Source organism: Mycobacterium colombiense (genome assembly GCF_001953985.1).
Taxonomy (GTDB): Bacteria; Actinomycetota; Actinomycetes; order Mycobacteriales; family Mycobacteriaceae; genus Mycobacterium; species Mycobacterium colombiense_B.
Window position 1 is genome coordinate 112,816 of the sequence record NZ_MBEI01000069.1, and the last position, 55,022, is coordinate 167,837.

The 55,022-nt window shown below is 66.4% G+C and carries 61 protein-coding genes and 1 pseudogene (2 of these 62 only partly in view); 40 read left to right on the forward strand and 22 right to left on the reverse strand.

Translation table 11 applies throughout. From position 1 onward, the window contains the following. The 9 genes from A5732_RS22250 to A5732_RS22290 all read left to right on the forward strand — a co-directional run. A protein-coding gene (locus A5732_RS22250) for an MCE family protein (protein WP_076103320.1) crosses the window boundary here: on the forward strand, window positions 1-773 show its 3' portion. 274 nt of this gene lie to the left of the window's left edge; only the last 773 of its 1,047 coding nucleotides appear in the window; its start codon lies beyond the left edge, outside the window; the stop codon is at window positions 771-773. Beyond that, window positions 770-1,885, forward strand: coding sequence for an MCE family protein (locus tag A5732_RS22255; RefSeq protein WP_076103321.1), 1,116 nt, complete (start codon window positions 770-772; stop codon window positions 1,883-1,885). The genes A5732_RS22250 and A5732_RS22255 overlap by 4 nt, the downstream gene beginning before the upstream one ends. 2 nt (window positions 1,886-1,887) lie before the next feature. After that, window positions 1,888-3,120, forward strand: a complete 1,233-nt coding sequence (locus A5732_RS22260; RefSeq protein ID WP_076103361.1) for an MlaD family protein — start codon at window positions 1,888-1,890, stop codon at window positions 3,118-3,120. Continuing rightward, on the forward strand, window positions 3,117-4,367 hold the full coding sequence (locus A5732_RS22265; RefSeq protein WP_076103322.1) for an MlaD family protein: 1,251 nt from the start codon (window positions 3,117-3,119) through the stop codon (window positions 4,365-4,367). Before A5732_RS22260 ends, A5732_RS22265 begins: the two co-directional genes overlap by 4 nt. A 36-nt stretch (window positions 4,368-4,403) precedes the next feature. After that, window positions 4,404-5,000 carry an Mce protein gene (locus A5732_RS22270; protein ID WP_076103323.1) on the forward strand — a complete coding sequence of 199 codons (597 nt, stop codon included), beginning with the start codon at window positions 4,404-4,406 and terminating at the stop codon, window positions 4,998-5,000. 12 nt (window positions 5,001-5,012) lie between these two features. Then, on the forward strand, window positions 5,013-5,798 hold the full coding sequence (locus A5732_RS22275) for a mannan-binding family protein (RefSeq protein ID WP_076054460.1): 786 nt from the start codon (window positions 5,013-5,015) through the stop codon (window positions 5,796-5,798). 129 nt (window positions 5,799-5,927) lie between these two features. Further along, on the forward strand, window positions 5,928-7,190 hold the full coding sequence (locus tag A5732_RS22280; RefSeq protein WP_076103324.1) for a TetR/AcrR family transcriptional regulator: 1,263 nt from the start codon (window positions 5,928-5,930) through the stop codon (window positions 7,188-7,190). Between the two features lie 281 nt (window positions 7,191-7,471). After that, window positions 7,472-7,696, forward strand: coding sequence for a hypothetical protein (locus A5732_RS22285; protein ID WP_076103362.1), 225 nt, complete (start codon window positions 7,472-7,474; stop codon window positions 7,694-7,696). A gap of 9 nt (window positions 7,697-7,705) precedes the next feature. Next, window positions 7,706-8,047 carry a hypothetical protein gene (locus A5732_RS22290; protein ID WP_076054457.1) on the forward strand — a complete coding sequence of 114 codons (342 nt, stop codon included), beginning with the start codon at window positions 7,706-7,708 and terminating at the stop codon, window positions 8,045-8,047. A 54-nt stretch (window positions 8,048-8,101) separates the two neighbouring features. Here the strand turns inward: A5732_RS22290 and A5732_RS27405 are convergent, their stop codons facing one another. From A5732_RS27405 to A5732_RS22300, 3 genes are all read right to left on the reverse strand, one after another. Next, window positions 8,102-8,269 carry a hypothetical protein gene (locus tag A5732_RS27405; protein ID WP_170880089.1) on the reverse strand — a complete coding sequence of 56 codons (168 nt, stop codon included), beginning with the start codon at window positions 8,267-8,269 and terminating at the stop codon, window positions 8,102-8,104. Between the two features lie 114 nt (window positions 8,270-8,383). Continuing rightward, window positions 8,384-9,172, reverse strand: coding sequence for a hypothetical protein (locus A5732_RS22295; RefSeq protein ID WP_076103325.1), 789 nt, complete (start codon window positions 9,170-9,172; stop codon window positions 8,384-8,386). Further along, the gene (locus A5732_RS22300) at window positions 9,169-9,567 is read right to left on the reverse strand and encodes a hypothetical protein (RefSeq protein WP_171975076.1); all 399 of its coding nucleotides are present in this window, start codon (window positions 9,565-9,567) and stop codon (window positions 9,169-9,171) included. The genes A5732_RS22295 and A5732_RS22300 overlap by 4 nt, the downstream gene beginning before the upstream one ends. 98 nt (window positions 9,568-9,665) lie before the next feature. On the opposite strand from A5732_RS22300, the gene A5732_RS22305 reads away from it, so the two are divergent. From A5732_RS22305 to A5732_RS22315, 3 genes are read left to right on the forward strand one after another with little or no spacing between them, the layout of a single operon-like run. Then, on the forward strand, window positions 9,666-10,247 hold the full coding sequence (locus A5732_RS22305; RefSeq protein ID WP_076103327.1) for a hypothetical protein: 582 nt from the start codon (window positions 9,666-9,668) through the stop codon (window positions 10,245-10,247). After that, on the forward strand, window positions 10,244-10,546 hold the full coding sequence (locus A5732_RS22310) for a PE domain-containing protein (RefSeq protein WP_076103328.1): 303 nt from the start codon (window positions 10,244-10,246) through the stop codon (window positions 10,544-10,546). The genes A5732_RS22305 and A5732_RS22310 overlap by 4 nt, the downstream gene beginning before the upstream one ends. After that, window positions 10,543-12,174: a PPE family protein gene (locus A5732_RS22315; RefSeq protein ID WP_171975073.1), complete on the forward strand. Its 1,632-nt coding sequence runs from the start codon at window positions 10,543-10,545 to the stop codon at window positions 12,172-12,174. The genes A5732_RS22310 and A5732_RS22315 overlap by 4 nt, the downstream gene beginning before the upstream one ends. 21 nt (window positions 12,175-12,195) lie before the next feature. Here A5732_RS22315 and A5732_RS22320 read toward each other — a convergent pair whose 3' ends face one another. Next, window positions 12,196-12,885: a class I SAM-dependent methyltransferase gene (locus A5732_RS22320; protein ID WP_065055578.1), complete on the reverse strand. Its 690-nt coding sequence runs from the start codon at window positions 12,883-12,885 to the stop codon at window positions 12,196-12,198. 131 nt (window positions 12,886-13,016) lie between these two features. Next, entirely contained in the window at window positions 13,017-13,922 is a 906-nt protein-coding gene (locus A5732_RS22325) for a class I SAM-dependent methyltransferase (protein WP_253189108.1), read from the reverse strand. Window positions 13,923-14,073: 151 nt separating this feature from the next. Between A5732_RS22325 and A5732_RS22330 the strand changes: the two genes are divergently transcribed. Both A5732_RS22330 and A5732_RS22335 read left to right on the forward strand, forming a co-directional pair. After that, complete coding sequence (locus A5732_RS22330) at window positions 14,074-14,496, forward strand: nitroreductase family deazaflavin-dependent oxidoreductase (protein WP_076103329.1); 423 nt, start codon at window positions 14,074-14,076, stop codon at window positions 14,494-14,496. A 290-nt stretch (window positions 14,497-14,786) separates the two neighbouring features. After that, window positions 14,787-16,370 (forward strand): SulP family inorganic anion transporter, encoded by a 1,584-nt coding sequence (locus A5732_RS22335; RefSeq protein WP_076103330.1) that lies wholly within the window; start codon window positions 14,787-14,789, stop codon window positions 16,368-16,370. A 13-nt stretch (window positions 16,371-16,383) separates the two neighbouring features. Here the strand turns inward: A5732_RS22335 and A5732_RS22340 are convergent, their stop codons facing one another. Then, entirely contained in the window at window positions 16,384-17,241 is an 858-nt protein-coding gene (locus tag A5732_RS22340; RefSeq protein WP_076103331.1) for an LLM class F420-dependent oxidoreductase, read from the reverse strand. A 294-nt stretch (window positions 17,242-17,535) separates the two neighbouring features. Here A5732_RS22340 and A5732_RS22345 point away from each other — a divergent pair, with 294 nt between their 5' ends. Then, window positions 17,536-18,459, forward strand: a complete 924-nt coding sequence (locus tag A5732_RS22345; protein ID WP_432760650.1) for a 2-hydroxyacid dehydrogenase — start codon at window positions 17,536-17,538, stop codon at window positions 18,457-18,459. Window positions 18,460-18,611: 152 nt separating this feature from the next. Further along, on the forward strand, window positions 18,612-19,067 hold the full coding sequence (locus tag A5732_RS22350; RefSeq protein WP_076054662.1) for an ATP-binding protein: 456 nt from the start codon (window positions 18,612-18,614) through the stop codon (window positions 19,065-19,067). Here the strand turns inward: A5732_RS22350 and A5732_RS22355 are convergent. The 5 genes from A5732_RS22355 to A5732_RS22375 form a co-directional block, all read right to left on the reverse strand. Further along, window positions 19,056-20,273 (reverse strand): cytochrome P450, encoded by a 1,218-nt coding sequence (locus A5732_RS22355; protein ID WP_076103332.1) that lies wholly within the window; start codon window positions 20,271-20,273, stop codon window positions 19,056-19,058. The two genes, A5732_RS22350 and A5732_RS22355, sit on opposite strands and share 12 nt — an antisense overlap. A 165-nt stretch (window positions 20,274-20,438) precedes the next feature. Beyond that, entirely contained in the window at window positions 20,439-21,797 is a 1,359-nt protein-coding gene (locus A5732_RS22360) for a WS/DGAT/MGAT family O-acyltransferase (protein WP_076054439.1), read from the reverse strand. Between the two features lie 257 nt (window positions 21,798-22,054). Continuing rightward, complete coding sequence (phoU, locus tag A5732_RS22365) at window positions 22,055-22,690, reverse strand: phosphate signaling complex protein PhoU (RefSeq protein ID WP_076103365.1); 636 nt, start codon at window positions 22,688-22,690, stop codon at window positions 22,055-22,057. A gap of 76 nt (window positions 22,691-22,766) precedes the next feature. Further along, complete coding sequence (locus tag A5732_RS22370; RefSeq protein ID WP_076054438.1) at window positions 22,767-24,098, reverse strand: MFS transporter; 1,332 nt, start codon at window positions 24,096-24,098, stop codon at window positions 22,767-22,769. A 287-nt stretch (window positions 24,099-24,385) separates the two neighbouring features. Further along, complete coding sequence (locus A5732_RS22375) at window positions 24,386-24,961, reverse strand: hemerythrin domain-containing protein (protein WP_076103333.1); 576 nt, start codon at window positions 24,959-24,961, stop codon at window positions 24,386-24,388. A gap of 313 nt (window positions 24,962-25,274) precedes the next feature. On the opposite strand from A5732_RS22375, the gene A5732_RS22380 reads away from it, so the two are divergent. Beyond that, window positions 25,275-26,159 (forward strand): cyclopropane mycolic acid synthase family methyltransferase, encoded by an 885-nt coding sequence (locus tag A5732_RS22380; protein ID WP_076103334.1) that lies wholly within the window; start codon window positions 25,275-25,277, stop codon window positions 26,157-26,159. Between the two features lie 24 nt (window positions 26,160-26,183). Here the strand turns inward: A5732_RS22380 and A5732_RS22385 are convergent, their stop codons facing one another. Beyond that, window positions 26,184-27,605 carry an MFS transporter gene (locus A5732_RS22385; protein ID WP_076103335.1) on the reverse strand — a complete coding sequence of 474 codons (1,422 nt, stop codon included), beginning with the start codon at window positions 27,603-27,605 and terminating at the stop codon, window positions 26,184-26,186. 141 nt (window positions 27,606-27,746) lie between these two features. Between A5732_RS22385 and A5732_RS22390 the strand changes: the two genes are divergently transcribed. From A5732_RS22390 to A5732_RS22410, 5 genes are all read left to right on the forward strand, one after another. After that, the gene (locus tag A5732_RS22390) at window positions 27,747-28,511 is read left to right on the forward strand and encodes a GntR family transcriptional regulator (RefSeq protein ID WP_076103336.1); all 765 of its coding nucleotides are present in this window, start codon (window positions 27,747-27,749) and stop codon (window positions 28,509-28,511) included. After that, the gene (locus tag A5732_RS22395) at window positions 28,508-29,215 is read left to right on the forward strand and encodes a phosphonatase-like hydrolase (RefSeq protein ID WP_076054428.1); all 708 of its coding nucleotides are present in this window, start codon (window positions 28,508-28,510) and stop codon (window positions 29,213-29,215) included. Before A5732_RS22390 ends, A5732_RS22395 begins: the two co-directional genes overlap by 4 nt. Next, window positions 29,215-30,294 (forward strand): zinc-binding dehydrogenase, encoded by a 1,080-nt coding sequence (locus A5732_RS22400; protein ID WP_076103337.1) that lies wholly within the window; start codon window positions 29,215-29,217, stop codon window positions 30,292-30,294. The genes A5732_RS22395 and A5732_RS22400 overlap by 1 nt, the downstream gene beginning before the upstream one ends. 120 nt (window positions 30,295-30,414) lie before the next feature. Continuing rightward, window positions 30,415-30,930: a hypothetical protein gene (locus tag A5732_RS22405; protein ID WP_076054658.1), complete on the forward strand. Its 516-nt coding sequence runs from the start codon at window positions 30,415-30,417 to the stop codon at window positions 30,928-30,930. Between the two features lie 113 nt (window positions 30,931-31,043). Next, on the forward strand, window positions 31,044-31,397 hold the full coding sequence (locus A5732_RS22410; RefSeq protein ID WP_076054424.1) for a VOC family protein: 354 nt from the start codon (window positions 31,044-31,046) through the stop codon (window positions 31,395-31,397). Window positions 31,398-31,428: 31 nt separating this feature from the next. On the opposite strand, the gene A5732_RS22415 is transcribed toward A5732_RS22410, so the two are convergent. Both A5732_RS22415 and A5732_RS22420 read right to left on the reverse strand, forming a co-directional pair. Next, window positions 31,429-31,695: a YdeI/OmpD-associated family protein gene (locus A5732_RS22415; RefSeq protein WP_076054422.1), complete on the reverse strand. Its 267-nt coding sequence runs from the start codon at window positions 31,693-31,695 to the stop codon at window positions 31,429-31,431. Next, complete coding sequence (locus A5732_RS22420; RefSeq protein ID WP_076103338.1) at window positions 31,692-32,585, reverse strand: SCO6745 family protein; 894 nt, start codon at window positions 32,583-32,585, stop codon at window positions 31,692-31,694. Before A5732_RS22420 ends, A5732_RS22415 begins: the two co-directional genes overlap by 4 nt. Window positions 32,586-32,665: 80 nt before the next feature. Here A5732_RS22420 and A5732_RS22425 point away from each other — a divergent pair, with 80 nt between their 5' ends. Continuing rightward, complete coding sequence (locus A5732_RS22425; RefSeq protein ID WP_076054418.1) at window positions 32,666-33,385, forward strand: NUDIX hydrolase; 720 nt, start codon at window positions 32,666-32,668, stop codon at window positions 33,383-33,385. A 35-nt stretch (window positions 33,386-33,420) separates the two neighbouring features. On the opposite strand, the pseudogene A5732_RS22430 reads toward A5732_RS22425, so the two are convergent. After that, a pseudogene (locus A5732_RS22430) lies at window positions 33,421-34,176 on the reverse strand (haloacid dehalogenase type II). Between the two features lie 114 nt (window positions 34,177-34,290). Here A5732_RS22430 and A5732_RS22435 point away from each other — a divergent pair. Next, the gene (locus tag A5732_RS22435; protein WP_076103339.1) at window positions 34,291-35,181 is read left to right on the forward strand and encodes an SAM-dependent methyltransferase; all 891 of its coding nucleotides are present in this window, start codon (window positions 34,291-34,293) and stop codon (window positions 35,179-35,181) included. 13 nt (window positions 35,182-35,194) lie between these two features. On the opposite strand, the gene A5732_RS22440 is transcribed toward A5732_RS22435, so the two are convergent. Beyond that, window positions 35,195-35,800 (reverse strand): PadR family transcriptional regulator, encoded by a 606-nt coding sequence (locus tag A5732_RS22440; protein WP_076103340.1) that lies wholly within the window; start codon window positions 35,798-35,800, stop codon window positions 35,195-35,197. Window positions 35,801-35,921: 121 nt separating this feature from the next. Here A5732_RS22440 and A5732_RS22445 point away from each other — a divergent pair, with 121 nt between their 5' ends. Both A5732_RS22445 and A5732_RS22450 read left to right on the forward strand, forming a co-directional pair. Further along, entirely contained in the window at window positions 35,922-36,344 is a 423-nt protein-coding gene (locus tag A5732_RS22445; RefSeq protein ID WP_076054411.1) for a nuclear transport factor 2 family protein, read from the forward strand. A gap of 11 nt (window positions 36,345-36,355) precedes the next feature. Beyond that, window positions 36,356-37,393 (forward strand): LLM class F420-dependent oxidoreductase, encoded by a 1,038-nt coding sequence (locus A5732_RS22450; RefSeq protein WP_076103366.1) that lies wholly within the window; start codon window positions 36,356-36,358, stop codon window positions 37,391-37,393. Between the two features lie 23 nt (window positions 37,394-37,416). On the opposite strand, the gene A5732_RS22455 is transcribed toward A5732_RS22450, so the two are convergent. Further along, window positions 37,417-38,625, reverse strand: a complete 1,209-nt coding sequence (locus A5732_RS22455) for an MFS transporter (RefSeq protein ID WP_076103341.1) — start codon at window positions 38,623-38,625, stop codon at window positions 37,417-37,419. Window positions 38,626-38,868: 243 nt separating this feature from the next. Here A5732_RS22455 and A5732_RS22460 point away from each other — a divergent pair, with 243 nt between their 5' ends. The 9 genes from A5732_RS22460 (at window position 38,869) to A5732_RS22500 (ending at window position 46,436) form a co-directional block, all read left to right on the forward strand. Beyond that, the gene (locus tag A5732_RS22460; protein WP_076054407.1) at window positions 38,869-39,150 is read left to right on the forward strand and encodes a hypothetical protein; all 282 of its coding nucleotides are present in this window, start codon (window positions 38,869-38,871) and stop codon (window positions 39,148-39,150) included. Between the two features lie 241 nt (window positions 39,151-39,391). Continuing rightward, entirely contained in the window at window positions 39,392-40,261 is an 870-nt protein-coding gene (locus A5732_RS22465; protein ID WP_076103342.1) for an ABC transporter permease, read from the forward strand. After that, window positions 40,258-41,085, forward strand: coding sequence for an ABC transporter ATP-binding protein (locus A5732_RS22470; RefSeq protein ID WP_076103343.1), 828 nt, complete (start codon window positions 40,258-40,260; stop codon window positions 41,083-41,085). The genes A5732_RS22465 and A5732_RS22470 overlap by 4 nt, the downstream gene beginning before the upstream one ends. Window positions 41,086-41,141: 56 nt before the next feature. Further along, window positions 41,142-41,906: an ABC transporter permease gene (locus A5732_RS22475; protein WP_253189106.1), complete on the forward strand. Its 765-nt coding sequence runs from the start codon at window positions 41,142-41,144 to the stop codon at window positions 41,904-41,906. After that, window positions 41,903-42,691 (forward strand): ABC transporter ATP-binding protein, encoded by a 789-nt coding sequence (locus A5732_RS22480; protein WP_249266799.1) that lies wholly within the window; start codon window positions 41,903-41,905, stop codon window positions 42,689-42,691. The genes A5732_RS22475 and A5732_RS22480 overlap by 4 nt, the downstream gene beginning before the upstream one ends. A gap of 16 nt (window positions 42,692-42,707) precedes the next feature. Beyond that, on the forward strand, window positions 42,708-43,823 hold the full coding sequence (locus tag A5732_RS22485; RefSeq protein ID WP_076103345.1) for an ABC transporter substrate-binding protein: 1,116 nt from the start codon (window positions 42,708-42,710) through the stop codon (window positions 43,821-43,823). Between the two features lie 95 nt (window positions 43,824-43,918). Beyond that, complete coding sequence (locus A5732_RS22490; RefSeq protein ID WP_171975078.1) at window positions 43,919-44,698, forward strand: ABC transporter ATP-binding protein; 780 nt, start codon at window positions 43,919-43,921, stop codon at window positions 44,696-44,698. Between the two features lie 20 nt (window positions 44,699-44,718). Beyond that, complete coding sequence (locus tag A5732_RS22495; RefSeq protein WP_436971836.1) at window positions 44,719-45,663, forward strand: aliphatic sulfonate ABC transporter substrate-binding protein; 945 nt, start codon at window positions 44,719-44,721, stop codon at window positions 45,661-45,663. 71 nt (window positions 45,664-45,734) lie between these two features. Further along, window positions 45,735-46,436 carry an ABC transporter permease gene (locus A5732_RS22500; protein WP_076103367.1) on the forward strand — a complete coding sequence of 234 codons (702 nt, stop codon included), beginning with the start codon at window positions 45,735-45,737 and terminating at the stop codon, window positions 46,434-46,436. Here A5732_RS22500 and A5732_RS22505 read toward each other — a convergent pair. Next, window positions 46,381-47,064 carry a DUF998 domain-containing protein gene (locus tag A5732_RS22505; RefSeq protein ID WP_170880086.1) on the reverse strand — a complete coding sequence of 228 codons (684 nt, stop codon included), beginning with the start codon at window positions 47,062-47,064 and terminating at the stop codon, window positions 46,381-46,383. The genes A5732_RS22500 and A5732_RS22505 overlap by 56 nt on opposite strands. Before the next feature lie 50 nt (window positions 47,065-47,114). Here A5732_RS22505 and A5732_RS22510 point away from each other — a divergent pair, with 50 nt between their 5' ends. Continuing rightward, window positions 47,115-48,077 carry an alpha/beta fold hydrolase gene (locus A5732_RS22510; protein ID WP_081389571.1) on the forward strand — a complete coding sequence of 321 codons (963 nt, stop codon included), beginning with the start codon at window positions 47,115-47,117 and terminating at the stop codon, window positions 48,075-48,077. A gap of 3 nt (window positions 48,078-48,080) precedes the next feature. On the opposite strand, the gene A5732_RS22515 is transcribed toward A5732_RS22510, so the two are convergent. From A5732_RS22515 to A5732_RS22530, 4 genes are all read right to left on the reverse strand, one after another. Next, on the reverse strand, window positions 48,081-49,298 hold the full coding sequence (locus A5732_RS22515) for a GNAT family N-acetyltransferase (RefSeq protein WP_076103348.1): 1,218 nt from the start codon (window positions 49,296-49,298) through the stop codon (window positions 48,081-48,083). Between the two features lie 30 nt (window positions 49,299-49,328). Beyond that, entirely contained in the window at window positions 49,329-49,748 is a 420-nt protein-coding gene (locus A5732_RS22520) for a DUF6636 domain-containing protein (protein WP_076103349.1), read from the reverse strand. Between the two features lie 61 nt (window positions 49,749-49,809). Further along, window positions 49,810-51,021 (reverse strand): acyl-CoA dehydrogenase family protein, encoded by a 1,212-nt coding sequence (locus A5732_RS22525; RefSeq protein WP_076103350.1) that lies wholly within the window; start codon window positions 51,019-51,021, stop codon window positions 49,810-49,812. Between the two features lie 26 nt (window positions 51,022-51,047). Then, entirely contained in the window at window positions 51,048-51,650 is a 603-nt protein-coding gene (locus tag A5732_RS22530) for a TetR/AcrR family transcriptional regulator (RefSeq protein WP_064953593.1), read from the reverse strand. Window positions 51,651-51,864: 214 nt separating this feature from the next. Between A5732_RS22530 and A5732_RS22535 the strand changes: the two genes are divergently transcribed. The 4 genes from A5732_RS22535 to A5732_RS22550 form a co-directional block, all read left to right on the forward strand. After that, a complete protein-coding gene (locus A5732_RS22535) occupies window positions 51,865-53,193 on the forward strand; it encodes a sensor histidine kinase (protein WP_076054385.1) in 1,329 nt (442 codons plus the stop codon). A 64-nt stretch (window positions 53,194-53,257) separates the two neighbouring features. Further along, window positions 53,258-53,656 carry a VOC family protein gene (locus A5732_RS22540; protein ID WP_076054383.1) on the forward strand — a complete coding sequence of 133 codons (399 nt, stop codon included), beginning with the start codon at window positions 53,258-53,260 and terminating at the stop codon, window positions 53,654-53,656. 248 nt (window positions 53,657-53,904) lie between these two features. Further along, on the forward strand, window positions 53,905-54,213 hold the full coding sequence (locus A5732_RS22545) for a PE domain-containing protein (RefSeq protein WP_064953596.1): 309 nt from the start codon (window positions 53,905-53,907) through the stop codon (window positions 54,211-54,213). Window positions 54,214-54,243: 30 nt separating this feature from the next. Then, a protein-coding gene (locus tag A5732_RS22550; RefSeq protein WP_076103351.1) for a PPE family protein crosses the window boundary here: on the forward strand, window positions 54,244-55,022 show its 5' portion. Its footprint extends 403 nt past the window's final position; the window shows 779 of its 1,182 coding nt (coding positions 1-779); the start codon lies at window positions 54,244-54,246; the stop codon falls past the right edge of the window.

The following is a 55,022-nucleotide window of genomic DNA, read 5'->3' on the forward strand; positions in this document are numbered from 1 at the left end:
GCGTGCGTGACAACGTCGCGCTGGGCAGGGACACCCGAGCGGTGATCAAGGTGATGACGATCCTCGGTTCGCGCTATCTCGAGCTGGTGCCTGACGGCCCGGGTTCGCTGCCGGGCAAGACGATCGGCCTGGCGCACACCGAGGTGCCCTACGACCTGCAGTCGCTACTCGAAGACGCCACCACCACGTTCGAGCAGGTCGATTCCGACCAGTTCGCCCAGTCGCTCGGGGTGCTGGGCAAGCAGCTCGGCGGGGTGCCGCCACTGATTCCGCAGGCCGTCGCGAATCTACAGACGCTGTCGACGATCACCGCCGACCGTCGAGGCCAGCTCGGCACGCTACTGAAAAGCACTGAGCGAGTGGTCAATACCCTACGGCGCCAGCAGACCAACATCGGACACCTGATGGATCAGGGCCAGGACCTGCTAGGGCACCTGGTCGCCCGCGAAGCCACCTTCCATGCCATGTTCGCGGGGCTGACGGACCTTGTCGACCAGCTCGACAAGATCGTGGTCAACAACCGGCCGATGCTCGACGAGTTGTTCGCCAACCTGCACGAACTGACGAACATGGTCGGTCAGCACGACGACCTGCTGCGCAATATTCTGCAGGTCGCCCCGGTGGCCCTGCGCGGCCTGACCAACGCCACCGGCTATGGACCGGTCGTGGAGTTCAACCTGCCCAACGGGCTCGCGATCGATTCGTGGATGTGTGCCATCAGCGGCCGCGCCAAGGAATTCAAGATGATCCAGTACTTCAAGGACTGCAAATGATTTCCGGCAGGCGCAAACTCATCGCCGTGGGCGCGGCGGTGGCGGCGCTGGCCGCCGTTGCCATCGGGGTAGCGGGCCACTACGTCAAGTCACGCCTGGACAGCATGACGGTGACCGCGCAATTCGACAGCGCCGCCGGGCTTTACGAAGGCAACGTGGTTGCGGTCCTCGGCATGCCGGTCGGCAAGGTCAGCAGGGTCACCTCCAAGGGCAGTTATGTCGAGGCCGAGCTGACCGTGGACAAAAAGGTCAAAATCCCTGCCGCCGCCCGCGCGGTCACCATCACCACCTCGATCCTCACCGACCGGCAGGTCGAACTCACCCCGCCCTACCGGAGCGGACCGGTGCTGAAGAACCACGACACGATCGGACTGACCCGAACGAAGACGCCGGTGGCTTTCGATCGCGTGCTCGACATGCTCGACAAGGTGTCCAGATCGCTCAAGGGCGACGGGAAGGGCGGCGGTCCCATCGCCGACCTGACTGACTCCGCCGTCGCCATCACCGACGGCAACGGCAAGAAAATCCTGTCGGCCCTCGACGAGCTCTCCAACGCTCTGCGGCTCAGCTCCGAGCGTGGCGGGACCACCCGCGAGCAGCTGACCACGATCATCACCGATCTCAGCTCGATAACCGAGGCCGCCGCACGCAATGACACCAAGGTGCGCCAATTCGGTTCCACGACGCGGCAGCTCGGCCAGATGCTCGCCGACGAGAAGCTCGGCACCGGCACCACCGGCCGCACCATCAACAGAATCCTCGATGAAGTGACCACACTGCTCGAGCAGAACCGGGACAACCTCAAACAGGCGGTGCGCAACGGCGACACCGCCGCCAAGACGATCGTCGAGGATCAGCGCGGGGTTTCCGAAATGCTCGACGTGCTCCCCATGACGCTGGAGAACCTGTACAACACCGTCGATCAGAACAACGGTGCGATACGGGTGCACGGGCTGCTCGACAAGGCCCTGACCGACAGTCAGTCCGCCAAGGAGCTCTGCAATCTCATGCACTTGCGCCAACTCGGCTGCAGCACGGGCACATTGCAGGACTACGGCCCCGACTTCGGCCTGACCTACATCCTCGACGGTCTCTCGGCGATGGGGCAGTAATGATGACTGCGGCTAAGCACAAAGCGTTGGCGGCGGCGCTCAGCGCAGTCATGGTCAGCTCCGGTTGCGCCACCAATGGGCTGTCCAGCCTGCCGCTGCCGGCACCGGGCATCGGCAGCGGCGGATACCTGCTCAACGCCGTCTTCTCTAACGCGCTGAACCTGCCGGCCCACGCGAAGGTCAAACTCGCCGGCGCCGATGTCGGACAGCTCGAATCGATGGTCGCACGCAACTACACCGCGGTGACGACGCTGCGAATCATGGACGGTGTCCGCGTCCCCGTCGGTAGCACCGCCGAGCTGCGGTCGGCGACACCGCTCGGCGACGTGTTCGTCGCGATCAAGCCCCCGGCACCGATGGACCCCGGCGCGCCGCTACTGAAGAGCGGCGACACTATCGGCCTGCCGGCCACCCGCGCCGCCGCCACCGTGGAGAGCGTGCTGAGCTCGGCCGCGCTGCTGGTCAACGGAGGCTCGGTCCGAAATTTCACCAACATCGTCAACGGCGCCGGCAAGGCGACCGGCGACCAGGGACGCGCCTTCGGAGACCTGATCAACCGAACCAATCTACTTCTGGGCAAACTCAATTCGCGCTCGGACCAAATCGACGCCGCTGTGACCGAGACGGCCGGCCTGGCCGACCGGCTGGACCAGAAGAACCAAGCGATCACCGACGTTCTGCAAGCCGTCGGGCCGGCGACGAATGTGTTGTCCAGCAACGCCGACGAAATAGCCGACGTGGTCGGCGAGCTCGGCGCCACCACACATCAGCTGTCCAAATTCCCGTCGATTGCCGGGACCGACAAGACCGGCCGCAGCGTCATCAAGGACGCCAACACCATCGCCGCCGCATGGAATGACGTCGTGCTGAGCCCCGACACCAGCCTCGCCGGCCTCAACCGGTTGATTCCTCCGTTCGTGAAAGCCACTCCCAGCGACGCGATTTCGGTGCGCGGCAGCTTCGATCGCCTGGTCATGGGATCGCGACCGGGTACCGGGGCGGAAACCGGGGGATTCAAGGGCGATCCGGCTTTTCACGGGCCTATGCGCCGCGACTGGAACTACATGATCGGCTCGATCAAATACGTCCTGTGGCGCCTGCAAGAGCGCGTCGTGGGCCGCGGGCCCCAAACACCTATGGGCCAAAGCCCGTGGACGCCGGTCGGTCCGCCGCTTCCTCCCGCACCCGCCGGCGAGGCGCCGCTCGATCCGATGATCCCGGAACCACCGCGATGATCGACACCATCGGCGGACTCATCGTCGGCGCCGTCAGAGCCGGCCACCGTCAGCGCACCTGGCTGTCCGGGCTCGCGCTGGTGCTGACCCTGGTGGTCGGCGTGACCTACCTGGCGCTCGGGGCGCTACGGATCAATCCCCTGGAATCGACCTACCGGGTCACCATCCGGCTACCCGAATCCGGTGGGCTGCTGGCCAATCAAGACGTATCGGTCCGCGGGATCCGGGTCGGGCGGATCCAATCGCTGCGGCCCACACCCACCGGCGTCGAGGTCGTCGCCAATATCAATGCAAATACCAAGATCCCCGCCGCCAGCCCGGTACGAGTGTCCGGGTTGTCTCCGGCCGGCGAGCAGTACATCGATTTCGAGCCCGCATCCAACACCGGCCCGTTCCTGTCGAACGGCAGCGTGATCGGCCCACAACACGCCGCCACACCCATCCCGCTCTCACAAGTGCTCGCTGACGCCGATGGGCTGCTGGCCCAAACCGACCCGAAGAAGCTCGAAATCGTTAAAAGGGAACTGAGTTTGAGCAAGGAGGGTCCGCAGAAGCTGACCGACATCATCGACGGCTCCACCTTCCTGCTGTCGACAATCGACCCGGTGCTGCCGCAGACGGTGAGCATGCTCAAGACCAGCCGGGTGGTGCTGACCACCCTCTCCGACAAGAATGCCGGCCTCGGTGCGACGTCGCGCAACGTCGGCGATCTCATGACCGGCGTGAACAAGATGGACCGTGGCTACCGCAAATTCGTCGATCAGACCCCGCACGCCTTGTCCAAAGTGGACAACCTGTTCGACGACAACTCCGACACCATGGTCGGGCTACTGGCCAACCTGGTGACCACCGCACGGATCATCTACCTACGAGTCCCTGCGTTGAACGCCGTCTTCCCCGACTATCGCGGCTCCACACTCGACGCCCTGATGACCACCATGCACGAGCATGGGCTGTGGGCAACCGCCGACATCTACCCGCGCTACACATGCGACTACGGCACTCCGCGGCGGCCGTCGTCATCGGCGGACTACCCCGAACCCTTCCTGTACACCTACTGCCGAGATGACGACCCCCAGGTATTGGTCCGGGGCGCCAAGAACGCGCCCCGGCCGGGCGGTGACGACACCGCGGGCCCGCCGCCCGGTGCCGACCTCGGCCAAACCACCGATCCAACCCCGAAGGGGCGCTTCACCATTCCCACGCCGTACGGCGGACCGGTGCTGCCGATAGAGCCGCCCCACTAAACCCACGAGCATTCGAGACCGCAAGGAGGCGCCAGCGTGACGATCACTGCCGACCAGGACTGCAGCGCGAGCGACGACATCGAGAAGCCACCCGATGACGAGCAGGAGGCGTCCGTCGACGCCGACAAACACATCGCGAAAGGTGGGGCCCGGCCGTGGAAACGCTACGCCCGCATCGCGCTCGTCGTCGCCGTCTACATGGGAGCGGTCGGCCTCGCCGGTGGGCTGGGCTGGAAGCTATGGGACGAGCACGCGGTGAGCCAGGCCGGGCAGGCCGCCGAGCGGACCGCGGTCAACTATGCCCAGGTGCTGACGAGCATCGATTCCAACCAGGTCGACCAGAACTTCTCCGCCGTACTTGACGGAGCCACAGGGGAATTCAAGGACACCTACACCAAAGCCAGTGCGCAGCTTCGGCAGCTGCTCATCGACAACAAGGCCGCGGCGCACGGAACGGTGGTCGCCTCTGCGATCCAATCGCAAACGAAGAACAAGGTGGTGGTGTTGCTGATGGTGGACCAGACCGTCAGCAACGCGGTGCGTCCCGACGGCCGGGTCGACCGAAGCCGGATGAAGGTCACGATGGAAAACGTCGGTGGCCGCTGGCTGGCCAGCAAAGTCGAATTACCTTAGGACATTTCGATTATGCGGATGATCCGGCTCTCGATCGCTGTGGCAGCCGTGGGGGCGACGGTGTTGAGCGCACCGGTGACATCGGCGTCGGCGCAGTCGTTTTGTGGCGATCTCGGCGGCGATTGGGACGGGCAGTACTGCCACACCTCGGTGTTATCCGAGCGAAAAGCCGTTCGCGACATCAAGTTAGCGCTGCCCGGTGATCTGGTCGAGAACCCCACCAGCGGGCCGCCCATCCGCGAATACCTGCGCAACCTGATGAACAACTGGCGCACCAAGGGCGCTGCAATGGTCCAGGACAGTTGGGGTGAGGAGAACTATCAGGTGTTCCCCCATGGGCGCGCACTCACCGTTGCCTTCCACGAGGACTACCACGCCGACGGTCCGGCGTTCAACAACGCGTATCGCACGTTCACCTTCGATATGGCGGGTGGCAGACGGTTACAGCTGGCCGACATCACCAAGCCGGATGTCGATCCGCTGGCCGCCATTCCGCCGCTGGCCGAGCCGTTCATCCAAGAGGCACTCGACCGCGCCGCCTGGCAGCACAACCCGGGCACGTATCCGTTCACCGTCGATCGCTGGACACCGGACAAGGTGTTCTCGGGAGGCTATAAAGCATGGGCGCTCACGCCCGACGAGCTGATCCTGTACATGCCGGATTATCCGGTCGGCCACGACTCTCCCATCCAGTACGGGCAGTCCCAGCAGTGGTCGATGGACGGAGGCGCCGTGGAGCCGCACATTCCGCTCAGCGCACTCAGCGCGGTGCTGCGTCCGGAATTCGGCGGAGCGTAACGGGGATAGACGTCTGATGACCTCGGGCACAACGCTGCGTCCAGTCGTGCGTGGTCGGCTCGCCGACTGCGCGATTCCGGTCGTCTACCGATCGCCCGGACAGCCGTCGCTGCGGCTACGGTGATCTGTATGCCGTCGGCTAGCCGCTCGTCCGCAGATCAGGTAAAGCGGCGCCCGAAGGACCGCAAGGTCCAGATCGCCCGCGCCGCCACCGACGCGTTCAGCGAGTTGGGCTATCACGCGGTCAGCATGGAGAACATCGCGGCGCGGGTGGGAATCTCCGCGGCCGCGTTGTACCGCCACTCGCAGGGCAAATACGACCTGTTCCGCGACGTCTTCTTGGCGCTGGGGCAGCAACTCGTCGACGCCACGGCATTCGCGGATGCCCTGCCCGCCGATGGCGATCCCGAGGAACAACTCCGGGCGCTCACCGGCGCGCTGATCGACACCACGATCGTCAACCGCACCGCCGGCGGACTGTATCGGTGGGAGGGCCGCTACCTGCGGGGCGACGATCAGCGCGCTCTGGCCGAACAGATCAAACTGATCAACCGCCGCCTGCAGCGTCCGCTGATGAGGCTGCGGCCGAAATTGACGTCGCGGCAACGCTGGATCTTGTCGGCGGCGACCCTGAGTGTCATCGGCAGCATCACCGACCACCGATCCCGCCTGGGTAATGCCGAGATCCGCGCGGCGCTGGCCGATATCGCTGCCGCGGTCTTGCGAGCCGAGTTGCCAAGTCAGCGGGGTCGCGGACCCGATCAGTCGCGGTCGTCGACGCTGACCAGCGCCGCCGGAAGCTATGAGCTGCTTTTGCACGAATCGATGCGCCTGTTCAACGAGCGCGGCTATCGCGAAACCGGAATGGAAGACATCGCCGCAGCGGTCGGCATACCGGTCGCCAGCATCTATCAATACTTTCCGGGGAAGGCCGCCATTTTGGCGGTCTACTACCGGCGCGCCGCCGACCAACTCTCGGGCGACCTGTCCAGCATCCTGGCCACCAACGCCGACCCGGAACAGGCGCTCGCGCAACTCATCGAGGCCTACGTCACCCGGTCATTCGCCAACCCCGAACTGGCGTGCGTCTACTACACCGAGCGTCACAACCTGCCGGACACAGACGCGGTGCTGCTCTACAACATTCAGCGCTCCACCGTCGAATCCTGGGCCAGCCTCGCCGTCGCGGCCAGCCCGGAGCTCACCCTCGGCCGCGCCCGCTACGCCGTGCACGCCGCGTTCGCGCTCGCGGTGGACACCGGGCGCCTGGTCTACCCCAACACGAGTGCGGCCGCGAGCCTCACGGTGCGCCGCCTGATGGAGGTGACGGTGCTGGGACGACCGGCTGCGGCACCCCGTAATGCGCCCCGGGACGGCCGCCAGCGGCACTGACGGGGCCTCGGGGGACAGGCCGCTGCCGGGGAATGGATCTCCACTTGCTAGTTGGTCATTCGCCTTGGCGGAGCATCCAGCGCGGTCGAACGTTCTATTCCGGCACCGTATCTCGCAATGAACCGCAGTTCCTGAACGCCGCCGAGCGGGGACGGCACTACCGGATCGCGCGAACGAGCATTAACATAGATGCGTCTAATCCGCGCGCCGGGGCGTGCGGTGCTCATCACTTCGGGTGGGCCGGCTTCGAACCCGGCAGCGCCCGCGCGAAAGGCATGCCCATGCTCGCCAGGATTCGCACACTCCTGGAACACCAGTTGACCATCGCCGAACTGCTGGGCCTGGCGATACTGCTGGGGACCCCGTACCTGATTGTCGGCGTGATCTGGTCGAGCACCCACACCCAGCATCTGCGCGACATGCACGGCGCCGATCTGGTGGTGTCGTTCCTCGGCTCCATCGTGTCATGGCCGGTGCTGCTTTTCGCCAACGTATGCATGACCTAGGGGGCTGGCATGGCCAACCGCGGGCCGCTGATCGTGTTCGCTGCGGTGGTGTTCCTGGCCGGGGGGATCTTCGCGCTGTACCTCCCGGTCTTCATCGACGCCTACGACCAATTCGGCTGGCAAGTCAAGTGCGGCAACGGTTTTACGGCGGAGCTGAACCAGGCCTCAAGCGCGGTCGGCCCGGCGGGCACCAACTACGTCGACCAATGCGGTAGCGCGTTGATGGTGCGACGGCTCTGGGCCATCCCGATGGCGGTCCTGGGCGCGATGACGCTGATTTGGCAGGCAGCGGCGGTACTCGCCCACGATCACCGGCGGCCGGCTCCTTCACGGTCCGCGGCGCGATCCTGATTCCGGTGACGGCTCAGGGAGCCAAACACCCTGCGAGCAACGGTCTTTCGTTGACTACCGCGTGCTCTCGTCGGGAAGGTCGTGCCGAGATTGGTGCAATCCCGGGCCGTCCGGATCTTCGTCCTGGTGATCGAGTTGCTCCTGCAGCTTGCGCTGTTCCTCGGTCGCCTTCCGCGCGTCCTCGGGCGCAGCGGGCGGGTCGAAGTTGACTTGCTGATCCACCGAGATCTCCTCTGAACGTCTGGACTGCCTCTATGCAGGATCTCCCGAATGAGAGGCCCCGAAACCCGGCCAAGCTCGACGTTGCCGATCGCGCTGCTCACGGCGCCGTGGGTGTCAATATTGCTTGACCACCGCGCGCGGTGCCGTTCGCCATGTTCTGCTCCCGTTGCCCTGCTGACGGGGCGGCTCGAGGAGCAAGACAGCCAGCCCGTCGAGCAGCACCGGGCGCACCCAGTCGCCCAGTTCGATCACATCGCCGGGGCGGGGCTGACGGTGCATGGCGTCGCGAGCGAGGTCGATGGGCGCCATGGCGAAGACCGTCTCCACGGTGGCCTGGTCGGGCAGTTTGCGGATGCCGGGCAAGGTGATGAACAGCCCGTCGTTGCCGGACAAGTGCAGTCCGACTGCCGCGAGCGCGCCGGTCATGCCCCCGCTCGTGCCGCCGTGTCCGGACAGATGCACTCCGAGCGCCGCAGCGAGATCGCGGGCCTCGTTGGGATGCAACACTTCTCGCTTGGCACGGCGCCCGAATTCGATCAATTGTGGCGCGCCGCCGGCGAGTTCGCCCGGAACGACGACGGCAAGCCCGGGGTCGGCATCGGGCGGGCATACCCGCTCCAGGAATCGCCCGGCGAGCTCTATGATCCCGGTTCGCACCGCGTGCGGATCGCCGTCGGGGCTCCGCCAGGCCAGGCACGCGCTCGAATTGTGCGACGTATACGGGATCCGGTAGTCGACGAGCAGCTGATGACGGGTGGCGCCCGCAGGGGAGCCGAGGCCCGCCGCTTGCAGCTCGTGCAGCAGGGACCGGGCTCGCCGACCGGTGCCGGGCGTGTAGGGGTTGTCGGTGTCGTCGATGCCGATCAGCAGGTCCACATCGCCCAGCGCGGTACGGCCGGTCATGGATTGACCACCAGGTGGGTGACATCGCGAACCCACTGGTCACGGCTGAGTTTTTCGCCCGTGAGCTTGAGTGTGTTGCGCTTGGTGAAGCCGAGGATGGTCTGATCATCGAGCTGGGCCGCCGTCAGGGTCTGGGCCGGGTCGCGGCCCTCCACCCGCACCCTGATGACGCCGGTCGCGCCCGCGGCATGGAGGATCGAACGCACGCTGGGTCCCTTCTGGACCTGTGCGCCGTGAGATTGTGGCGTCGCGACCTCCAGCTGAGGGAGCTGCTGAAGCTGCGGGATCGTGAATCGTTGCAGCACTTGGTAGTTCTCCTGCACGACGAGTTGCAGCTCGGTCTTCGACCCGCCGCACGCGACGAGCCCGGCACTCACGACCAGAACCGCAATCACCCGAGCCAGGCGCTTATTGCTGCGCATTTACGGATCCCATCCTGTGAATACGCCGTAAATAAGGATAAGTGTAGGTCCTGGCGATTTATGATTCCCGCATGACCGTGATGCAGCGACCGGCGGCCGGGCTGAGTGCCGTCCGGGAGGTCGCGTTCCCGCTGGTGGCGGTCGCGATCATCGTCGCCTCCACCGACATCAGGATTCCGTTGGGTCTGCCGGGACACCGTGGGTTGATCTGGCTGACGATGCTGGTGGCGGTGGTGCTGGTGACCGCACGGCGCGAGACGGTGCTAGCGGTCGGTGTGGCGGCATCGATCGCGGCGTTGCCGATGCACGGGTTGAGCGATCCGTTGTGGAGCAGTCGCTATGTGTCCGCCGCCGCGTTGCTGTATGCCGTCGCTTCCCTTCCCGTGATGCGCGTGCGCCGGTGGCTGCTCGCGGTCGCGGCCGCCCCCATTCACCTTGTCGCGCTTGCCAGTTCGGGCTTTTCGTGGCACTCCGGAGCCGTCATGTCAGCCTGGACTTCGAACGGGATGCTCGAGCGGGCAGGCTGGCATCTGGTTTTCGGGTTTGTAGCCGGCCTGCTCGCCTGGGTGGTGGCACTCGGTCTGGGTCGGCCGCCGTCGGGTCGGGCCGGCGCATTTTTGGTCGGAAGCCGATACAAGGAGCGGCCTTTATGACGCTACGAGTTATTCCCGAGGGTCTGGCCGCGACGAGCTCGGCGGTCGACGCGATCACCGCCCAACTGGCGGCGGCGCATGCGGCCGCGGCCCTAGTGGTCTCGGTGGTGGTTCCGCCGGCGGCCGACCCGGTATCCCTGGCGGCTGCCGCCGTGTTCAGCGAGCGCGGCAGCCAGCACTCGGCCGCGGCGGCCAAGGGTGTTGAAGTCTTGGGGCGGGCCGCGTTGGGGGTGAGTCTGGCCGACGTCAACTACGTCACCGGCGATATGGCGGCCGCGTCGACGTATCTGGGCGCATGACCGCGCCGGTGTGGATGGCCCTTCCTCCCGAAGTGCACTCGACGCTGCTGAGCAGCGGCCCGGGGCCGGGCCCGCTGCTGGCGGCCGCGGCAACCTGGACGTCGCTGAGCACCCAATACGATTCGGCAGCAACGGAATTGACGGCCGTGCTGACCGGATCCGTGCCGGTATGGGATGGCCCGACCGCCGACAGGTACGCCGCCGCGCACATGCCGTATTTGGCGTGGCTGCAGCTGGCCGGCGCGTTGAGCGCCGAGGCGGCCGCCCAGCATCAAGGGGTGGCCACGGCGTACACCGCCGCACTCGCCGCGATGCCGACGCTGCCGGAACTGGCAGCTAATCATGCGACGCACGCGGCCTTGGTGGCGACGAATTTCTTTGGGGTCAACACGATTCCGATCGCGGTCAACGAGGCCGACTACGCGCGGATGTGGACTCAGGCGGCCACCACCATGACCACCTATCAGGCGACGACCGAAGCCGTGCAAATGACCAGCGCCGCCGGGTCGGGAACCGGCGGGAAGGCCGGCAGCGGCAGCGGGTCCGGAACGGGAACGGGCACGGGTACCGGCACCGGAGCGGGAAGCGGCGCCGGCGGTGGGACCGGTGCGGGCGGCGGCGGCGGGACGGGTTCCTTTCAGTTGCCCACCCCCGAAGAGATCTGGGAAATGCTGTTCGGGCCCGACGGCGAGCAGATCCCCGGTCAGGGCCAGCCGAACTGGAGTCCGTCGGAGTACCTGCAGAATCTAGGGAACTTCTTCAACGGCAACGCTCAGGCCGTGGCCTGGCTGCAGCAGAACGCGTCAGGTCTGCTCAACCCGTCCCAGTTCCCGGCGCTGATCAACTACTTCATCGCGTGGCAGACCTACCGGATCATCAACTGGACCATCCGGACGCTGCGGTTCATCCTCCAAGAGTTGCCGCTGCTGCTGCAGGTCGCCTTGAGCGTGTCCATCACCAGCCTGGGAGGGCTGGCCGGTCTGGCGGGCCTGGCCGGGTTGGCCGGGTTGGCGGCGCCGGCGAGCGTTCCCGCTCCCGCTGCCATGCCGCAGCCCGCCGCGGTGGGAGTGCAACCGCCGGTGGTGTCGGCCGCTCCCGCGATGGCTCCGATGGGCCCGACCAGCCCGGTGGCACCGGCGACATCGGTGGCGTCGCCCCCTGCGCCCGCAGCCTCCGCGGTTGCTCCGCCGACGACTCCGCCCATACCCCCGGCCCCGGTGACCGGAGCCGAGGGCTTCGGCTACATGGTGGGCAGCGTGGGCCTCGGCATGGAATCGAAGGCGCAAACCCGGGCCCGAAGCGCGCTGGCCGCCGGGCAGACGGCAGCGTCCGCGGCCGGCGTCGCGGCGGTCGAGCAGGAGCAGGGACGCTCCCGCCGACGCCCGCGATCGATCGTCGACCCCGGATACCGCTACGAATTCATCGAGGCCGACGACGAAGCAGTCGCGGTCGCGTCGGCAGCGCCGGATCGATATCGACCCTCGGACTCCGGCGGCTCGATACAGGGCTTCACCGGCACGTTACCCAAACCGGACGTGCGGGCTTCGGGCCTGAACACGTTGGCCGGCAACGAATCCGGTGATGGCGCCCGTATACCGATGCTGCCGGAGAGCTGGGACGGCCGGTAGGCCGCGCCCTGCGCGGTGCGGTCAGCCTAGGTGCGCCGACAGCAACCAGGCCCCCACCGACTTGCGACCGTTGTCCTCGTCGCGAATGTCGGCACCGGCGAAGGCGTCAAAGCCCGCCAGGAAACTCTCGGGCACGTTGGCGTGGATGCGGGCCGGCCGGATCTCGTCGATCACCCAGTACTTCGAGACCACCTCGCGCAACTCGGGCTCCGTGACCGCATTGATAGGGCCATCGGCCGGCATCCCGGCGCGGTCGAAGACGAGGACGAAGTACGAGGCGCCCGGCGCGGCGGCCCGCACGATCGACTGCTGGTAGCCCTCACGCAATTCAACGGGCATCGAGTGGAACAGGGTGCTGTCGACGATGGTTCCGAAGCGGCCGTCGTAACCGGTGAAGGCGCTGATATCCGCGACGTCGAAGGTGGCACTGGTAAGGCCCCGCCGGGCGGCCTTCTCGGTTGCCAGCGCAATGGCGGTGGGTGACTGGTCCAGACCCACCGTGGTGAAGCCGCGCTCGGCGAGGTACAGCGACACCGCCGCCTCGCCGCAACCGGCATCGAGCACGTCTCCGTGGAACTTGCCGTCCTCAATGAGGGCGGCGATCTCTGGCTGCGGCTCACCGATGCTCCACGGCGGCCGGTTGCCCTCGCCCATCTCGGGAGCCTCGCCCCGGTAGGCGGATTCGAACATCTCTGAAGTCGGTTGTGTCATGACACCGTTTATATCAATCGGCCTGATACATGTCAATCAAGCTGATATAGAGGGCGGCGGGCCCACTGGATCACAGCTGGTTGCCGGGAAATCGGCGCGCCGCTACACCCGCGCCCGGGCTAACGGTGCTGCTACTTGAGGGTCGCGGTCAGGTAGCCCGACGCCCCGCCGAATGAGGCCAGCTCGTCCTTGGGGACCGCGAACCCCTGGGCGGCGAAGGCCTGCTCGGTTGTCCGAATATCGATCCGCCAACCGCGTGCTGCCAGGTATTCGCCGGCGGGATTGCGGTCGCCGGTGTAGAACAACTCGGCCAGATTGATGTTGGAGCCGATGCGCTGAGACCGCTCGGTCAACTTCTGCGCCCAGTCCGAGGGGATGTCGCGCAGGTCCATGTGTTCGGTGGCGACCCGGCTGCCCGGCGCCGAAACGGCGACGATGTTGTCGAACAACCGGTCTTGCGCCTCGGGCGGCAGGTACACCAGGAGCCCCTCGGCGCTCCACGCGGTCGGCTTGTGGGCGTCGAACCCGGCCGCCGCGAGGGCCGACGGCCAGTCGTCGCGCAGGTCGATCGACACGGTGCGGCGCTCCGCGGTGGGTGTGGCGCCCAGATCGGCCAGAGCGCGTGTCTTGAATTCGATCACCTCGGGCTGGTCGATCTCGTACACGACCGTGCCCGCCGGCCAGGGCAGCCGGTAGGCCCGGGTGTCCAGGCCGGACGCCAAAATCACGGCCTGCTGGACGCCCGATTCGGCCGCCCGCAGGAAGAAGTCGTCGAAGAACCGGGTGCGCACCGTGATCTGCTCCCTCACGGCCTGGCGGTTCAGTAGCGGATCATCGCTGCGGTCAAGCTGGTTGTCGAGGAGCTTGATGAACACATCGCTGCCCACCGCGCGGACCAGCGGATCGGCCCAGGGGTCGTTCAGCAGGGCGTCCGGGCCCTGGGACGCGATCGCCCGCTGTGCGGCGACCGCCGTTGCGGTGGCCCCGACGCTGGACGCCAGATCCCATGTGTCGTTCTCGGTGCGGGCCACGCCCATCTCCTCTCCGCGTTCCGTGCGCATTTAGTTAGCTTATTTAAGCGACTCCCCAACTGTACTCCTTGGCGCGCGAGCCATCGGTTCAAGCGGCGCCGGCCGCGCACGCGAGCCCGGGGAATGCCGCGGTAGGGCGGGGGTGTTCGGTGTAGGTATGGCTGACGAAATCGAATTGAGCCCGCGGGGCTGGGTGCGCGACCAGACCGAACAGATTTTGAGTCAGGGCACGACCGATGGAGTCGAGGTCTTCGATCGGCCGATCGTGCTGCTGACCGTCACCGGGGCGAAGTCCGGCAAGTTGCGCTATGTGCCGTTGATGCGGGTCGAGAAGGATGGCCGCTACGTCGTTGTCGCGTCGCACGGCGGCGCCCCGAAGCACCCGGTTTGGTATTTCAACCTGAAGGCGAATCCTGCGGTCACGCTGCAAGACGGTAACAAGGTCGTCGCGTTGACGGCTCGCGAGCTCGAGGGAGCCGAGCGCGAGGAGTGGTGGCAACGAGCCGTTGAGGCGTTTCCCCCGTACGCCGAATACGAGACGAAGACGGCGCGACAGATCCCCGTTTTCGTCCTGGAGTAACCGTTTTCGGTTGGGTGGCGGACCGCTGGCACTGGGTGCCGAAAAAATTTGCATTCGATATGCACTCGGCTCGTCCGGTTGACCCCTTGTGCGCTGCCCACCTACCTTCGAACGCGTAGATCAGGCATGTCTCGCCGAACAATGACGTTCAGGTAGATGTAATCGCCTGCGCTGCACGGCTTTACGTATTTTAGGCCTGCCGTGACCGGGTGGATATCGAAAAGCCCACCGCCGATGACCAATTCAGGGGAGGGCCAGTGCAACACGTGAAACAGCCAGAACCGCAGGGCATGGAGGATGGCGTTTCGTCTCGGCGCGACCGGGTGCGTGAGGTTCTGCAATACGACCTGCCGGCCTCGTTGGTGGTTTTCCTGGTGGCGCTGCCGTTGTCGCTCGGGATCGCGATCGCCTCGGACGCGCCGGTTCTCGCCGGACTGATTGCAGCGATTGTCGGGGGAGTCGTCGGTGGATGGCTCGGCGGGTCGCCGCTGCAGGTCAGTGGCCCGGCGGCCGGGCTGACTGTTGTGGTGGCCCAATTGGTCTCCCAGTTTGGCTGGGCTATCACATGTTTCATCACCGTGATCGCAGGGATATTACAGGTCCTGTTGGGGCTCAGCCGTATTGCACGCGCCGCCCTGGCGATATCACCTGTGGTGGTGCACGCCATGCTGGCCGGCATCGGCATCACGATTGCGCTGCAACAAGTGCATGTGCTGCTGGGCGGCTCCTCGAAGAGCTCGGCCTGGAGCAATGTCACCGGGCTGCCCGCACAGATTATGGGTGCGCACCGGCCGGGACTTGTCCTGGGTCTCCTCGTGATCGCCATTCTGGTTGCCTGGCGCTGGGTTCCGGCCCGGGTGGCCAAGGTTCCCGGCCCGCTCGTCGCTATCGTGGCCGTCACGGCCATTTCAGTGATCTTCCCGTTCAACGTATCCCGCATCGTGCTGAATGGCTCAGTGCTCGATGCGCTGCGCCTGCCGTCGGTGCCGCACGGGAATTGGGGAGCTGTCGTCGTCGCCGTCATCACCGTCACCTTGATCACCAGCGTGCAGAGTCTGCTGACCGCGGTATCGATCGACCGGATGCACACCGGCGCGCGAACCGACTTCAACCGCGAACTGATCGGGCAGGGCGCGGCGAACATCGCGTCGGGTGCCATCGGCGGGCTTCCCATCGCGGGTGTCATCGTGCGCAGCGCCGCCAACGTGAATGCCGGCGCCAAGACGCGCGCCTCGACGATCATGCACGGCGTGTGGATACTGCTGTTCGCCGTACCGTTCGCGGGACTCGTCGAAAAGATCCCCACCGCCGCGCTTGCCGGGCTGCTCATCGTCATCGGCATCGAGCTGTTGAAGCCGGCGCACATCGAAACCGCCTTGCGCAACGGCGATCTCGCCGTCTACCTGGTGACCGTGGTTTGCGTCGTCTTCCTCAACCTGCTGCACGGCGTCATGATCGGCCTGGCACTGGCCGTCGCCGTGACCGGATGGCGGGTGGTGCGAGCCAGGATCGAGGCCGAGCCCGTTGGTGACGGGTGGCACGTCGTCGTCGAGGGCGCGTGCACCTTCCTGGCTCTGCCCAGGCTGACCGGAGTCCTGGCGTCCGTGCCCGAACGCACGTCGGTAACCCTCCACCTGCTCACGAATTATCTCGATCACGCGGCGCACCAGGCGATCAGCGACTGGCAACGCCGGCACTGTGCTACCGGAGGACAGGTCCATGTCCGTGACACGGTGGACACGGGTGGATCTGACGCCCTGGCCACCAGTGGGCTCATGGAATCGGTTGGCCCCGCGGGCAAGTCATCGAAGGCCAACCGCCGTAACGTGCATCTGAGTCTGGTCGAGGAGTTGTCCGCGTCAGGGGCCAAGTAACCGGCCGGCGCGGCTACTTCAGATCGGCGGCGACCTGCTCCAAGGCGGCGAGGTGTTCGTCGACATTCGCGAAACCGGCCTTCATGGTGTTCACCGAAAGATGGCTGGCGCCCGCGGCTTTCCATGCGGCAATGGTGGCGGCGAGCTTGTCGCGGTCTTCGATCCAGCTGACCCGGCCTTCCATTCCGAGGCTTTTCGGGTCGCGACCGGCCGATTCGGCCGCGCGGTTCACCTGTTCGAGGGCGTGGTCGAGGCCGGGGCCGGGCTCTAGCATCGGAAACCAGCCGTCGCCGAGGCGACCGGCACGTTCGTACGCGCGATCGGAGGCCGCACCGAACCACACCGGTATCGGGCGCTGGGTGGGCAGCGGGGCCAGGCCGGCCGCGGTCACCGTGTGGTACTTGCCGTTGTAGGTGACCGACCGTTCGGTCCACAGCTTGCGCATCACCTCGACCTGCTCCTCGGAGCGCCTGCCGCGGTTGGTAAACGACTCTCCGAGCGCCTCGTACTCAACGGCATTCCAGCCCAATCCAATTCCGAATCTGAAGCGGCCCCCGGTGAGCACATCGACCTCGGCGGCCTGCTTGGCCGCCAACACCGTTTGGCGTTGCGGCAAGATGATCACCCCGGTGACGAGTTCCAGCGAGGTGACAGCGGCCAGGTAGCCGAACATGACGAACGGCTCATGAAAGGTCGAGTCGATGTCGTAGGGTCCCTGGAAGCCGTGATGCACGGTCGGGTCGGCGCCGACGACGTGGTCGTAGGCGAGGATGTGAGTGAACCCGAGTTCCTCGACGCGCTGACCGTACGTGCGGAGGACGGCGGAATCCGAGCCGAGCTCGGTTTGCGGGAAGACGACTCCGATGCGCATTGGTTTTGCAACCACGTCGGATCAGGTTTACTTCCCGTGCAACGAAAGGCGCGGCGCACCAAGCGGCACGGAAAATGTTTTGGGGGCGGTGTCGTCTTCTGACCTCTGGCGCAAGTGGTCGCTCGAAGCGACGGTTCTGGTGTGGTACCCGGGGGAATGGCCGACACCGCCGAGCTCATCAACCGCGGCCGTTGGCGGGATATTCCACCGCCGGATGATCGAGTCCGGATCGGCTTCCAGGATGATGTAGTCGTGACGGCGAACAGGGTCAGTGGGGTGCTGGGCGTCGGCGAGATGGAGCCGACGTTCGAACAAGAGTTGGCTGCGCGTTACGCGATTCCGAAGCTGCCCGACGGACCCGCGCGAACGCAGTTTCTGACCGAGCACGGCGCCGGTGTGCGCGTGCTGGTGACATCGGGATCGCCCGGCGTCGATGCCGCCACCATCGCGGCGCTGCCGAACCTGGAGGCCATCGTCAACAACGGGGCGGGGGTGGATCTGATCGACTTGGCCGCGGCGAAGCGCCGCGGCATCGGCGTGAGCAACACTCCCGACGTGCTGTCGGACACGGTCGCCGACACGGCAGTGGGCCTGATCCTGATGACACTGCGCCGATTCGGTGCCGCCGATCGCTACGTGCGGGCCGGTCGATGGGCACGCGACGGCGCGTTTCCCTATGCCAGAGATGTCAGCGGCCTGCAGGTCGGCATTCTGGGGCTGGGCCGGATCGGTTCGGCGATCGCGACCCGGCTGCTCGGATTCGACTGCGCCATCGCCTATCACAACCGCCGCCGCATCGAGGGATCGCCATTCCGCTATGCCGGGTCGCCGGTGGAGCTCGCCGAGTCGGTCGACGTCCTGGTGATCGCCACCACGGGCGACGCCAACACGCACAAGCTGGTCGACCGTGCGGTGCTGGAGGCGTTGGGTCCCGAGGGTTACCTGATCAACATCGCGCGGGGCAGCGTCGTCGACCAGGGCGCGCTGGTGGAATTGCTGGCCGCCGGGGAACTGGCGGGCGCGGGGCTGGACGTCTTCGCCGAAGAACCGCAGGTACCGGCCGAATTACTTGACCTGGACAACGTGGTGCTTCTCCCGCATATCGGCAGCGCCACCGCGCGGACCCGGCGGGCCATGGCGCTGCTGGCAATCCGCAACCTCGACAGCTACCTCGACACCGGCGAATTGGTCACACCCGTCCTGCCGCCGCGCCGTTAGAGCCTGCTTGAGTGCGGCTCGACGCCGTGACCTGGCGATTCGGGACGTCTATTCATCTGTGGCCTAAGCGATACTCGCCGAAGGTTATTGCCCCACGCGCATCTGGGTATGCGGCTTTTATGAGTCCACTACTGCCGGAGACTGCCTCGCCGGTGCGGCTGACGCTTGCCGGCACAGCCCGCCCCGATACGGCGGCGGAGTGGCGGCGGGCGCTGCAACGGTGGCTGCAGCAAGAGGTGCGCGCGCCGGAAGAAATTCGTGAGGACGTCGTCCTTGGCGTCAACGAGGCGCTGGCGAATTGTGTTGAGCATGCCTACCGCTCGCAGCGCGAGGCCGGCGCCATGAAACTTCAGGCCAGCTACGACCCCGACGCCGAATCGATCCGGGTTTGCGTCAGCGACCGCGGAAACTGGCGCAAGCCCTCGTCCAGGCACTCCAGCGACCCGCACGCGTCACGCGGCATCATGCTGATGCACGGCCTCGCCGACCACTGCACCATCCATGCCCGTCCCAACGGCACCAGCGTCTACCTGGATTACGCGACCGACGCGGAGGCCGCCGGTCACCACCACGTCGAAGTCCCTGGACCGCTTGGGTCAGGCGCCTGAACGCGCCGACGGCGTGAACTTGACCGGCATCTTTTCCAGTCCGCTGACAAAGTTCGCCGGACGCAGCGGCAGCGGATCCTCGGACGCCAGCCGCATATCCGGCAGGCGTTTCAGCAGGCGCTCGAGCATTATCGACAGCTCTAAGCGCGCCAGCTGATTGCCCAGACAGAAGTGGGTTCCGAACCCGAAGGCCAGATGATTGTTGGGGTATCGGTCGATGCGGAAGTTCTCCGGATCTTCGAACACCGCCTCATCGAAGTTCGCCGATTCGAACAGCAGGATGATCTTCTCGCCCTGTTTGAGCTGTGCGCCATGAAACTCCAGGTCGGCGGTCATGGTTCGGGCCATGTTTTTGACCGGGGCGGTCCACCGCAGCATCTCCTCGATTGCGTTGGGTAGCAGCGCCACGTCGTTGACCAGCTGCTGGTGCTGTTGAGGGTGCCGCAGGATTTGCGCGGTACCGCCGGACAGCGTGTGCCGAGTGGTCTCGTCGCCGCCGATCAGGAGTAACAGCACCTCGGTGACGATCTCGTGGTCGGCCAGCTTTTCGCCGTCCACCTCCGCGTGCACCAACACACTGACCAGGTCGTCGGTGGGATCCGCTTTGCGGGCCGAGATCATGCCCGTCATGTACTCGGTGTATGCGGCGAATGCATCAACCGACACCTGGAAATCCTCTTGTGCGGTCGTGCTGCTGAGCAAGGTCACCATGTCGTCGGACCAGCGAAGGAACATCTGGCGCTCCTCCGGAAGCACCCCGAGCATGTCACCGATCACCGCCATGGGAAGCGGCGCGGCGAGGTCCCAGACGAAGTCGCACTCCCCCCGTTCGCAGACGTTGTCGATGAGCGCATCACACAGCGCCCCGATCGAGTGCTCCCTGTCTTTGACGCGTTTGCGGGTAAAGCCCGCGTTGACCAGTTTGCGTCGCAGCAGATGCGTGGGGTCGTCCATCGCGATCATCATGGGAGGCGCGTCCTGGTCCGGCCGGATACCGCCGGCGTTGGAGAACAACTCCGGCGCACGTTCCGCGTCGATCACCGCCTGGTAGCTCGCCGCGGCCGCCAGGCCATTGCGGTCCCGAAAGACCGGTTCGTTCTCGCGCATCCATTGATAGACCGGCCGCGAATCGCCCGCGTAGAAGGCCCCGTCGGTGAGGTCGATGTCGGGCCGCAGCTGGTTGCGCGTATCGATAGTGCTTGGCACGGTTCACCCTTCTTCCGCCTGTGCTGACTTACCGTGGACCTTACAGTAGGAACTGTGGTATTCCCCACAAAAGGTTTCGGCACGGTCGGTGCCAGGGCCGCTCGTCGGCGGAACGCCGCATCGACGGGCTCACCCGCCGGGATACGTCAAGCGGTGCAACGCATCTCAGATGCCCGCGATCAGTTCCAGATCCTTCAGGGCCGCCTCCAGGTGGCCGAGCATCCGCTGCAGGTGCGGAACGCTGCGGCGGCATCCGACCAGACCGAAGTCGAGGTTGTCCGCGTTGTTGGTGACGGTGATGTTGACGGCCTGGCCGTCGAGCGGGATCGACAGCGGATAGTTTCCGTCTAATCGTGCTCCACGCCAATACAATTGGTCGGAGTTCCCGGTTGAAACGTTTGAAATGACGATGTTGAACGGCGGTGAGGCCGCGGTCAGGTAGCCGGGGATCAGGCCGAAGAACAATCCGCCGATGTTGAAGGCGGACAGGGCCAGCTGCTGAACCGGAGGTAGCTGCCAGAACACCTCTTTGGTCTCGCGGATGGACGCGCTGATCGTCTCCAGCCGCTTCGCCGGGTCGTCGAGGTGGGTTGCGAGGTTGCACAGGAAGGTCCCGACGTTGTTTCCGCCGCGGTCGTCGTCGTCCTTGCGCAGATTCACCGGGACCATGGCGGTCAGGGGTGTGTCCGGAAGGGCGTTCTGATCGAGCAGGTAGGCGCGCAAAGCCCCGGCGGACATGGCGAGGATGACGTCGTTGATCGTCGTACCGGTGGCCGACTTGACCGCCTTGATGCGCTCCAGCGAGTAGGACTGGGCCGCTACCCGGCGGGCGCCGCCGATCCGCACATTGAACATCGAGCGCGGCGCCCGGAACGGCAGGGTCAGTTGCTGTTCGAGCAGCGCCGCGCGCGCGAGCTTGAGCGTGGACGGCGCCAGGGCGAGCGCCGACCCCGCGGTGCGGCCGACCCGGTCGAAGAGCGACGGCTGGTGCCGCCGCCCGCTGCGCTTACGCGGCCCCAGGCTCCACGGCACCCGGACCTCGTCGTCGTGCGGATCGGAGGTGAAGGCGCGCTGCACCAGACGTAGCGCCGAGACACCATCCATCAGGGAGTGGTGATACTTCGTGTAGACCGCATACCGCCCGTCCTGCAGCCCTTCGACCAGGTGCGCCTCCCACAGCGGGCGGTGCCGGTCGAGCAGGCTGCCGTGCAGCCGCGACGCCAACTCGAGCAGGTCCCGGACGCGTCCGGGTTCGGGAAGAGCCGACCGGCGCAGGTGGTAGTCGAGCTCGACTTCCTTGTCGAAGGACCACGCGACGTTGGTCAGACCTCCGAAGAAGGCCGGATGCTTACGGAAGGACGGCTGGATGTCCGTGCACTCGAGCATCGCCTGATATGACTCGCGTACGAAGTGGGGATCGGCGTCCTCCGGGGGCTCGAAGAGCTGCAGCGAGCCCACGTGCATCGGATGTTCGCGCGACTCGCCGATGAGGAACAACGCGTCCATCGGTGATATCGGTTCCATAGTCGTTCCCATTCCGTCCGCTGCGCCGTCCGTCCAGCACATGCCCCTTTCGTATTAGCCGCGCGGAGCGATTGCTAATCGCGAATGAGCGCTCGGACTCGCGGTCGGTCAGAGCGAGTTGCGTGTGCGTTCGGTTTGGCGGTTTTGGTCGCCCACCGAGCTGTTCCGTCAAACCTTGTGCCACGCAAGCACTTTCCGGTGCCACGCGCCGGCGTGAGCTGTTGACCGGAGCGTCGCGCCGAGCCGGAGCGCGGCGGCTAGCGTCCGGTGGCCTGGAAGATGACCCGGCGCGCGATCTGGACCGCGTGGTCGGCGAAGCGTTCGTAGAAGCGGCCCAACAGGGTGGCGTCCACGGCGGCGGCGACGCCCTGCGTCCACGCGGGATCCATCAGCGTCGCCAGCAGCCGGCGGTGCAGCTCGTCCATCGCGTCGTCATCGTGGCGAATCCGGGCGGCCCCGCGCGGGTCTTGCGACACCAACACCTGTCGCGCCCCGAGCGCCAGTGCCTTTGCCGCCTCACCCATGGCGGCGACGTAGGGCCGCACCTCGGCGGACACGGCCGGATAGGGATGACGGCGGCGGGCGATCTTGGCGATGTGCACGGCCAGCTCGACCATCCGTCGCGCATCCGCGGCGATCCGGAGGGCGCTGACGACCGAGCGCAGGTCCGTGGCCACCGGCGCCTGCAACGCCAACAGCGCGAAGGCGGTCTCCTCGACGTGCGCGTCGAGGGCGACGATGCTGCGGTGGCGGGCGATGACGGATTCGGCCGTCGTCAGGTCGGCTTCCAGCAGCGCCTCGCTCGCCTGTGAAATCGCCTCGGCGGCCATCGCGCACATGTCAGCGAGCTGGTCGGTCAGCGTGTCCAGCTGCTGGTGAAAACCGGTCCTCATCTTCACCGAATAGCCCGCTACCGCCAAATCAACCTCCCCGTGCAGAACGGCAGAAAGTCCCGTACGGGTTGCCCCGCTAGCGGATGTCGTCGGCGAGCGCGCGGGCCTCCCGCTCGGTTTCGACGGCGGGCCCGGAGCCGGGCAACGGCTTGCCCGCGACCTCCGGTGTGAACAGCAACGTGATGGCTCCCACCGCGCCGGCGAAGATCAGCATGTAAGCCGGCACCATCACGTTGCCGGTGCCCGATACCAGCGCCTGGGCGATCAACGGTGTGATGCCGCCGACGAGGGAAATCGAGATGTTGTACGAAATCGCCAGCGCCCCGTAGCGCACGTTGGTGGGAAACAAGGCGGGCAGCATGGCCGGCCCGGTGCTGTCGAAGCACAGTTCCATCAGGCCGATCAGCAGCACACCGAGGAAGATCACCGGGTAGACGCCACCGAAACGGATGAGCAGGAACGCCGGGATGGAGGCCCCGATTAGCAGCCCGCAGCCCGTCCACATGATGGGTTTGACGCCGATGCGGTCGGACAGGGCGGCGACGAGCACCACGGTGACCATCAAAATCGCCAGCGTCGACACGATCATTACCAGTCCGGCGGTGCGCCCGACGCGCACGAAGAGTCTGAGGTAGGTCGGCAGGTATCCGGTGAGCATGAAGTCGGCGACCTGGGAGGTCAGCACCAGCGCCGCGCAGATCAGCATCGGGCGCCACTGGGCGGCGACCATGCGCAGAATTTGCTGCGGTCCTTGGCCGCCCGGCGCGGGCGCACCTTCGTTCGCGCTCTGGTAGGCGGAGGACTCCTTGAGCCGAAGCCGTAGGTACAGGGCGACCAGGCCGAAGGGCAAGCCCAGCAACAGCGGGATCCGCCAGCCGTAGGTCAGCATGTCGTCGTCCGGCAGCCAGGTCTGTAGGCCGGTCACCAGCAACCCGGCGAGGACGAATCCGACCAGGTTGCCCATCGGCAAGAAGCCGACCATCATGCCGCGTTTGTGGTCGGGGGCCTGCTCGACGAGATAGGTCATCGCGCCGACGTACTCGCCGCCGGTCGACAGACCCTGAAAGATTCGTGCGATGACGAGCAGGATCGGCGCCCAGATGCCGATGGTGCTGTAGGTGGGCAGCAGGCCGGTCATGGTGGTGCTCACCGTCATCATCAGGATGGTGACCACCAGCACCCGGTGACGCCCGATGCGGTCGCCCAGCGGGCCGAAGATGAATCCGCCGAGCGGGCGCACGACGAACGCCGCCGCCAGCGTGCCGAAGGTCGCGATGAGGTGGACGCCGCTGACGCTCTTGCCGGGGTAAAACACCTGGGCGATCGTGGTGGCGATATAGCCGTAGACCCCGAAGTCGTACCACTCCATGAAGTTGCCGATGGCGGTACCCATGATGGTCTGCCGCATTGCCGGATCGGCGACCCTGATGTCTTTACGGGCCCATTTCCTCCGGCGGCGTCGAATACCCATCGAATGATGGCTTACCCGAAACAATCCGGGGACGAACCGGCGGGGTCGGGCAATAAGACCTTTCCCCGGGTTACCCGGAGATGGCGGCGATCATGCGGGCGGACGTGATCGGTTCCGGAAACGCCAGCTAGGCGTGCGTCGCCGACGCCGCCGAGGACGGCATCGCGCCGCCACCGCAGCCGACATTCGTTATTCGCGTCACGTCCGCTCGTTCACGGCGCGGCTCATTGGCCTTTCAAGCTCCCGATGCGCAGCGAGAAGTCGGCGGCATTGGACGGCGGCGAGTCCTCGAACTGCTCGACGTAGCCCTCGGGGTCACGATCGGTGATCGGCAGCCCCTCGGTGGTCGGGTGCTCGGCCATGAACTCGCTGTATTGACGCCCGAGCGCCTCACGGAGCCCGATGGGGGCGTTGCGGCGAAAGTCCGAGAGCCCTTCGCGTTCCTCCTCGCCCATGTGATCGTCGTTGGCCTTCCGGGTGCGCCCGACGGCGGCCCACCACTGTTCGCTGCCCAGCGCGGCCGCGTTGGCGTCGCGCACGCCGTCGCGAATGTCGTTGTGATCGCCGATCGCGTCGAGGGTCTCGCCCTCGGCGTCCTCACCTAAGCGTTTCAGCAACTGCGGGTAGAAGATCTTTTCTTCGATGTAGGCGTGCACGTCGAGCTTGTCGGCGAGCGGGCCCCATACCCGCTTGAGCGCGGCCCGGTCGTCGGGGCGCTGGGCCTGCAGATCGTCTAGGCGCGCGAACTGTTCGCGGAACCATTCGTGGTCGGCCAGGATCAACCTGGTGATGTCTGCCATCGCAGGGTTCCGCCTCTCTGGATCCCGGTCAGCCGGGGCTTACCCCGATTACCAGCTGAGGTAACAACCCGACGCGGGATCCGTCAACGGTGTTCGCTTCCCGGCGCCCGGCCCAGGTGCGAGTTGTTCTACGCCGCACCGGGTTCACCAATTTGACGTGCGCGTAAGCACTCTGGTGCCCGTCGGCGCCGTGGCCCTGAACAGGAACTCGCCGGGAGGGCGCGGTTATCCGGGCGGATACACTGGGGCGGTCCGTTCGGCGATCAGCTCGATCGCACCCGTAAACCAATAAGAATCAGTCAGAGGTTGTGCCTTGTCCGAAAAACCCGGCGATGCCGTCAGCTTGGAACCGCATTTCGAGGACGTACAAGCGCACTACGACCTGTCCGACGAGTTCTTCGCGCTCTTCCTGGACCCGACGCGGACCTATAGCTGTGCCTATTTCGAGCGTGACGATATGACGCTGGAAGAGGCGCAGTACGCCAAGGTCGACCTCTCGCTGGGAAAGCTTGGGCTGGAGCCGGGCATGACGTTGCTCGACATCGGGTGCGGGTGGGGCACCACGATCGTGCGCGGCCTGGAGAACTACGACGTCAACGTTGTCGGCCTCACGCTCAGCCGCAATCAGCAGGCACACGTGCAGCGCCGCCTGGACAGCCATCCTTCGCAGCGGTCCAAGCGGGTGCTGCTGCAGGGGTGGGAGCAGTTCGACGAGAAGGTCGACCGGATCGTGTCGATCGGCGCCTTCGAGCACTTCGGGCGCGACCGATACGACGAATTCTTCAAAAAGGCCTACGAGGCGCTACCGGCCGACGGCGTCATGATGATGCACACCATCATCAAGCCCAGCGACGAGGAATTCGCGGAGCGCGGGCTGCCCATCACCATGACCAAGCTGCGCTTCATGAAATTCATCATGGACGAGATCTTCCCGGGCGGAGACCTGCCGCAGGCCAAGGGCGTCGTGGAGCACGCCGAGCGTGCCGGCTTCGGTGTGAAGCTGATTCAGCCGCTGCGCCTGCACTATGCCCGCACCCTCGACACGTGGTCGACCGCGCTCGAGGCGCGCCGGGACGAGGCCATCGCGGTTCAATCCGAAGAGGTCTACGACCGGTACATGAAGTATCTGACCGGTTGCGCGGACCTGTTCCGCGAGGGCTACACCGACGTCGCGCAGTTCACCCTGACCAAGGGCTGACGCACTAGCCGCCGGATCGTCCGCTCAAACGGATTGCGCGACAACGGGTTTGATGCGAAGGTCGTCGCTGACGTCATCGAGCGCCAGTCCTATGGGTTCGCGCACCAGGACGGTCGTGGCGATGCCTGCGGCGTAGCAGCAGAAGCCCAATAACGTCACCGCTCTTAACCCCGCCCCGCTGAGCAGGAGCGGCACACAAAGAGCACCCAGGAAGGCCCCGACCTTCGCGAGGGCGGAAGAAAGCCCGTGAAAGGTACTGCGAACGGCCGTGGGGTACGACTCCGCCGCGAGAAGCATGGTCGTGTAGTTGGGTCCGAAGGCGACGCCGAACAAAGACATGCCGAACACGATCGCGAACGGCACTACCGAGGCGCTGATGACGGGGAAGGCCGTAATCAACAGCATCGCGAACGCGCAGATACCGAAACCGAGTGCCTGCAGCACGCGTCGGGGCATACGGTCGAGCACCAGCAGGCCGGCGATCGCTCCGCCGAGACCGAAACAAATGACCAGGACCGCGTTGAGGGCGACGTTGGACACCACGCTGCCGTGGGGCGCGATGTGCTTGATGAGCAAGGGTTGGCTGACGTAGCTGCCGTAGACGGCGACATTGAAGAAGAACCAGCTCCCGGCGGTGCCCAACAGGATGGTGAGAACCTTCCGATTGGACAGTCCGATCTTGGCGGCACGGGTCGCGGCAACGGTGGGCGAGGTGAATGTCGCGCGCGATTGGGCAAACGCCGCAAAGTCTTTCAGCGCCTGCTGTTCGTCACCACGCTCGGCGGTCCAGCGCGGCGACTCGGGCATATGACGACGCTGATACAGCACCAGCAGAGACGGGATGACGCCCATCCCGAGTATCAGCCGCCAGGCGATGTGATCGGGAACGCCGACGGCCAGTACGAGGAGGCTGACGAGATAGGCGACGACCTGACCGAACACATAGAAGATGAAGGTCAGGCCGACCAGTTGACCGCGGTTTCGCCGGTTGGCGTATTCGGCCATGATGACGCCGCTGGCGGGATAGTCGCCCCCGATACCGATTCCCAGTATCAGCCGCGCGATGAGCAGGACAGTGAAGTTGGGAGCGCACGCGGAGAGCAATGCCCCGATGATCATCAAGACCGCTTCAAAACCGTAGACCCGCCGCCGGCCGAGCATGTCGCCGAGACGCCCGAAGACGATGGCGCCCAACGCGACTGCCAGTAGTGTCGAGCTTGTCAGCATCGAAATCTGCCCGCCGGTGAGATGGAACTGCGGAGTGGCCAGCAGGGTCACCGTGCCGATGACGTTGAGATCGTAGGAGTCCGTGAAGAATCCGGCGCCGGCGGTCGCCGCGGCCTTGAAGTGGAATATGTCGAGCTTTGCGTCGTCGATCGACCTGACGACACCGGCATGTGCCGATCCGGTGGGCGCAGCGTCGTGCCAGCTCTCCAAACTTGTCATGATAAGTACGCTCCAACACGCACCGAAGGCAAGTCAACGGCGTACCGTTCTTTACGGCGAAGTTCAATATCCGTTAACTACATGAGCATTCGGTGGTCATTGGGCCAGACGCCGGTAGCGACAGCATGTATAGTCAAGTGCATGGCAATTGCGCTGCACGAAATGATCGCCGACAGCCTGCGGGAGCAAATCCGCGGGGGAGATCTGCCCGTGGGTTCCGCGCTTCCCTCGGAATCCCAGCTCTGCGACCGGTGGAAGGCGTCACGCGGACCCGTGCGCCAGGCGCTGGCCGCACTGCGCGCCGAAGGGGTCATCGCCGGCGGTCGTGGGAAACGGCCGGTCGTCCGCACGACTTCGATCGGCCAGCCGTTTGACACGCTGCTGTCCTACTCCGCCTGGGCCCATTCGATCGGGCGCACGCCCGGACAGCGCACGCTCGAATTGGCCTTGCGCCGAGCGGATCAACACGCGGCATCGGTACTCCAGATCGACGAGGGAGCGCCGGTCGTGCAAATGTTGCGATTGCGCTATCTCGACGGCGAGCCCGCGATGCTGGAACGCGCGACCTTCGTCGAGAACGTCGGTCGCCGGTTGTTCGATTTCGATTGCGACTCAGGGTCGCTATGGGCCTACCTGTTGTCGCAAGGGGTGCGGTTCTCGACCGCTTCGCACGTCATCGACGCGATCGCGGCCGACCCCGTCGATTCCGCGCATCTCGCTGTGGCGCAAGGTGATCCGCTGCTAAGGCAGCGGCGGATCACCCGAGGAGCCGGTGGCGAGATCATCGAATACCACGACGACCGGTATCTGCCGGCCATGGTCAGCTTCACGCTGGAGAACGCCCTGGACGCGCGCTGCGCCCTCACCCGTAATGCCAAGCCCGGGGAGGAGGCCGACGCCCGATGACCGCCCGGCTCGAACTGGCCGTACTGGACATGGCCGGCACCACCATCGACGAGGGTCAGCAGGTCTACCGGGTTCTGGCCGAAACGGCGACCGCCTATGGCGCGGCGCCGTCCCCGGCCGACATCACCCGCTGGCACGGGGCTGCCAAACACGAGGCACTGCGTGCGCTGCTCACCACCCCCGGTGGCGAGCCGCCCAGTGCGGACCTGCTGGACACGGTCGTCGCCGATTTCCGTTCCCGGCTGACGGCCGCCTACGCAATGTCTCCGCCGTGCCCGCTGCCCGGTGTTACCGACGCGATGGCCGCGCTACGTTCCGCCGGCATCCGGGTTGTGCTCAGCACCGGATTCGATCGCGACATTGTCGACTCACTGATTTCCGCTTTGGGCTGGGAAGGCGACTCGGTGGTGGACGACGTCGTCTGCGGCAGCGACGTGGCGGCCGGACGCCCGGCGCCCTTCATGATCTTCCGGGCGATGGAGAACCTCGGTGTCGTCGACGTGGACCGCGTGCTCGTCGCCGGAGACACCCCGCGCGACCTGCAAGCCGGAACCAACTCGGGCGCGGCGTTCGTCGTCGGGGTCCTGTCCGGAGCCGGGGACGCGGTCGAACTCGGGGGACATCGGCACACCCATCTGGTCGCGTCGGTGGCCGAGCTGCCCACGCTGCTCGAGCTGCGCGATGTGGCGGCCCGCCCCGCGTGATGCAGCCGACGTCCTCGCCCCAAAAGGCTGCCGTCCGGATCGACCACACCTTGGCGGCCGTGTGGCGTGGCGGCACCGACATGGCGGTGGAATCGGTGACCGTGCCCCCGCTCGGACCCGGTGATGCGTTGGTGCGAGTCAGGCTTGCCACGGTGTGCGGTAGCGACAGACACACGGTGAGCGGCCGGCGCCAACAGCCGTGCCCGTCGATCCTGGGCCACGAGACCGTCGGTGAGATCGTGGCGTTGGGCACGAGTCAGCCACGGGCCGTGGACGGGCGGCCGTTGCGCGTCGGTCAACGCGTCATCTGGAGCGTGACGTGGCCGTGCGGCACCTGCGACCGGTGTCTGGCCGGCGTCACGGCGAAGTGCCGGGTCGTGCGCAAGGCCGGCCATGAGGCCCTGGACTCCGACTGGGGGCTGTCCGGCGGTTACGCCCAGCACGTGCTGCTCCCGCGCGGCCTACCCGTTGCCGTCGTCGACGACGACCTCACCGATTCGGTCGCCGCACCTGCGTCTTGTGCGACGGCGACGGTCATGGCCGTTCTCGAACGCGCGGGAAACCTGGCCGGCCGGCGAGTCGCTGTGCTCGGCGCCGGCATGCTCGGGCTGACCGCGATCGCCGCCGCCGTGTGTGCGGGCGCTTCCGCGGTGACCGCGGTCGATCCGGACGCGGCCAGAAGGCAGTTGGCACGGCGATTCGGCGCTACTGCCGTGCGGGATTCGGTCGGCGGCGCCGAGGCGAGCGACATATTGCTGGAATTGTCCGGCGTACCGGATGCCCTGGAAGACGGGCTCGCAGCCCTCGACGGCCAAGGGATAGCCGTCCTCGCCGGATCCGTCACACCGCATGCGGCCGTGGCTGTCGACGCCGAGTCCGTGGTGCGCCGTCAATTGTCCATCCTCGGCGTACACAATTACGAACCGCGCCACCTGGCAGCGGCACTGACCTTCTTGCACCGAACGTGCGAGCGTTTCCCGTGGCATGAGTTGGTCGCCGACCCCGGATCCCTCGACGACCTCGGCCCCCTGCTGGCCGCGCCCGCGGGACCGGTGCCGCGATATTCGATCGCCCCTTGACAAGGGCAGGTAACAGCACGTCTGGGTTTACCGCCCCAGAACCGCGGGTAATTCCAGGGCAACAACCTGATTGGGTGGGTGCCGGTGTTCTTCGGCGCAACGCCGCTGGAAGGACCGACCGTGAGCGCCAAACACCGGATGCCGGAGTCATCGGAGCAAAGGCCGACGTCGACCGATCACGGGCGGCGGCGTGCCCTGTCCGGCGCTGCGAAGGTATGCGACGTCATCTCCGCTTCGCTGTTGTGTGCCGCCTGTCTGGCAGCGCTGGTGCTCAACGGAGGCCAGCACGAGAAGCGCAGTGTCGCCGCCAGTCTGGAGCCCCCGGCCATCTCGCAGCCGGTGAGTCAGGAAGGCACCGTGGTCGCCGTGTCGGCGAACTCGGTGACCATGCGCGGCACGGACGGCCACATCCAGACCTACCACTTCACCCCGAACACCACCGTCGTCACGCGTGGCGAACGCCAACCCATCACCGGCGCACCGCATTTCACGGTGAATGACAAGGTCGTTGTCGTCGGGACGATCGAGGGCGGTAGGGCACTGGCGACCGCGGTGGCCTACCGCGGTGCAGGGCACGGTGAGGCTCCACCAATGGATTACCTTGACGGCCAAGCAGTTCCGGCCGACGCCGCCTGAGATTCAACTTCGGAGCCCGCGTTTCGCGAAGCCGCCCGTGTCAAGCGGGCGTCGCTCGCCGCTGGAATGCGCGCCTGGCCTAGTCTGGTAGCGATCCGGACACAGGAGGCGCCATGGCCGAGCACGAAGCGAAAATGATCATCTTGTCGACCGACGACCTGGATGAGTCGATCCGGTTTTACAGCGAGACCTTGGGCATGCCACTGAAGTTTCGCGATGGCGCGCACTTCGCGGCCCTCGACGCGGGCGCTGTCACGCTGGCGCTGGCGACCGCGGTCGACCACCCCATCCCCGGGCAGGTCGTGGTCGGCATCAAGACCGCGGACGTGGATGCGGCTGCGAAGGCCGTCGAGGTCAGCGGCGGCGGCATCGTGAAGGGCCCCTATGACGACGCCCATGAACGACGCGCCGTGGTCTATGACAACAAGGGCAACGGCTTGGTGTTCTACACGCCACTGGCCCGATAGCAACGCCGTATGCGAGAGTGCCGGTGCACGTTTACTTTCCGGTGCGCTCGCGGTGTTTGCAGCCCGGCCAGCAACAAGGCCGTCGCTTGCCCTCTTCCAGCTCCTCCTGGGTCCGGCGGATGCGGCGTTCCCGGGTCGCCGGCTGCTTGGCGTCCTCGACCCAACAGATGAATTCGTTTCGGGCCAGCGGTGTGATGTCGCGCCAGGCGGCGAGCGCGGTCGAGTTGCCGATCAGCGACTCGCGCAGGTCCGCAGGCAATTTGTGCACGACGCCACCGGGCACCCGCTGGCCGCTCATCGGCTGACCAAATGCGCGCTGTCGTCGTGTAATTCGTCGCGACGCAATGTCATCGGAGTGAGAGCGGGGACATCACCGCCCGCGACCACGGCGCGGGTGATCGGGGTGAGCGCCTGGAACAGTGTCTCCACATCGTCGTCGCTGAGCGCGTCGAGTGCGGACAGGGCCAGCGTGTCGGTTCTCAATTCGATATCGTCCTTCAATTCCCGTCCGGCCGAGGTCAGTGTTCCGTCGTCGTTGAGCAGGCCCCGCTCGGCAAGCCGCTGTTCGTGTTGACGCCAAGTGGTCTCGTCGTAGTCGCGGGTGCGGGCGATGTAGTCGCGAGAGACGTTGCCCGCCGCGGCGTGTAAGACGTTGGATTCGCGGCCGGAGATGCCGGCGGCGGCCAGCACCGCCACGTGCGCGTCGCCACGCTGCTCGCGCAGCAGCGTCGTGGCGTGCCACAGTGCGGACAGCGGATCATCCGGCCAGGGCAGCGCCAAGTTCGCGGCGAACAGCGGACGCGCGTCGAGCGGAGCATTACGTGCCGCCCGGCCCGCCAGTTCGGCTGCAACGCGCATGTTTTCGTCCGAACCCAGGCCATAGCGGCGCAGCGCGGCCACCGCGGACTCTTGTCGGGCCTGCAAGGCGGCCTGCGGACCCGCGATCTCCCATGCCGCCGGCAGTGCCTTGGCGACCCGTTCGGGTGCGAAGTTGTAGAAGATCGCGCTGACCACCTCGCGGGGCGCCGCGCCCAACGGTGCCGAGCGCGCCGCGAAATAACCCATCCAGAAACCCCGGTAGCCCAGCGCGTCCAACGCCGCCCGCGCCTCGGGCGCGAAATAGGTCACCGCGTGCACCGGCTCATAGCGATCGAAGAAGCGTCGGGCCAGGGCCGGTTGTCGTCGCATGCTCGCAGTTAACCACTGCTACCCGACACGACCAAGCACGGGCCTGCGGCACAAACGGCAGCTCCGCCTAGGCTCGAGAAGTGACCATCCCGTATGACCGGCCATTGCGTGAGCGGATTCGGAGCAACCTGGCCGCCCACCACCGCCGCGCGATAACCGATCCGACGAAGCGGCACGCGGCCGTCGCGGTGGTGCTGGTGGATTCGGAGGTGGGCGAGGACCGGGTCGATCCCGTGTCGGTGGACGAGTGGAACGCCGGGCGCCCGTCGCCCGCTGCCCATTTGGACGGCCGCATGGTCGACGTGTCCGGCGGCGCCGCTTTCTTGCTGTGCCGCAGAGCATCTCGACTCAGCTCGCATGCTGCGCAGTGGGCACTGCCCGGCGGCCGCCTCGATCCGGGCGAGACGGCGGTCGACGCGGCGCTGCGGGAATTGCGGGAGGAGGTCGGCCTCGAACTGTCCGATTCGACCGTGCTGGGGTTGCTCGACGACTACCCCACCCGGTCCGGCTACGTGATCACCCCGGTGGTGGTGTGGGGAGGGGGACGGCTCGAGCTTCGGCCCGCGCCCGACGAGGTCGTGGCCGTGTACCGGGTGGGGCTGCACCAACTCCAACGCGACGACTCGCCGCGATTCATCACCATTCCGGAGAGCCCGCGACCGGTCGTGCAGATTCCGCTGGGAAACGATCTCATCCACGCCCCGACCGGCGCGGTGCTTCTGCAATTGCGTTGGCTGGGCCTGGAAGGGCGAGCCGACCCGGTCGATGAGTTGGAACAACCGGTGTTTGCGTGGAAGTAGTTATTGCCCAACGCCTCCTGCGGGGGCGACTGACGTCAGCGTTGGCCCGCCACCCCGAATAGCAAGGTCGCCAATTCGATCAGCGATGCGCCCGAGACGTCTCAGGCGCCCGGGGGCGCGGGGTCCGTCGGCCCGCCCGGCCCGTATTCCTCTGGCCGCGCGACGTAACCGGTCGCCAAGCCGCTGTCCTGGGCGGCCTCGAGGTCGGAGGGGTGTGCCGCCACCAGCATCACTTCACCGGATTGCAGACCCAGCATCCGCGCGGGCGACCGGTACGCGCGCGGGTCGGGCTTGAAGGCCTTGCTGACATCGGATCCCAGCACCACGTCCCACGGCAGGCCGGCGTATTTCGCCATGTCGACCAGCAGGCCGGTGTTGCCGTTGGACAGTGGCCCGACGATGACGTGCCGCTTCATGGCCTCGATGCCCTCGACGCTGTCCGGCCACGGTGGCAGCCAGCGCCATGATCGGGCCAGGTCGTCCACCTCCCCGCCGGGCAGCGACTCGGCGGCGACGCCGAACTTCTCGAACGATGCGAGCAGGTTCTCTCGATGCAGGACGTCGAGCGACACGAATCCCCGACGGCCCGAGCGGACTTCGGCCATCGACGGGAGGTAGCGGCCGCGCCACTCCAGCGCAAACGCGGCGGCGTCGAGGCTGAGGTGGTGGCGGTGCGCGAAATCCCCTACCGATGCCGCGATGCCGGAACGCCAGTCGACGACCGTCCCGAAGGTGTCGAACAGAACGGCACGCACTGCGCGGCCGGTCGAGGGCGAGCGGTATTCGGCCATTCCTCAGGCTAACGGCGCGGTCGGGCGGCGATGCGCCGGGCCGGCGCACGGCGTACCATATCGTTAGCCGTGCGAACGAAAGTTCGGCGGCTCAATCGATGATTGGAGGCCGTTGTGACCCGAAGTGCCGGCGACACCTGGGATATCGTGACGAGTGTCGGCTTCACCGCGTTGGCCGTCTGCGCGGCGCGTGCCCTCGACGCGGCTCTGCGGCCGCCGCTGGCGAACGATGCATTTGCCGCGGGCTTCGTCGCCGCCGCCGGTGAACCGAATCTGATTGCAGCGGTTGACAATGCGGACATGAGTAGCGCCGCGGCGTTCAACGCGCAATGGGTGGGGGTGCGGACACGGTTCTTCGATGAGTTCTTCGCTGACGCCGGTCGATCCGGAACGCGCCAGGCGGTGATCCTGGCGGCGGGACTGGATTCTCGGGCGTACCGGCTGGAATGGCCCGCCGGACATGCGATTTTCGAAGTCGACCAACCGCGAGTGCTCGAATTCAAGCAGCAGGTCCTCGACCGGCAGGGTGCCGCGCCGTCGACGCGGCGCGTCACCGTCGCCACCGACTTACGCGACGACTGGGCGGGCGAGTTGATTGCGGCGGGGTTCGACCCCGGCCAACCGACGGCATGGGCGCTCGAGGGCTTGCTGCCGTATCTGCCTGGGGCAGCGCAGGATGCGCTGTTCGACAAGTTGCACGACTTGTCGGCCGTCGGTAGCCACATAGCCGCCGAGCTCGGACCGGCGCCCGGTGAAGTGCAGGAATTCGCCGACAACGTCCCCACCATCAGCCAAGACACCGGCCAGCCGCCGGTCGCCGAGCTGTGGTACGACGATCCGCGCACGGACACCAAAGCCTTTCTGGCCCAGCGTGGTTGGCAGGTCACCGGCGTCGACTTGGTCCACAAGGCGGCCGCCGAGTATGGACGGCCGTTCCAGGAGCTGCCCGTGGTCTTCGACCGGTTGATGCGCACCAAATTCTTCACCGCGGTCCGCAAAGGCTGACCATTCCCCGAACTCACCGGCGGATAGCGGCCCGGCGCCGGGAGCGCCGGGCGCGCGCGGCACCGGCCGACCGGCGACTTTCGACGATGCTCAGCGCGCGTTCGGCCCATCGAACGTTCTCCTCTTCGAACGAGATGCCTCGCGTCAGCGTCAGATACGGGCCAACCCGTTCGGCCTGGGCAAGGTAGTCCTCTTCGCTACGGCCGTCCAGCATTCGCGTCCGCAACCGTTCGTAGCGTTGCACTTTGGCGCTCGCCCAGTCCCGTCGTTCGCGAATGAATTCGCGCACGGCGTCGATGTCTCCGGCGTCGGCGGCCTGGACCTTGACCAGCAATTCATCACGGATGACCGACGGCTTCGGCGGCTTCGCCGTGAACTGCCGGATCGCGTCGCGGCCGGCCTCGGTCAAGGTGAACATGCGCTTGTTGGGCCGGCGTTCTTGCTGCACGACCCGGGCCTGGATGAGACCCTGCTCGGCCAGCCGGTCGAGTTCGCGATACAGCTGCTGCGGGGTGGCCGGCCAGAAATTCGCGACCGAGGCGTCGAAGTCTTTGGCCAGGTCGTATCCGGACGATTCGCCCTCGAGCAGGGCGGCCAACACCGCGTCACGCAGCGACATCGGTCGATGCTACAACGGTGCGACTATTCAACAAAGTGATTAATCGCACTCTGGACATCCCATGGCGGGCGCCCTAGCGTCGATCCCACCTACTCAACTAGTTGACTATGCGAGGTCGCAGATGCACCCGTTCCGCAAAGCCGTCGAAAATCGCGACGAGAAGGGCATCCAGGCGATGCTGGCCGACACCGTGGTCTTCACCAGCCCGGTGGCGTTCAAGCCCTACGTCGGCAAGCCGATCACCGCCGCCATCCTGCGCGGCGTGTTACGAATCTTCGAGGACTTCCACTACATCCGCGAGATCCACGACCCGAGCGGGCGCGATCACGCCTTCGTGTTCGAGACCGGGATAGCCGGGGCGCCGGGGGTGAAGATCACCGGCTGCGACTTCCTGCACTTCAACGACGACGGTCTCATCGACGACTTCATGGTGATGGTGCGGCCCCTGTCGGGCGCGACGGCGCTGTCCGAGGCGATGGGTGCCCAGTTTGACCGCATCCAACGGGAGGCGCTCGAATTGGCCAATCAATCCGCTACCGCGTAGAAGTAATGACCATGCGGATTGGACTGAGCATCAATTATGCGGGCGGGTTCAAGGACGTGGCCGCCGAAGTGGCCGACCTGGAACGCGCCGGACTGGACATTGTCTTTGTGCCCGAGGCGTATTCGTTCGACGCGGTGAGCGCCGTGGGCTACCTGGCCGCAAGCACCGAACGCGTAGGGTTGGCCTCGGGCATCCTGCAGCTGTACACCCGGACACCCACCCTGACCGCGATGACCGCGGCCGGCCTGGACTACGTCTCCGACGGCCGGTTCACCCTCGGCCTGGGCGCCTCCGGCCCGCAGGTCATCGAGGGCTTCCATGGTGTCCCCTACGATGCCCCGATCGGCCGGACCCGTGAGGTCATCGACATCTGCCGCCAGGTGTGGCGGCGCGAGACCGTGCAACACCAGGGCAAACACTACACGATCCCGCTGCCCGCCGACCAGGGCACCGGGCTCGGCAAGCCGCTGAAGCTGATCAATCAGCCTGTCCGCGAGCGTATTCCGATACTTGTGGCAGCGCTGGGTCCCAAGAACGTCGAACTCGCGGCCGAGATCGCGGAGGGCTGGCAGCCGATCTTCTATCTACCCGAAAAGGCGCAGGACGTATGGGGTGACGCTCTGGCCGCCGGCCGGGCCAAGCGCGACCCCGGCCTGGGTGAGCTCGACATCTATGCGGGCCCCGTGCTCGCCATCGGTGAAAACGTCGAGCCACTAAGGGAATTCGTCAAACCGCACCTGGCGCTGTACATCGGCGGGATGGGCGCCAAGGGCAAGAATTTCTACCACGCCCTGGCCACGAAATACGGCTACGGCCCCCAAGCCGACCGGATTCAAGAGCTCTACCTGGCCGGTGATAAAGACGGCGCCGCTAAGGTCGTGCCCGACGATCTGGTGCGAGACGTCAATCTGATCGGCACCCGCGAATTCGTCAAGGAGCGCCTGGCGGCGTTCCGCGAGGCGGGGGTGACCACCCTCAACGTGGCACCCATCGCGTCCACGACGGCTGAGCGGATCAAGCTGATCGAGACGCTGCGCCAATTGGTTTGATCGCCACCGCTGAACCGGGCCGATCAGTCCTGCCGATGACTATCCCGTCGTAACCGCACCGCTCTGGCGGCCGCCGCCACCGAGGCCAGTACCGCCATCACCGACAGGATCACCACCGAGGCCGCGGACCCGACGGTGGCCAGGACCAGTGGCAGCGCGAAGCCGACGTACGTGACGACGTAGAACGCTCCGGTCAGCGCGCCGCGCAGGTGCGGCGGCGCGGCGGCCTCCAGGTCGATCAGTCCTTCGCGCAGGCACAGCCCCGACGCGCAGCCGAGGACAAGCAGCAGCGGCAGGCCCAGCGCCGGGGTCAGCGTCGGCGGCGCGATCGCGGCGGTTGCGTAGCCGAGCGCGGCCAGCACCGCACCCGCGGTCCCGGCCTGCGGGCCCCATCGCAGCGCACGGGCCAGTATTTGAACGACACCGCTGACACCGTTGACGATCAGGGTGGCCGTACCCGCCGCCATCGGAGCCGCGAGCGCGGTGTGCAATCGGGTGGGGATGGTGACGAATCCCAGTGTCGCCGAAGCGTATACCCAAGGCGCCAGCGGCATGGCCCAACTCAGGGCCCGGCTGACTCCGTTCACCGCCGGTGCCGCCCGTTCCTTGTCGTAGTGCGTCGCCGGCCCGGTCACGTCGGTGCGCCTGGCCGCGCCGGCGACGGCCAACGTTGCCAGCACGACCATGGCGGCGGCGACACCGAACGACACGCGGATGCCGGATCGTCCGGCCAACACGATGAACCCCCCGGCGAAGGGTCCGAGGGCGAAGCCTGCGGTCAGCACCGCTCCGGCGGTGGCGGCGCCCGCGGGGCCTCTCAGATCCGAGGCCCATGCGGTGCACGAGCTGATGGCCAGGCCCACCCCGATCCCGACGATCAGGCGTCCCAGCAGCAGAGCGCCCGTGTGCTGGGACAGCAGCATCACCGCCGTCCCGAACAGGGCGGCCGACGAACCCGCCAACGCCACCGACCGGCGCCCGAGCGCGTCCGACGCGCGTCCGCCGGCGAGCAACCCGGGCAGCAGTCCCAGCGCGTAAATGCCGAAGATCCCGTCGAGCGTGGCCGTGCTGAGGTGCTCGGTGTCGCTGATCACCGGCATCAACCCGACGAAGTGGTTGGCGACCCACCCCGTGGCCACCAGCAGTGCCAACACGCTGACGAACAGCGCCTGGGTCCCCGCCGGCTCCCGTGTCGACCGCGCACTCTCGGTGCGCACATTCGACGAGGTCACGGATCTCCTCCCCTCCCAAACCCAAAATGCGTGCGCGGCCGACCGACGATGGTAGAACGCGACGTCACCTGGCCAGTTATTCCCGCTCGGCGCGATCACACCGCCTCAGGCACCCCGACGTCATCTGAATTCACCGTTCAACGCGCGCCTGCAAACACGGCGGGCCCGGTTCGGATGTCACTTCAGGGTTTGAAATCAGGCGATTTGGTGTACTGATACCACTACTCGCACCCAGGAAGGCAAATGATGAAGTACATTGCGGCAGCCACGATCGCGATCTCCGTCTTGCTGTCCAGCGCGTGTTCGGCCTCACAGGTCATCAACACCGGTGGCGACACGAAGTGCAAAGATTTCACCGCGCAGGACGAGAAGAAGCAGAACGACGAAGTCAGCAAGATGCTCAAAGACAAGAGCGGTTCCGATCCGACCAATGTGGAGATCTCCGCAACGCGGCTGTCGGTGACGACTTACTGCCAGACGCTCGGCAAGCCCGACACCAAGATTTCCGAGGCGCCACACGGCTGACGGCGACTGCCGACCGCGCGCAGCCGGTTCCCGCCTCGGGAGCCGGCTGTCTGCGTCTTGGATGCGTCGCGGACCGCTTTTGCGAGGACGCACTTCGGGTCAAGGCGATCCATATTCTTGCACCGCGACAGCGGTGCGGAAATGATGACACCGATTTGTCCCAGCATGCCCCTGCGGCCTGATCGAGTCACTCGCTGATGACTCCCGCCGCGGGGCCTCTGTCCTCCTAGAAAGGTAGCTCGTGAGCGCCCTTTCTACCGAGTCGATTCCCCTGACAGCCCTGCGCAGTACCGCCGCCGCGCCGCCGCCGAAACGCCTCCGGATCCTGTCGCCCGCGTTGCCGCTGGCCTTGCTCGGCTTCGCCCTGTTCGTCGGCGGTTGGTATGTGAGTGTCGACGTCCTGGCTTTACCGAGGTTTCGTGGCCTGCCCGGTCCCACCGAGGTGATCCGGGAATGGCTCAGCCCGAATCCGGCCTACGGCACATCCATTTTCACGGCCTCCTATTACGAGCACATCTGGGCAAGCGTCCGGCGCGTCGCCCTCGCCTTCGCGGCGGCATTGACCACGGGGATCCCGCTCGGCCTGCTGCTGGGGTGGTCGTCGCGGTTCCGTCAATGCGCGTTTCCTGTCTTCGAATTGATCCGGCCCATCCCGATCCTCGCGTGGGTTCCCTTGGCAATGCTGATGTTTCACAGCAGGGAGGGCTCGGTCATCTTCCTCACGTACCTGGCTGCGTTCTACGCGGTGACGTTGAACACGTTGCTCGGGGTCCATTCCATCGACCCGAACCTGATCAGGGCGGCGCGGTGTCTGGGCGCCGGCCCGCGCGAGGTGCTGCGCAGCGTGGTGATTCCGGGATCGCTGCCCTACATCTTCACCGGGCTGCAGATCGGTATGGGTGTCGCGTGGTTCTCGCTGGTCGCGGGCGAGATGATCGCCGGCCAGTTCGGCCTCGGTTACCTCATCAACGCCTCGTACACGACCACCCGGTACCCGACGATCGTGATCGCGATGATCACGCTCGGTGTGATCGGCTTCGCCAGCAGCGCTTTGATCCGTCTGCTCGGTGACCGGCTGATGGCGTACCGGGCGCGGAGCATCGGATCATGAGCGCGGGAAACCTCGTCCTGAAGGGAGTCGGCAAGGTGTACCGGACGAGGGGCGCCCCGGTGGTAGCGGTGGAGAACTTCAGCCTCGACATCGCCGAGGGCGAACTCCACGTCATCGTCGGGCCGTCGGGGTGCGGAAAGAGCACACTGCTCGGAGCGGTCGCCGGATTCACCGACATCACCTCGGGCCGTATCGAGCTCGACGGTCAATTGCTCTGCGGCCCAACCCGGCCCACCGCCGCGATAGGCCCGGACCGGGTGGTCGTCTTCCAGGACAGCACGTTGTTCCCCTGGTTCACCGTCGCCGAGAACGTCAGCTTCGGCCTGGTGGCGCAGCGGCGCCTGAGCCGTCGGGATGCCGCGGAGATCGCGGTCGAGCGCCTGCAAGACGTAGGGCTGGGCGACATAGCGCGCAGCTATCCCGGCGAGCTGTCCAGCGGCGTCCAACGCCGCATCGAGATCCTGCGCGCGCTCGTCATGGAGCCGACCGTGCTGCTGCTCGATGAGCCGTTCCGGGGAATGGACGCGATCTCGCGATCTGCGATGCATGATGCGCTGCTGCAGATCTACGACAAGTCCTCGGTCACAGTGCTTTTCATCACCCACGAGATCGAGGAGGCCGTTTATCTGGGCAGCCGTGTCACCGTCATGACGACCCGCCCCGGCAGAGCCAAGGTCACGATCGACGTCGACCTCGATCGCCCCCGTGACCGCGACTTGATCACCGCGCCCGACTTTCGTGAACTCGTCGCTGAGGTCTCCGAGGCGGTCCGCGACGAAGCCAGGCGTGCGTTCGATGCGGGTGAGCGGGAGATGGCGCAATGACAACGCTCCTGCGGCGCGCAGATTATGCGGACACCTCAGCGCTGAGGCGCGGAGTGATGGGCGTCGTCGCCTTCGCCGGCATCTGGGAGCTTGCCACCCGCATCGGCGGCTGGACCGGCGTCGATGTGCCCTTGGTGGGGCAGCTTCCCCCGCCCTCGGCGGTAGCCGTCGACTTCATGAAACTCGTTGCCAGGCCCGGGTATTGGAACAGCTGGTCGCTGTCCTTCCAGCGGGTGTTGGCCGGCTTCGCCGTGGCGCTGCTGGTGGGCGGGACGTTGGGGCTGCTCATGGCGACCCGCCCATGGTTCAACCGCGTGGTGTTTCCGGTGTTCGAATCGCTAAGGCCGATACCGCCGTTGGCCTGGGTGCCGATCGCCATCATCTTCTGGCCGACTCAGGAGCTGTCCATCACCTTCGTGACCTTCCTCGGCGCGCTGTTTCCGATCGTGCTCAACGCCGTCGGTGGAGCCGAACAAATCGACCGCAGGCACGTGCTGGCCGCGCGGTCGATGGGCGCGAGCCGCTCGTACGTCTTCCGGCGGGTGCTGCTCCCCGCGCTGCTGCCGTCCCTGGTGACGGGTGCGGCCGTCGGCATGGGTATCACCTGGGAGGTCGTCGTCGCCGCGGAGCTGATTTCGGGCGGCGGCCAGCAGTCCGGCGACGGCGGCTTGGGCTTTCTGGTGTGGAATGCCTATGAAGGCAACAACTTACCGAGGGTCGTCGTGGCGATGATCAGCTTGGGCATCGCGGGCTACCTGTCGAGTGGGCTGGTGCGGGCGCTGGGAGACCGACTCATGCCGTGGCGGCGCGTGGCGACATGACAGGCAGTCGGGCCGGAGCGGTCCTTTTCGATCGCGTCTCCTTCCACATCCGCAAGGGCCGTGAGGACGTCCACGTCGTCGATGATTGCTCGTTCAGCGTGGCGCCCGGCGAGATCGTGGCGATGATCGGACCGTCGGGTGGCGGCAAAACGACCATCGGTTACCTGCTGGCCGGGTATTACCGCCCGACCAGCGGACTCATCGCCGTCGACGGCAAGGAGGCCGGAGGACCGTCGGCCGAGCGACTGCTGCTGTTCCAAGAGAACGCACTGATGCCGTGGCTGACGACCGCCGAAAACGTCATGTTCGGGCCGCGCGCGCGCGGCGAGGACAGGGATGTGGTGCGGCAGCGGGCGGACACCGTCCTGGCCCGCGTGGGGCTCGCCGACTTCGGCAACCGCTATCCCGCAGAGCTTTCCGGCGGCATGCGGCGCCGCGCCGAGCTGGCTCGCGCATTGATCAATGAACCCGCCGTGCTGATACTCGACGAGCCGTTTCGGGGTTTGGACGCCATGACCCGCGAGCTGATGCGGGAGTACACGGCCGAACTCCTTGCCGAACAACGGCGCACCGTCCTGTTCATCACCACCGATGTCGATGAGGCGCTGCTGCTTGCGGACCGGCTGCTGGTAATGACGGGGCGTCCCGCCCGAGTACGCGAGGAGTTTGCGATCAAGCGGGCCCGTCCCCGGCAGCGGATGGATCTGCTGAATGACGACCGCCTGCAAGACATCAAACACCGCGCCATGGACCTGCTGCGACCCCCGATAGCCGAGCACCGCTGACGACAGAAAGGCGCGAATGCGACTGAAAAACACCCTCGCTGTTGCCCTGACAACGGTGCTGACCGCCGTCGGCTGCGCCGCTGTCGGCCACATCGGCGGCAACGACATCGTCTCCAGCGGCGGGGCGGTGCACCTCACCGTCGGCTACCAGCCCTACTACACCGAGGCATGGTCCGGGGTGGTCATGCGGGGCAAGGAATTCTGGAAGAAATACCTGCCAAGCGGCTCGACCGTGGACTTCCAGGTCGGCCTGCAGGGCTCGATCGTGGTGAGCCAGCTGCTGGCCGGCAAGCAACAGATCGGCTACGTCGGTGATATGCCGTCCATCGTCGGCGTGAGCAAGCGAAGCACCCGAGACCTGCGAATCGTTGCGACGCTCGGGCTTTCGGAGGACCAGTGCGGCGTGTTTCTCGTGCGGCCGGACGCACCGAATTTCGCCAACCAACGCGACGCGCTCGCCTGGTTCAACGGCAAGACCGTCGCGACTCCGCAGGGCAGTTGCACCGACCGCATCGCCCAGGCCACCTTCGGTGCCCTGGGCATCAAGCCTGCCGCCTACCTCAACCAGAGCATCGAGGTGATCACCTCCAGCTTTCAGAACCACACCATCGATGCCGCCATCGTCTGGGAACCGGTACCGTCCAAATTGATCAACGCCGGCCTGGCCAAACGCGTTGCGAGTGGCGCACTTAACGATCAGCACGACGGTGGCTTCCTGGTGATGGACAAGGAGTTCACCGACAAGCATCCCGACATCGCCAGGAGCTGGCTCAAAGCGGAGCTCGACGCACAGCGCTACCTCGCCGATCCGGCCAACGCCGACGAGATAGTGCGCATTGCCCAGAGCCAAACGGAGGGCTACTCGGCGGCCGACCTGCGTGACTCGCTGTACCGCAGGTGGCCCGTCGACCAAGGCGGCAGCGCCGGAGGAATTCGGTTACGTCTTCCGTTCGCACCCACCGGTGAGAGCGCCGACCTGATCAAGACCGCTACCGACTTCCTCTACCGCATCAAGGCGATTCCGGTTTCCACGTTGCCCGACGGAGCGGTCCAGCCGGATGCCGCAACCGCGGTGCTGCGCGATGCGGGGGCCAATCCGGCGGTAGGCGCGGGATTCGTTCGGGCGCAATAGGACGCATTCGAATCATGATCAACTCAAACCTGGCGGCCGGGCCAGGACGTTCCTAGGCTGCCCGGGTGACGACGACCAATCCTGCGCCGGCACGGGTGTCACTTCGCGGCGTCAACCGCACGTTCGGAACGCACACCGTGCTGCACGACGTCGACGTCGAGATCGAACCCGGCGAGGTCGTTGCCTTGCTCGGATCGTCGGGCAGCGGCAAATCGACGCTGCTGCGACTGATCGCCGGCCTGGACCTTCCGACTGGTGGACGGATCGAGATCGATGGCGAGTCCGTTCGGGGGATCGACCCGCGCTGCGCCGTGGTATTCCAGGAACCCCGACTACTGCCCTGGCGGTCGCTATCGGCCAACGTCGAATTCGGCCTGACACCGGGTACCGGGCGGTCGAAAGGCTATGCGGCAGTGCAGCACTGGCTGGACGTCGTCGGCTTGACCAAATTTCGCGATCACTATCCGCGGCAGGTGTCCGGCGGCATGGCGCAACGCGCGGGCCTGGCCCGGGCGTTGGCCCGGCGCCCCAGCGTTCTGCTGCTCGACGAGCCGCTGGCCGCCCTCGATGCGCTGACCCGCCTGCGCATGCAGGACCTGATCGACACGGTGCAGCAAGAGGCCGGCACCACGACGGTGCTGGTGACGCACGACGTGGACGAGGCGGCGATTCTCGCCGACCGGGTGCTGATCCTGCACGCCGATGCGACCGGCGGCGCCCGTATCGTCGCGCAATTCGACATCCCGATACCCAAGCCACGCGACCGCGGTGACCCGCGTATCACCGCTCTGCGTGATCAGCTGTTGGACGAACTCGGCGTCCCCCGACGCACCATCGTGTCGTCTGCGATCGATGAGGAGGCGAAAACGTCGTGAAACGACGATATCTGGCGACAATGGCGATGACCGCCGCGGTGGTTACCGCGGCGTCTGCCTGCGGTTCGAGCAGCGGCACAGCGACCGCGAAGGACATCCACCTGGATTACGCCTACTACAACCCGCTGAGCCTGGTCATCCGCGATCAGCACCTGCTCGAAAAGCAGGGCTACAACGTCACTTGGGTGCTATCGCAGGGCAGTAACAAGGCCAACGAGGGACTGCGGTCAAAGGCCCTGGACTTCGGCTCCACTGGCGGTTCCCCTGCCTTGCTGGCGCGGGCGAACGGCACGCCGATCAAGACCGTCGACGTCTACGCCAAGGGGGAGTGGACGGCGCTGGTGGTCGCCAAGAACTCACCCATCAACTCGGTGGCTGACCTGAAGGGCAAAAAGGTCGCGGTCACCAAGGGGACCGACCCCTACTTCTTCCTATTGCAATCACTTGCGACAGCGGGGCTTTCGCCCGCTGATATCGAGATCGTCAATCTGCAGCATGCCGACGGCAAAACCGCGCTGGAGCGCGGTGATGTCGACGCGTGGTCTGGGTTGGACCCGTTCATGGCGGAGACGATCCAGCAACAAGGCTCCCGCATCATTTACCGCAACCCCGATTTCAACTCCGGTGGTGTCCTGAACGCACGCGAGGACTTCATCACCGTCCATCCGGACTCCGTTCAGTCGGTGGTCAATACCTACGAGGAGGCCCGGAAGTGGGCAACGAAGCACCCGGCCGAGCTGGCGGCGTTGCTGGCCTCGCAGGCGAAGGTATCGCCGAGCGTGGCGCAAGAGGAGTTGGGCCGAACGGCATTGGACATCTCGCCGGTGCCGGACGATTCGCTGCGCGCGGTGCTGACCAGGGTCGTGCCGCTGGCCGTGGCCGACGGCGATATCAAATCCGGCGACGCCGGCCGCAACGCACTGAGCACACTGTTCGAGCCGAAGTACGCTCAGCAAGCACACTGACGCCGAAGACCGGGCGGCTGGGCAAATTGCCGCTCGTGCTCGCCGGGCTGATCGTTCCAGTGCTGCTGCTGGTGATCTGGCAGCTTGCGACGGCGGTTACCGGGTTTTTCGCCCCCAGCCAGCTGCCACCTCCCGCCGATGTGGTGTCCGCGCTGGGCGGCCTGCTTGGACACGGCGAACTGTGGACTCACCTCAAGGCCAGTGGTTCGCGGGTGTTGGTCGGTTACTTGGCCGGCGCCGGCGTCGCCCTGACGCTGGGCTCCCTGGTCGGGCTCTCCGTCACGGTGCGCAGGCTGCTGGCCCCGACCCTGGCCGCCTTCCGAACCGTGCCGTCCTTGGCGTGGGTCCCGTTGTTGCTCTTATGGTTTGGCATCGACGAGACACCGAAGATTCTCATGGTGGCCATCGGCGCGTTCTTCCCCGTCTATACGACGACCGCATCGGCGCTTGCCCACATCGACCCGCACCTGCTGGAGGTCGGGCGAGCCTACGGGCGGCACGGCGCCTCGCTGTTGACGACGGTGATGCTGCCGGCCGCGGCTCCGGAACTCGTGAACGGGCTGCGGCTGGGCCTGGCGAACGCGTGGCTTTTCGTGGTCGCGGCCGAGCTGATCGCGTCCTCGAAGGGACTCGGGTTCCTGCTCATCGATAGTCAAAACACCGGCCGCACCGACGTGATGCTGTTGGCCATCGTGCTATTGGCCGGCTTGGGCAAGCTCACCGACGGGGCCCTGGGCGCTGTCGAGATCCGGATCGCGCGGCGGCGCGGGTAGACCGCGTCAGCAGACAAGCGGCGGTGAGCAACTGCCAGCCGGTGATCGAGTACACGCTCCCGCGTTCCCATACGCCGTCGGGCAGCAGGTACGTCTTCGCCGTCGCCGATTTGATCATCAGCATGGCAAAGCACAACAGGCCAAGGACCGCAATCGCTTTGGATACTCCGCGATACCCGCGCCAGGCGGTAAGCGGCCCGATCACAACGGAGCCCACCAAGATGGCGGCGTTGCCCCCGACGATCGCCAGCACGGCGCCGACGATGTGCGCCCTGCCGCTGTGCACCGATCCGACCACGATGTTGCCGACAGCGTTCGTCGCGATGGTACCCAAAAACATTCGGGCCCTAGGGTTGTCGGGAACCCCCACGATCAGCAACGCCCCGAGCAGGAACAGGACACCCTGCAGTAAGAACGCCGCATGCATCAAGTACGCGCGGGGCGAATAGATCGGATGGCCTTGAACCAGCGCGCCGCTGGGAAGCCCGAGATCGCTGATGTAGTTGCGTGCATAGCTGTAGGCCGGCTCGAACGCCGCGGCGGCGAGCGCCTCCAGGACCAAAAAACCCATGGCCGCCACCGCCCAGACGGCTGCTCCGCGCGCGCCGGCCAGATTGTGTTGCTTCATTTTGGTGGCCATGCTTTCACGTGGGGTGGGGTTACCCGCACAATAGCGCGATGCGTGCAGTGCGGGAGATCGGGAAAATCGCGGCGGGCGTACGTCGATGGTTGCTGACCGCCACGCTGCTGGTTGCGCTCGCGGGATGCGGCGGGTCGGCGCACAACCGCGGTGCGCCATCGTCGGGCGGTGTGTTCGCAGGTCCGATCGAGATCGGCAACGGCCGGCACCTGTATCTTGAATGCCACGGAAAGGGCAGGCCCACAGTCATTTTGGAGTCCGGCTACCACAACGCGTCGGATCCGTGGAGCCACTCCGACGCCGCCGCGCCGGCAACGGGCCCGGCCGTGCTGCCGGCCCTGGCCGCCGACCACCGCGTGTGCGCCTACGACCGGCCCGGCACCCTGCGCTATCCCGATCCGCCCAGCATCACCGACCGCAGTTCGCCAGCCGCGATGCCCCGCACCGCGCAGGACGTTGTCCAGGATCTGCATGCGTTACTCGCCGCCGCCCATCTGCCGGGCCCGTACGTCCTGGTCGGGCACTCGCTGGGCGGGCTGTTCATCCGGCTGTATGCGCAGACCTATCCCGACCAGGTGCGGGCGCTGGCGTTCGTCGATGCCTTTCCCGTCGAAATACCTGGCCTGCTGGGCGCGGACTGGCCGACCTATCGCCAGGCGTTGGACCAGCCGCTGCCTCAGTTCGCAAACTCGCCCGGGTTCGAGGAGATCGACATCGAGAAGAGTGTCGCCCAGGTCGGCGCGGCCCCGGCTTTCCCACCCGTTCCCACGGTCGTCCTGACCAGGACCGAACCGTTCGCGATCCCCGGCACCGTCTCACCCGAGCAGGGCGCCAAGCTGGAGCAGGTGTGGCGCGAGGCCTCGGCGGATCTGATCGCGCTGCGGCCGCAGACACCGCACCTGATCGCGACGGGCAGCGACCACTTCATCCAGATCCACCAGCCCGATTTGGTGGTGGCCGGCGTGCGCCTTGCGATGCAACGGGCGGAGCCGAGCCGCTGACGGCTAAAAGAACGTCCCGGCGTGCGGGGCTTCGGGCACCCCGAACAGTTCGTCGGCCACGTCCAGCGCGACCGGATCGTCAGCCCGGGCCAGCCCGGCCGCGGCGAGGCTGCGCCAGCGCGTGCCGCCGAGCAGCGCCGCACCCAGCCCCTCGATCCCCACGCGGACGTCGGCGCGGCGGGTCGTCCGTTCGGCGCCGTCGCCGGTGATCGTGAAGCTCGCTGAATTACTCGGCAGCACTGGGTCATTCACCGCGATCGTCACCGATCCGCCGCCGACGTAGGAGCGCGCCGCCAGCGCACGCTGCGCATCGATCACCCGCAGCCACGTTTCGTCGTGCACCGCGGTGACCTTCGCCGCCCGGCGGTCAAAGAAGAGCCAGGGCAGCGTGTCGTCGATGGGTAGCATCCAAAACATCACGCGGTGAACGAGATCCAGGCCGAGCAGGAATCGCAGCAACCCGAGGTAGGCGTCGGCGGTGGGCGCGAAGAAATCCTCGACCACGATGGTGCGCTGGTCGCTGACGAACCAATTCTCGGTGTCGACGGGCCGGTATCGGGCGAACCCCGACTCGGCGCCCGGCTGGCCGTGAACGGCGACATACCATGCGCCCGACGAGGATTCGGTGCGCCGCCGTGCGCTCTCCCACCACGTCCGCGGGCGGTCGATGGTTCCGGGACGGGACGGACGATTGGTGTCATAGACGCGGGGCAAGGTCTCCCAGACGTCGGCGGCGTCGAGCAGCCGCACCGGACCGCCTGAGCCGACCTCCGGTCGAAACGCTGCCTGCGCACTCGTAACCTCCACGCTCTGAAAGGAACTCGCCACCCCGTAGCCGTATCGCTCATAGATGGTGGCCTCCGAGGCCCGCAACGACGCGACCACCTCACCGCGCTCGGCGATGTCGTGCAGCTGGTGCCGGATCAGGTCGGTGGCGACGCCCCTTCGGGTGTACGACGGCAGCACGCCGATATGCGTCACGGCGGCGTGGCTCACCCTGGCTCCGCCGGGAAGGGTCAGGGTGCTCGTCACGGCGTCCGCGGTGCCGGCGAGTTCTCCGCCGATGAACGCGCCGATGGTGCGGCCGGGGTCGAGCAGCTTGGTGATCTGGCCGGGCGGCAGGTTCGAGATGGGCGGCAGGCCCACCATCGCGGTGCGAAACAATCTGGCCGCGGCGACGAGGTCGTCCTCGGTGTCGAGAACCCGGATTTTGGTGGTCATCCGGCCATCATGTCGCGCCCACGCACGGCGTCACCCGATGGGTGCGATGCCCGCGTTGGAAATCGTGAACCCACGGCCCGAGGGCACCGTGCAGGTGACGCCGTCGGCCCTGGACGCACAGCTGAACGGACCGACTGCGGCGGTCTGGCCGTAGGCGAGCACCGGCGTGCCGATTCCCGCGTTGCCCAGACACGAAACGCCCGTGCAGTTCGTGACCGCGCCGGTCGTGGACAGGCGCACGGACGCGGGCGGCTCGTTGGTCTGGCAATAGGCCTCGTCGGGGATGCCGGAATCCCGCTGGTAGTCGACCTCGCAACTGATGTTGCGCGACGGCGACAGGAAGGCACACACCGACGCCGTGCAGACGGGGTTGTCCGCGATCGCCCGGGGCGCCCCCACCCAACAGCCGACGAAGACGACTGCGACTGCCGCGATCACCGCACGCTTCACGTCGGCCCCTAACGGTTGATGTGCCGCAGAAGCTATCAGACGCCGGGGACTTGTACGCCTGCTAACGGATGGGCAGGCCGGTCACCGCCCGCGAAATCACCAACCGCTGAATCTCACTGGTGCCCTCGAAGATCGTGAAGATCTTTGCGTCACGGTGCATCCGCTCCACGGGGTAGTCGCGGGTGTAGCCGTTGCCGCCCAGGATCTGGATGGCCTCGTCGGTGACGTAGACCGCGGCCTCGCTCGCGACCAGCTTGGCCATCGAACCCTCGGCCGAGTCGAAGTTCTGGTTGTTGCGCGCCATCCAGCCGGCCCGCCACACCAGCAGGCGGGCCGCGTCGACGCGGCTCTTCATATCCGCAAGCTTGAACGCCACCGCCTGGAACTCACCGATCTTGCGGCCGAATTGCTCACGCTGGCAGGCGTATTCGAGGGCGTACTCGTAAGCGGCCCGGGCCACGCCGACCGCCATGGCGCCGACCGTGGGCCGGGTGCGCTCGAAGGTCTTCATCGCCGCCTGGCCACGAGAGGAGGCACCGGACTTGACCCGGGCGATGCGCGCCTCGAATTTCTCCCGGCCGCCGAGGATGGCGTCCTCGGGCAGGCGGACGTTGTCGAGCACCACCTCGGCGGTGTGCGAGGCGCGGATCCCGTGCTTCTTGAACTTCTGGCCCTGCGCCAGACCTTTGGTGTCCGGCCCGATGACGAAGCTGGCCTGGCCGCGGGTACCGAGCTCGGGATAGACCGAGGCCACCACGATGTGCACGTTGGCGATGCCACCGTTGGTGGCCCAGGTCTTGGTGCCGTTAAGCACCCACTCACCGGCCGCCTCGTCGTAGCGCGCCCGGGTGCGGATGCCGCCGACGTCGGAGCCCGCGTCGGGTTCGGACGAGCAGAACGCACCGAGCTTGGGTTCGTCGGCCGTGCCGAACATTTCGGGCAGCCAGCGGCCCAGTTGTTCGGGGGTCCCGTTGCCCGCCAGCGCCGCCGCGGCCAGGCCGGTGCCCATGATGGACAGCGCGATGCCGGCGTCACCCCAGAACATCTCCTCGAACGCGGTGAGCATCCCCAGCCCGGTCTCTTCGGCGGCCTGCTGCGCGAAGAAGTCGGGGGAGTACAGGCCGACCTTTGCGGCCTCCTGGATCACCGGCCACGGGGTCTCCTCCCGTTCGTCCCATTCGGCCGCGGCCGGACGGATGATGTCGGCCGCGAACTTGTGCACCCAGTCGCGCACCTCGATCACGTCGTCAGACAGTTGCAGTGAAAATGTCACAGCTTGCTCCTGAAATAGGTTGCTAATCAACGGTTTCTGTACTGGTCGAGGACGCTGACCGTCTGGTTCACCCACGCCTCGAAGTACCGTTCTTCATCGGTGTTGCCGGGCAGGCGACCGGTCAGTGCTTGCAGCGTCGCCGCGTAGGACAGCGACCCGATCGCGACGGCCGCGGCCGCTTCGGGATCGGGAATGCTGGTGCGGCCGGACCGGTTCGACGCGGCCAGTTCGTCGGCGAAGCGTTGGTAGGCGTTGTCGGTGATCACCTGCCACGTCTTCTCGTCGAGATCGCCGAGTTCGTCGGGTTCGCGCAGCATCACCTTGAGCAGATCCTCGCTCTGTTTGAGGTTGCTCCAGATCAGCTGGCCGGCGATGCGCACCGCCCGCTCAACGCTGCCGGGTTGCCCCGCGTCGTACTGCTCGCGCGCGGCCACGATGCTGTCGATCCGGTGTGCGACCGCCGCCTCGAGTAGCTCGCGCTTGGAGCCGAAGTGCTTGTAGAGCGCGCCCGAGCCGGGCGCCAGCCCGGACTCCCGCTGGATGTCGGCCACTGACGTCGCCGCGTAGCCCTTGGCGGCGAAGAGCCGCAGGGCCGCGGACAGCAGCCGGTCGCGTCCCGAGGCGAGCATGGTGAGAGAGTACTCACTCACCCTGGTCAAGCCAAAATCGGCCCGGTTTTGCCACGTGACGGAGGAGGTGGCGCGGCGGCTAGCGTTAAATTCTTGCGAAACGCCACTGCGCTTGAGCGCGCCGGACCGGTACTGCTGTGAGGGTTGGTTGGGAAGGACCGGCGATCGTCTGAAGGAGCCTGACATTCGCGTCCTACCGCGTGTACAGCTGCCGATGCGGGTGCTGTCGCTGCGCACCATCGTCATCGTCGCCGCCATATCAGTGATGACCCTGGTCGTCCTGTTGGGCACCTGGGTATGGGTGGGCGTCACCAACGATCAGTACAACCAGCTCGATCGGCGGCTCGATTCGGTCAGCAGCCTGGGCGACATCAGCAGCTTGCTCAACAACGCGGAGCACACCAGTCCGGACCGGCCCGCGCCGGACGGCAACCTGGTGCGCACCGCGCGCATCGGCGGGGTGACCGTGTCGGTGCCGAGCAGCATCGTGTTGCCCCAGCTTCCCGACGGCTATGCGAACACGACCATCAACGGGGTGCAGTACCGGGTCCGTACCTTCACCGCGGGCCCCGCCTCGATAGCGCTGGCCGCACCGCTGGCCGAAGCCCAGCATCGGATCAACGAATTGCACCTGCGGGTGCTACTGATCTGCGCCAGCGTGATCGGTGGCACCGTCCTGGTGGGCTGGGTGATCTCGCTGATCATGGTCAATCCGTTCCTGTTGTTGGCGCAGCAGGCCCGGGCGATCAATGCGCAGTCCAGTCCCGACGAGGTCCAGGTGCGCGGTGTGCGTGAGGCCGTCGAGATCGCCGAAGCGGTCGAGGGAATGCTGGCCCGCATCGGCAAGGAGCAGCAGCGCACCAAGGCCGCGCTCGACTCGGCTCGCGACTTCGCCGCGGTCGCCTCCCACGAGCTGCGCACGCCGTTGACCGCGATGCGCACCAACATGGAGGTGCTGTCCACCCTGGACCTGCCGCCCGAGCAGCGCCACGAGGTCATCGGCGACGTCATCCGCACCCAGCGCCGCATCGAGGCCACCCTGACCGCGCTGGAGCGGTTGGCCCAGGGCGAGCTGACCACCGTCGACGACTTCGTCCCGTTCGACATCACCGAGCTGTTGGATCGCGCCGCTCACGACGCGCTGCGCATCTACCCCGACGTGGACGTGTCGCTGGTGCCCTCGCCGACGGTGCTGATGATCGGGCTGCCCACCGGTTTGCGGCTGGTGATCGACAACGCCATCGCCAACGCCGTCAAGCACGGCAACGCCGGCAAGATCCTGCTGACCGTCGGCAGCTCCGGTGAGGGCGTGGAGATCGCGATCGACGACGACGGCACCGGGGTCCCGGAATCCGAACGCGCCACCGTCTTCGAACGGTTCGCCCGCGGTACGACGGCCTCGCGGTCGGGATCGGGACTAGGCCTGGCGCTGGTCGCCCAGCAGGCCGAATTGCACGGCGGCACAGCGGCATTGCAGACCAGCCCGCTCGGCGGCACCCGGCTGCTGTTGCGGCTGGCCGGTGATGGGCGTGGTCCGGCGTAGCTGCGGTTCGCCGGCGACGGCCCGCCGCCGTGCGCTCCACGCGCTCGATATCGGACAATGAGCCATGCTCGGCCACCTCGGCATCAACGTGCCCGATTTGTCAGCCGCAAAACGGTATTACGACGCGCTGATGCCCCTTGTCGACTTTGAGCCGTTCTTTCATGCCGACGACGAGTTCTCCTATCGGCCTGCCGAAAACAAGCCGGGCACCTACTTGTTCTTCTATCCGGCGGTCGTGCCGCATGAGTACTCGTCGCAGCAAGCCGGGCTGCAGCACCTGGCATTCATTGTGCGGCGGCGGTCGTCGGTGCGCGCGGTGCACGATCACGTCGTCCGGATCGGAGGTACCGTCATCTACCCGCCGCGCCATTTCCCGCAATATCCCGGCCATTATTACGCCACCTTTTGGTACGACCCGTTCGGTATCAAACTCGAAGCCGTATGCCATCACGACCGCGACTAGATAAACGGTCATGACGCTGCGCGCAAGGTGACTGAGGTGCATTTGTGACTGCCGAGTCTTGAGTGGCGACTGAGGTTTATCAACGACACGTTCTGGGAATCCAGATCTTTCGTGCTTGGGAGCATGTTCCTTAACTGAATTCCGGGGCCTAAGTCCCGCCAAAACTGCAGTGAATACAAGATCAACGAAACCGCACTACACTAAGGCCCCAAGCACGTGGATTTGGGTTGAGCGTTCGGAGGGAAAACATGGTATTCACGTCGGTTCAGACGGAGGCGGTCCTGGCGTCGGCAGGTGCGGAGTCGGCCATCAGCGCTGAGACCCAGGCGGCGGCTTCGGCGGCCGCGCCGGTGCTGCTGGGGGTGCTGCCGATGGGCGGCGACCCCGACTCGGCCATGTTCGCGGCGGCGCTCAACGCCTGCGGTGGCAGCTATCTGGGCGTAGTGTCCGAGCACGCCGCCCAGCGCGGCCTGTTCGCCGGCACGCAGAGCATCGCCTCGAGCACGTACGTCGTCACGGAGCTGATGCGCAGCTTGACGATGGCAATCGGGGCCTAGAGCTCAGCGACGTAAAAGGGGGAAGTACGCATGGCCGATCCGGGGTGGGCTGCGCGTACGCCTGAGGAAAACGATCTGCTGCTCAAGGCGGGGGCCGGCGTCATCACTCACCTGGCGAACCAAGCAGCCTGGACCGCCTTGGCGGCCACCCATCACGGCTCCAGCATCGCCTCGACGATCAACACCGTCGCGACGTCGGCGAGCTGGACGGGCTCGGGTTCGTTGGCCTCGGCGGCGAACGCGACCGCGCTGAACGCGTCACTGCACGGGCTGGCCGGCTGGGTCGACGTCAAGCCGGCGGTGGTCTCGACCGCGGTCTCCGCGTATCAAATGGCCTACGGCTCAATGCGTCCCGCGCCCGAGTGCATCGGGAACCGCACCGAGACCGCCGCCGACTACGGCATCAACCCGCTGGTCCTCGGCGCACTGACGCCACGCATCACGTCGCTGGAGCTTGAATACTTCGGGTCGATGTGGCCGAACAACTCCGCGGTCGGGGCCAGCTACGGAACGATCCTGACGGCCCTGTCGCAAAGCCTGACCATTCCGCCGCCGATCGCGTCCATGGGTGCGTCGCCGGCCGCGCCCGCGCAGGCGGCGGCGGCGGTTGGCGAGTCGGCGGCGGAGCAAGGGGCCGGCGACGGCATGCGCGCCGCCTTCCAGGGCGCGCAGACGGGGACCCAGGGGGCCGGCCAGGCCGCCTCGGGTGGGCAGGACTTCATGAGTCAGGCCGGCACGCTGATGCAACCCGCCCAGCAACTGATGGGGGCGGTCCCGCAGGTGATGCAGGCCCCCATGCAGATGATGCA

Coding starts and splice junctions, on each gene's coding strand:
- A5732_RS22255 (WP_076103321.1), top strand. CDS start 770: ATGATTTCCGGCAGGCGCAAACTCATCGCCGTGGGCGCGGCGGTGGCG.
- A5732_RS22260 (WP_076103361.1), top strand. CDS start 1,888: ATGACTGCGGCTAAGCACAAAGCGTTGGCGGCGGCGCTCAGCGCAGTC.
- A5732_RS22265 (WP_076103322.1), top strand. CDS start 3,117: ATGATCGACACCATCGGCGGACTCATCGTCGGCGCCGTCAGAGCCGGC.
- A5732_RS22275 (WP_076054460.1), top strand. CDS start 5,013: ATGCGGATGATCCGGCTCTCGATCGCTGTGGCAGCCGTGGGGGCGACG.
- A5732_RS22280 (WP_076103324.1), top strand. CDS start 5,928: ATGCCGTCGGCTAGCCGCTCGTCCGCAGATCAGGTAAAGCGGCGCCCG.
- A5732_RS22285 (WP_076103362.1), top strand. CDS start 7,472: ATGCTCGCCAGGATTCGCACACTCCTGGAACACCAGTTGACCATCGCC.
- A5732_RS22290 (WP_076054457.1), top strand. CDS start 7,706: ATGGCCAACCGCGGGCCGCTGATCGTGTTCGCTGCGGTGGTGTTCCTG.
- A5732_RS22295 (WP_076103325.1), bottom strand. CDS start 9,172: ATGACCGGCCGTACCGCGCTGGGCGATGTGGACCTGCTGATCGGCATC.
- A5732_RS22305 (WP_076103327.1), top strand. CDS start 9,666: ATGACCGTGATGCAGCGACCGGCGGCCGGGCTGAGTGCCGTCCGGGAG.
- A5732_RS22310 (WP_076103328.1), top strand. CDS start 10,244: ATGACGCTACGAGTTATTCCCGAGGGTCTGGCCGCGACGAGCTCGGCG.
- A5732_RS22315 (WP_171975073.1), top strand. CDS start 10,543: ATGACCGCGCCGGTGTGGATGGCCCTTCCTCCCGAAGTGCACTCGACG.
- A5732_RS22320 (WP_065055578.1), bottom strand. CDS start 12,885: ATGACACAACCGACTTCAGAGATGTTCGAATCCGCCTACCGGGGCGAG.
- A5732_RS22325 (WP_253189108.1), bottom strand. CDS start 13,922: ATGGGCGTGGCCCGCACCGAGAACGACACATGGGATCTGGCGTCCAGC.
- A5732_RS22330 (WP_076103329.1), top strand. CDS start 14,074: ATGGCTGACGAAATCGAATTGAGCCCGCGGGGCTGGGTGCGCGACCAG.
- A5732_RS22335 (WP_076103330.1), top strand. CDS start 14,787: ATGGAGGATGGCGTTTCGTCTCGGCGCGACCGGGTGCGTGAGGTTCTG.
- A5732_RS22340 (WP_076103331.1), bottom strand. CDS start 17,241: ATGCGCATCGGAGTCGTCTTCCCGCAAACCGAGCTCGGCTCGGATTCC.
- A5732_RS22345 (WP_432760650.1), top strand. CDS start 17,536: ATGGAGCCGACGTTCGAACAAGAGTTGGCTGCGCGTTACGCGATTCCG.
- A5732_RS22360 (WP_076054439.1), bottom strand. CDS start 21,797: ATGGAACCGATATCACCGATGGACGCGTTGTTCCTCATCGGCGAGTCG.
- phoU (WP_076103365.1), bottom strand. CDS start 22,690: ATGAGGACCGGTTTTCACCAGCAGCTGGACACGCTGACCGACCAGCTC.
- A5732_RS22370 (WP_076054438.1), bottom strand. CDS start 24,098: ATGCGGCAGACCATCATGGGTACCGCCATCGGCAACTTCATGGAGTGG.
- A5732_RS22375 (WP_076103333.1), bottom strand. CDS start 24,961: ATGGCAGACATCACCAGGTTGATCCTGGCCGACCACGAATGGTTCCGC.
- A5732_RS22385 (WP_076103335.1), bottom strand. CDS start 27,605: ATGACAAGTTTGGAGAGCTGGCACGACGCTGCGCCCACCGGATCGGCA.
- A5732_RS22390 (WP_076103336.1), top strand. CDS start 27,747: ATGGCAATTGCGCTGCACGAAATGATCGCCGACAGCCTGCGGGAGCAA.
- A5732_RS22395 (WP_076054428.1), top strand. CDS start 28,508: ATGACCGCCCGGCTCGAACTGGCCGTACTGGACATGGCCGGCACCACC.
- A5732_RS22400 (WP_076103337.1), top strand. CDS start 29,215: ATGCAGCCGACGTCCTCGCCCCAAAAGGCTGCCGTCCGGATCGACCAC.
- A5732_RS22410 (WP_076054424.1), top strand. CDS start 31,044: ATGGCCGAGCACGAAGCGAAAATGATCATCTTGTCGACCGACGACCTG.
- A5732_RS22415 (WP_076054422.1), bottom strand. CDS start 31,695: ATGAGCGGCCAGCGGGTGCCCGGTGGCGTCGTGCACAAATTGCCTGCG.
- A5732_RS22420 (WP_076103338.1), bottom strand. CDS start 32,585: ATGCGACGACAACCGGCCCTGGCCCGACGCTTCTTCGATCGCTATGAG.
- A5732_RS22440 (WP_076103340.1), bottom strand. CDS start 35,800: ATGTCGCTGCGTGACGCGGTGTTGGCCGCCCTGCTCGAGGGCGAATCG.
- A5732_RS22445 (WP_076054411.1), top strand. CDS start 35,922: ATGCACCCGTTCCGCAAAGCCGTCGAAAATCGCGACGAGAAGGGCATC.
- A5732_RS22450 (WP_076103366.1), top strand. CDS start 36,356: ATGCGGATTGGACTGAGCATCAATTATGCGGGCGGGTTCAAGGACGTG.
- A5732_RS22460 (WP_076054407.1), top strand. CDS start 38,869: ATGATGAAGTACATTGCGGCAGCCACGATCGCGATCTCCGTCTTGCTG.
- A5732_RS22470 (WP_076103343.1), top strand. CDS start 40,258: ATGAGCGCGGGAAACCTCGTCCTGAAGGGAGTCGGCAAGGTGTACCGG.
- A5732_RS22475 (WP_253189106.1), top strand. CDS start 41,142: ATGGGCGTCGTCGCCTTCGCCGGCATCTGGGAGCTTGCCACCCGCATC.
- A5732_RS22480 (WP_249266799.1), top strand. CDS start 41,903: ATGACAGGCAGTCGGGCCGGAGCGGTCCTTTTCGATCGCGTCTCCTTC.
- A5732_RS22485 (WP_076103345.1), top strand. CDS start 42,708: ATGCGACTGAAAAACACCCTCGCTGTTGCCCTGACAACGGTGCTGACC.
- A5732_RS22495 (WP_436971836.1), top strand. CDS start 44,719: ATGGCGATGACCGCCGCGGTGGTTACCGCGGCGTCTGCCTGCGGTTCG.
- A5732_RS22505 (WP_170880086.1), bottom strand. CDS start 47,064: ATGAAGCAACACAATCTGGCCGGCGCGCGCGGAGCAGCCGTCTGGGCG.
- A5732_RS22510 (WP_081389571.1), top strand. CDS start 47,115: ATGCGTGCAGTGCGGGAGATCGGGAAAATCGCGGCGGGCGTACGTCGA.
- A5732_RS22515 (WP_076103348.1), bottom strand. CDS start 49,298: ATGACCACCAAAATCCGGGTTCTCGACACCGAGGACGACCTCGTCGCC.
- A5732_RS22530 (WP_064953593.1), bottom strand. CDS start 51,650: ATGCTCGCCTCGGGACGCGACCGGCTGCTGTCCGCGGCCCTGCGGCTC.
- A5732_RS22535 (WP_076054385.1), top strand. CDS start 51,865: ATGCGGGTGCTGTCGCTGCGCACCATCGTCATCGTCGCCGCCATATCA.
- A5732_RS22540 (WP_076054383.1), top strand. CDS start 53,258: ATGCTCGGCCACCTCGGCATCAACGTGCCCGATTTGTCAGCCGCAAAA.
- A5732_RS22545 (WP_064953596.1), top strand. CDS start 53,905: ATGGTATTCACGTCGGTTCAGACGGAGGCGGTCCTGGCGTCGGCAGGT.